Source organism: Brachybacterium kimchii (assembly GCF_023373525.1).
Lineage (GTDB): Bacteria > Actinomycetota > Actinomycetes > Actinomycetales > Dermabacteraceae > Brachybacterium > Brachybacterium kimchii.
The window spans coordinates 1-56,261 of the sequence record NZ_CP097219.1 but is presented as its reverse complement, the minus strand read 5'-3'; the positions used below and the strand labels follow the sequence as shown (position 1 = coordinate 56,261).

Sequence of the window (56,261 nt, the reverse complement as noted above, 5' to 3'; positions counted from 1 at the left end):
TCGAGATCGCTGGGGTCCGTGAGCAGGGCGATGTCGAAGTCGGTGGCGTCCTTCCCGACCTGGCCGACCCAGGCTCCAAGAGAGCCCTGCGTGCTGTCGGCATCGATGGCCAGGACGCGCTTGCCGGTGGCGGCGCAGACGGTGGCGAGCTCGCCCACGCTCTGGGTCTTGCCGACACCGCCCTTCTGGTTGCAGACGGTGATGATGCGAGTAGTCATGGGTGGCTCCTTCGTTGTCGGAGATGACAGTCCATACCGTACCGGATAACCGAGACAACGAAAATACGAATCTCAGGAAAACGTGGGATTGGTCGATGACGGGTCGGGTGGCTCCGCCTCGGCCGCACGGTGCGTATCGCGGCGACCCTCGAGCTCTCCGCGCGCCTGGACTGCGATCGGGGAGTGGGTGCCGCGGTGTAGCTCCTCGCTCAGAATTCGCAGCAGATGATTGCTGCTCATGTCGCAGAGCCGGGCCGGCCGGAGTGCGGTAACCATCAGGCCACGTCCTGGAATCGTTTCTGGATGCGCTCCTCGCGTTCCAGGCGCTGTGCCAGGCGAATGCGTCCGCGGCGTCGGGCGGCCCGAGCTGCGTCGTACAGGCTGTCCCAGCCGGTGCGTGCGAGGGCTTCGGTGGGCCAGACGCCGCCGTCCACGAGGTGCTGGAGCTCGTCGAGGCGGACCCGGAACTCGTAGGCGGGACCAGTTGATCGTGTGTTGCGATGACTCATGACGGGTTCACTCCTTCAGTTTCGAGGTCAGAGAGGTAGGTCAGGAGATCGAGCTGCTCGAGAGGAGGCGGTGAATCATCTGTCTCGGGAGCGCTCGGTGACGTGTGTGCGACGACGGCTGCGGGGCGTGCGTTGGCGTTCATGGGTTCCCCTTCCGAACAGGCCGCAGTGAGCTGAGTGGGTCAAACCCACTCGTGGTGGATGCGGGCGATGCCGGCGGCGTGGTCGATGTCGCGCAACGGCACGTCGTAGGCCGCTCGTCGTGTGGTCTTGTCGGGGAGAACGTGGCGCCGGGCGCGCATGCAGGAGGCGGCGGTGTCAGGGTCCCAATCAGGCCAGTCATGGACGTCGGCTTCGGTGCGCCCGGTGGCGTAGGTGATGGTGGTGATCAGGCGGGTTGTCATCGGTCGTTCTCCTCCTCCTCCGCGTACTCCCATGACTCCTCGCCATCCGAGATGAAGAGGTTTACGGGCCCTGATCGGAGGGGTTGCTCTTCGGGGCCGGTGAACGTCGCGGGGATCATGGAGCCGTCCTCGAAGAACGGGGTGATGAGGCATCCGCCCTGGTCTTTCATGGTGTGGCTCTGGTGCCCCCGGTCGAAGGGGTGCTCGCATCCCTCGTCGCACCAGACGCGGCACGCCGTGCCCTGTGGGGCGTTGCAGTCGATCGACCAGTGCACGTCACCCAGCGGGCTGATCGTGACGGTCAGGTGGTGGTAGTTGGTCGTGGTGCTCATCGCTTGTCTTCCTGTTCTGTGAGGTCGTCGAGAGCGTCGTAGATCGTGAGTTGGTTCTTGGGAACGTCCTCCTCGAGGTGCGAGGTGTGGATCATGGGGCCCCCTCGAGTGATTCGGCGGCGGCGGCGACGAGGTCGCGCGCGGCCGGGGGTGTGACGGCGTTCCCGGCCATGCGGACCTGGTCGCGCTTCGTGCCGAGGATCCGGTAGTTGTCGGGGAAGGCCATTGCCTGCTTGATCTCGGACGGGGTGAGCATCCGGAAGGTGCAGTCCTCGATCGCCGGGCTGCCGCCCGTGAGGAGCGATTGGTGCCCCGCTGTAGTGATGGTGCGGACGGGCTCTGTTGCAGGAGTGGTCAGGTGTGCTTCCCCGCCGATCGGTTGCCCGTAGTTGCGCATGATCAGCGCGTGGTGGTTCCCGGACGCCGTCACCGTCGCGAGCGGCTGCGTGATGGAGCGGGCGTCGGAGCCGCCGCCGCGGAGCTCGGCGATGAACGGGGTCAGCAACCCCGTCTCGTTGCGTGCGGTCTGCGTCCGGTACGGCTCCGCGACCGGGCGGGCGACCTTCCCCTCTCGGCCCTCGACGGGCACTAGTAGGGACGCGTGGAGCCCGCCGGCGACCATCGTCGGCGCGACCTCGCGAACCGACGACGAGCGGGTGCCGTCCGCGCCGGACACGTGGTTCACGACGAGCGGGTCCCGGTCGGCCCCGGACCAGTACCGGTCGATCCCGGCCTGGATCCGGCGCATCGTCTTCTCCGCGAGCGGTCGGGCCCGGTCGCCGATGCGCTGGCCGAGGTCCGTCCAGTCGATGATGCTCGAGGCGGGCAGCCACTCCGGGGTGACCTCCCGGCCCCGGCACTCGGTGTGCGGGCACGCGAACCGGTACTGCGACTTGAACCGTCCGGCGCGGGCGGCGTTCTTCCACACCTTCATCGCGCGCACGTCGCCGTGCTCGGGGCACCAGGCCGGCGGACGCTGGACTGCTCCGAGGTCGGGGCGGCGGTTCCCCTTTCGCCAGAAGATCGCGTAGAAGCGATCGCGGGACTGTGGTGCCGCGGCCCCGTGCGCCCAGGCGTGCATGGAGTTCATGTAGACGACCTCGTGGTCGTACCCGAGGGAGTCCATGGCCATGAGCCAGGCCCGGTAGGGGTGCCAGCGGGCGACGTCGACGACGTTCTCCACGATGACCGCCTGGTAGCGGTGGACCTCGGTGAAGCGGGGGACGTCCCACATGGTCGCCCGGCTTCGCTCGGCTGCCTCGTCGGGGACGGGGTTGAACAGGTCCGGCTGTGGGGCGTGGCGCGCGCCCTTCGCGATGGAGTGGTTGGTGCACTCGGGCGAGGCCCAGAGGATGTCCGTCTTCGGGTAGTAGCGGGGGTCGATCTGGGAGAGGTCGGCGCAGATGTGGCCGGTGTCGCCGTGGTTCTCGGCGTGGGTGTCGACCGCGAGCTGCCAGTGGTTGGAGGCGACGCGGACGGTGACGCCGGGGACGTCGACGGCTCCGGTGGAGGATCCTCCTGCTCCGCAGAACAGATCGGTCAGGGTGAGTGCCATTGGTAGTGCCTCCTTGATGCGCCTGGCGGGAGGGGTGCGGTCAGAGGGCTTCTCGAGCCATGTCTGCCAGCAGGTCGTGGTCGTTCGTGATTGCCTGAGCGATGCGCTGCGCGAGGCGACTCGCGCGCTTCCGAACAGCAGCGTCCGAGAGATCTCCCAGATCGAAATCCCGATCGAGGGAGATGCCGGAGTCCGGCGAGTAGATGGCGATCAGAAAGCGAGCCTCGTCGAGAGAGATCACGTTCTTGTCGCGTGCCCAAGCGAGGCCTTCGAGAAGATCGATCTGGCTCTCGTGCTCGCTCTTCCCCTCGGGGTTGAATCGCGCAGCCTCGGTCAGCGCGAACTCGCTGTTCCAGATGTTGATGTCGCGTGAGCATTCGAATGCCATGCGGGAGTTGATCTCGTCCCGCAGCTCCCACTTGATGCGGGCGGCCACGCGGGTTGTCTTGGAGCGGATGGTCGTCTTCTCGATGACGTCGTAGAACGCCTCGATGACGATGACGAACGCATCATCCGCCCGCTGGATCTTCTGCCGGTTCTTGTGGAACAACTCCAGCGCGAACTTGGCGATGGTGGGCCGCATTGCGTGCAGCAGCAGATCCCGAGCCTGGCGATCCGTCCCGAGTCGAGCCAACAGGGTGTGCAGGGCGTGGTCGGTCGTGGCGTAGTCCCGCTGGGCGAGCAGGTCGAAGAACTCGCGGACAGTGCGGGCGGATCCGACGGGGGCGGTGAGCTCGTCATCGAGCATCGCCTTGAACGTGGTGGCGAGCGCGGTGTTGAGGTCTTCCATGGTGGCTCCTCGGCGTGGGATCGGGTGATGTGCTTCCACGCTGGCGAGGGCCTCTTGCCCTGAACCTTGCCCACGGGGACAAGGAGCGGATCGGGTTTCTTGCCCCGGAGAAAAGAGCAGGTCAGGGCGTCGACTAAGGGTGACGTTGAGGGGTTGCAGAAAGTTCTTGGCCGGGGTCGGTCACAACGGTGTGCCTGTGCAGCGGTATTAGGGGTGACCCACCGATGCAGAGGAGATCCCGATGACCGTCACGCTCGACCTCGATGCCTCCAGGGCGACTGTGAGCGCTGCCGGCGCGGTATGCCGGCGCGAGCGCCAGCTTCGTCTGGCCCTGGCCGCCTTGATTGCGCACCCGCGGGACGCGGATGCGTGGGCGGCCGCGCGGGCCAGTGTCCGGCCCTCCGAAGAGCTCGCGCTCCGCACGGATCTCGAACTGCTCGAGTCGGTGGCCCAGAGCGGGGATGCGGGGAAGGGCATGGGTGGCTCCCCCCGCATCCCCTTCACCGAGGAGGACCCGTGCTGACGCTGACCCGGAAGAAGAAGGAAGACACGGCGCCTGATCTCGAGGACGATGAGGAGCTGGAGACCGCGGCCGACAAGAACGAGAAGCGTAAGAAGTTCTCGCTGCGCCCGCGCAATACCGATGTCACGAACTCGTGGACGAATGGCGAGCGACTGAAGTCGATAGCGTCGACCGGGCTCGCCTGGGTTTTCATCGGATGCGGTCCAGTTGCCCTCTTCGGGCAAGCCTTGAGCGGGGATTCCTCCGGGCAGACCTCCACCGTCCAGGTCCAGGACGCAGGAGATTCTCAGCGGGTGTCGGAATTCGCTTCGACGTTCGTGACGCGTTATCTGAGCACCCAGCGCGGGAACGAGGATCAGGTGACCTCGATGCTGGCCAAGGGCACCGATAACAGCCTGAGCCTGGCATCAGACCCCGCCGCCCCGACGGCCGTCACGCCGGGACAGGCCGTTGAGATCTCGGACGGGCACTGGATGGTCACGGTGTCCTCCGAGCAGCCCGGGAAGAAGGACGAGCCGTCGACCCTGCACTACTGGCAGGTCCCCGTGATCACGAACGATGCCGGGTCGATGGCAGCCGGTGCCCTCCCCTCGATGGTGGCCGCACCGACAGGTGGAGATCTCAGCGTGGACAGGGGCAGCAGCGTGAGCGACACGGACGTCTCCGACACCGTCACGGCCTTCATGCAGGCATACCTCGCGGGACAGGGCGAGGTCTCTCCGCTGACCTCCCCCGGATCGCAGCTGAGCGCCGTCTCCCCGGCTCCGTACACCGAGGTCACCGTGCCATCGGTGGAGTCCGCACAGGAGGCCCCCGAGGCCCCCGTCGAAGGGGACCAGATCCGCACACAGATCACCGTCACCGCCATCGCGGCCGACGGAACGAAGACGCAGCTCGAGTACAGCCTCGATCTGCGCTACCGCGACCGCTGGGAAGTCTCCGCGGTCAACCCCACAACCCCCGCAGCATCTGCTGATCACGAAGGAGCGCAGTCATGAACGACATCCTCATCCAGGCCGGGCCGATGCTTCAGGCAGACGGCATCTTCGACGTCGTCAACAACACGGCCGGCCTTGCGGCTGAGACCGGAAAGGTACTGCTCACGGCGGCCCTCTGGGTCGGCGCGGTCGTGCAGGCCTTCAAGGCGAAGTTCTCGTTCACGAGCATTCTCGTGGGCATCCTCATGGTGTGCGCCGGGCTCGGCTTCCTGTCGCAGCTCAACGTGGTCAAGGGGGTCTGGAGCGACACGTTCAAGGACTCTGCGATGACAACGGAGCAGCCGAGCACGGTCGTCGCAGAGGGCCTCGACCAGCCGATGGTGATCACGGTCGCCCAGCCCCTGGCCACTGGCCAGGAGTTCGTGCAGGCGGCGTGATCGCATGAACGAGGGTCTCGTTGTCCGCTTCTACACCCAGGCGCGGAAGATCCCCGCACTGCTGGGGAAGATCGGCAACTGGAACATCCCAGGCGGCCCGTACACCGCCACCCAGGGCGTGGTCTTCCTCCTGGTCAGTGCGGTCGGCAAGTTCACGATGCCCATCTGGGCCGGAGGAATGCTTCCGCTGATCGCCTGGGCCCTCCTTCTCGTCGTCGCGGGGGGTATTGGCTACCTCGCGGGCCTCATCCCGATGAACGGCCGCAATCCGTTCATGCTCCTGCTGGGCGTGCTCGGCTATGCCGACGCCCCTCCGATGGGAAGCCAACGAGGCAGGCCGGTCCGCCTCGGGCGCACGCACACGGTGCGACGACGGACGTCGTTGCCCACCACTACTGGGAGCGCTGCCGAGCCCACTCCAGTGCGTGAGGCGGAGGACCTCGAGCAGGAGGAAGCGCAGCTCGAGGTCCCGCTGGCAGATTCCACGGATTCCGAAGAGGCAGAACGTGTGCCCGTCGAGTCCCTGGAACGGGAGGCGGTCGCGGACGGCCCATCCCCTCACCAGCTCAACGAGGTGCAGCAGCTCCTCGCTGCATCTGCACAACGGAGGTAATCCCCATGCGTCACCCTGCCGCTATTCGCTTCGGGCACCTGATGTGGACAAGGACTGGTGTCTGCTGGGCTCTGTGGGAGCTCTCAGGCATGAGCTACGGCCGACGTCCCGACAAGGAGAAGGAAGCCGCTCGAGGGGTCCACCAGGCGATGTTCCGGGCGCTGATCGGTGAGTCGATGATCGTGAGCCCCGTGGTCGGCCAGGACCCGGTCACCGTCGTGCAGCAGATGATCGAGGGCGTCGATCTGGATGAGCACGAAGCCTGGGCCGAAGAGGCAGAAGCCCGTCTCGACTCCCTGGAGGGGACCCAGGCTGGCGACCGTCTCTACTTCCTGTGCGTCCCCCTGCGGAACTCGGGAATCCACGCCTTGACCGCGCCTCTGACGGTCGCTGCCGGGAACGTGAAGGCCTCCCTCGCCCTCCCGCACCACGGTGTCTCTCAGGGAGAGGTCGACTATCGGATGGCTCAGGCCGCCCGGATCGAGTCCCTGATCCCGCGCACGTTCTCCCCGCGCCGGGTGACCGTGGCTCAGCAGGTATGGCTGGAGTATCACCTCCAGTTCCGTGGTCTGGACTCCACGGGCTTCTCCCGCGAGGACCTCGAAAGCGTCGCGCCCGTGCGCCATATCGGCGACCCCGTGATCGACGAGGGAGGCAAGAGCGACGAAGGGCCGCGCCTGAGCAAGCTCAACCCGTTCGCCCACCGCTATGCGAAGGTCGGTGATGAGGACTCCTTCGCCGAAGGACTCGCCTCCTACCAGTCGATGTTCGCTCTCACGGGCCTGCCTCAGGGCGGCCTCCAGTTCCCGGGATCCGAGATCCTCGGGAACATCGACTCCTACATCCCCGGAGCCGACTTCGTCCTGCGCCTTCGCGGGCGGTCCTCGGATGCTGCCAAGAGAGCCAACAAGCTGGGCATGCACCGCATCAATGAGCAGCTCGACCAGCGAGCAACCGAGGTAGGCACCGGTCATCACGATCTCGACGCGTCCCTGGACGCGTTGACCGAATATGACCAGGTCCTCTCCAACGACAGAAACGAGGTCGAGGAGCAGCCCGTCATCCTCTTCGCGGTCTGCTCGGATTCGGCCGAAGACGTTGTCGAGCGTGCCACCCTCGCCGTCAAGACGCTCCGCGACGAGGACATGACCGTGGTCCATCCCGCGGGATACCAGGAGGACCTGTGGTGGGCCTTCACCCCGGGAGCTCCGCTGACTGCGAAGGTCAACGAATTCGCCCAGATCACCACCAGCCGCGACCTCTCCGGGCTCGTTCCCATCACGGTCGCCAAGCTGGGCGATACGACCGGGGCGCTGATCGCCGAGAACCAGACTTCGGCACTGCTCTCCCACGTTCTTCTGGACCTGCCGAACACGTCAGGCAAGCGCGACATGAGCGGCTGCATCGGCGTCACCGGGGAGCTGGGGTCCGGGAAGTCCACCACGATGAAGATCCTCATGAAGGCCCTGGTGGATCGCGACGGCTGCAAGATCATCGCCACGGACCGCTCCGAGACGAGCGAATGGGTCAAGTTCATCTCGACACTGACGCGCCCGACGATCGTGGACATGACCGAACCGGCGTATTCCCTCGACCCACTGCGGATTCTCGACGCCGGCAAGGGCAGCGAGCTGCTGTCGAACTTCCTGGTCCTCCTGCTCGACCTGGACCCCACGTCCGAGGAAGGCGTGCTGCTCGGCGAGGTGATCGCCCACGAGTACGTCACCGAGCACCACATCACCGGCCTTGGCGCCTTGCTGGAACACCTCACCGCGCTCGCGAAGGAGGGCAACGCAGAGGCGAAGACGCTGGCGGGGAAGATGCGGGTCTACGCCACCAAGGACCTGGGGCGGGTGCTATTTGATGATTCGCTGCCGCCGCTGCCGTGGCGCGAGTCCCAGTCCATCGTGATCCGCACGAACCGTCTCGAGATGCCCGAGAACACCGAGCTCGAGCACAACCACCTCTACAAGATCATGCGGATCCAAAAGCGGTTCGGTCGTGCCGCATACACACTGATCACGACGCTCGCGCGCGTGATGTGCTTCGACAATCCCGACGAGTTCGCAGCGTACTTCGAGGACGAGTCGCACATGGCGACGAGCAACGAACTCCAGATCGTCGACCTCAAGACCTTCATCCGCGACGGTCGCAAGCACGGCGCCGCACTGATCCTCGGCAGTCATGACCCCGAGCACGACTTCGGGGACGAGACCATGCGCTCCCTGATCCCGATCAGGATCGTGCACAAGCAGACCGACAAGGAGCTCGCCAAGCGTTCCCTACGGTGGATCGGCTTGGACGCAGAAGATGAGGATCTCGTCGACGAGCTGCGCACGGACATCTCGCCACAGGTCGGCGACGAAGTGCCCCCCGAGCGTCGCGGTGAGGCCTTCATGCGCGATGCCAGCGGCACGATCGGGCGGGTCCGATTCCTCACGCCCGCCAGCACCGCCTCCCGCGAGGCCATCACCACCACCCCGGGACAGCACCCGGAGGTGAGCGCACATGACTGACGCACTCGTGCGAGTGTTCTTCCCGCCCTACATCCCGAACCTGGTGCGGGCGATCCTGGCTCGCCCCCGCCTCGCGATGTGGATCCAGGTGACCCTGCTGGCCTACATCGTCATGGTGGTCGCGGCCCCGCCGGCCTTCGCTGGCGTCCCTGACCCCTTGAAAGCCCTGGATCGCAAGGACTCCTCGGGCTACATGGTCAGCAACTACAACATCGAATACCTGCTGGACTGGGTGAACATCAAGCTTCCGTTCGAGAGTCTGAATGCGTGGCTGATTCAGCTGCTGTGGGAGGTCTACCGACGCGGAATCGGTGTTGTGGCGCTGCTGTTGGACTACACGCTGACCTTCAAGTGGCTGGACTATCTCACGTACCCCGTTGAGCAGTGCGCGAAGGTCCTCGACAACGTCCTGGACCAGGTGCCCATGCTCCGTGAGCTCCTGTTCCTCCTGGCCGTCGGGATCGGACTCCTCAAGCTCCTACACGGGAACCCCGTCAAGGGAGTGACCGAGATGCTCGGCAGCATGGCGGCGTGGGGCATCAGTGCGGCCATCGTGGTGAACCCCGTGAGCTGGGTGACTGGCCCGGACGGGATCCTCACCCGGACGAAGGAGGCCGTCCAGCAGCTCAGCGCACAACTGGTCTCCCCGGACATAGAGGCAGGACAAGCGGACCCCGCGGACGCCGCCGGATCCATGGCCCAGCAGCTGGTCACCATCTTCGTGCGCAAGCCACACCAGTTCCTGGCATACGGGGGCCTGGCTGACGGTGGAGGCTGCGAGAAGACCTACGACGACAACCTCAAGAAGTCCGGCGAGGACCTCGCCAACGCGATGCTCAAGTGCAGCCCCGACTTCGGGGAGAACATCAAGCACCCCAGCGTGGTGCTCCTGGTCACCGCGTTCATCCTTCTCTTCGGCGCCGTCGTGGTGATGGCGGTCGTCGTCCTGTGCGCCGTGATGATGCTCTACGAGTCGGCGAACTTCCTGCTCGTCGCCGTGCATGGCGTGTGGGAGCTCTTCCGCTCGGTCGGCCCGGGCGAGTCCTTCCGCGGTCTGGTCGGACTCTTCCAGAACGGGCTCGAGTCCGTCGCAGCCCTGTTCTTCGTGGTCCTGGTCAATGCCGCGTACTTGGCGACGATCATGTACATCTTCACCGAGTGGGACGAGCAGATGATCGTCCTCTTCCTCGTCGTCGATCTCCTCCTGCTCGTGGTGATCGCCATGCTCATCGTCCAGCGCGGGAAGATCCGCAAGGCCTTCCAGAGGATGCGTGAGCGCACCAAGGCCAAGGGAGCGAACAACCTCGCGGTGCCCCGCCGTCTGAACCCGGGGCACTTGGCCATGGCGGGGGCTTCCGCGGTGGGAAGCCGCATGGGCAGCCGCCGCACGCGGGCAGACGGCACCGAGAAGCCGACCATGCGCAGCCGCATCGGAGGCGCGGGGAAGAAGGCGGGGAGCCTGGCAACTGCTCCTGCTCGGGCAGCCTCTCGACACGTCACCCGCCCCGGCTTCATGTCGGGTCGCCTCGCGACGGGGACGGCTCGTCGTGCTGGTGCCCTCAGCAAGGTCTCGAACAAGCGTTTGCGCGGGATGTCCTACGCCCTGGGCGAGAAGAAGTGGGAGAAGAAGGAAGCGAAGAAGCAGGCCGCGCGCACACAGAAGCGTGAACGCCGAGATGCCCGACGGTTGGCCTCGAAGCACTGGACGTGGGGTGGCGCGAAGCGCGAGGCCATGGAGCGAGACAAATCCAAGACGACCCTTCCCCAGCAGGAGAACGCTGACTCGAAAACCTCCCAGAACAGGCCCAAGCCCGCACAGCAGGATCGCGCGCGCAAGAGCCGGGATGCCGCACAGAAGCCGATCAAGCAGACGCCGGCCAAGCAGACGCCGGCCAAGCAGAGTGAGGCGCAGTGGCAGGAGGCGCCGGAGGCGCAGCGAGGGAAGAAGCCGCAGCGTCGAGCGTCGTCGGAGACCGGGAAGTCCACAGAGCGTCAGGCCGGCGCAGGAAAGCCATCGACGAAGGCCAGTGGTTCCGGCAAGAAGCAGGGGAGCAAGCCTGTGCCCGCGAAGAGCTCGGGTGGCCAGCGTCCCTCCGCCAAGGAGTCGCTGCACGCCAAGCTCAAGGAGAAGAAGGCCAGTGGCTCTTCCTCGCCCAAGCGCACTGTGAAGGCGGCGCCGGGCAAGCACGCAGGCAAGGCGGCGTGAGATGAGGAAGTGGCTCGTCTTCGGGCTGGTCGGGGTGCTCGTGCTCGGCGTCGCGACCTTCGGCGGCCTCATCCTCATCATGTTTCAGACCGTGTCGGTCACCGGGGGGATGGGTGCCTCTTCGGCAGGTTCCGCTACGTGCACGCAAGAAGGCGGCACCGACACCGCCCTGAGCGTCGGCGCCGGCGCCCCTTCCGCGGTGGCCGGACTCGACAAGGAGCAGACCGCGAGCCTCGCCCTGATTATGAAAGTGGGGGAGGACGAGGGCATGTCGGAGCGAGCTCAGCTCGTCGCCGGGATGACCGCGTACCAGGAGTCCAAGCTCAAGAACATCACGGGCGGCGATCGCGACTCCGTCGGCGAGTTTCAGCAGCGGCCGTCCCAGGGATGGGGAACGGCCGAGCAGCTGACTGATCCGAGCTACGCCGCCCGGGCGTTCTACAAGGGCGTCGACACCGCGAACGGCCACATCCCCGGTCTCGCCGACATCAAGGGCTGGGAGTCGATGAGCCTGACTGAAGCGGCCCAGGCCGTGCAGAAGTCCGGATACCCCGACGCGTACGCGCAGCATGAGGTGCTCATCCGCGGTGCGATGGGGAAGCTCGCGGGGGTGTCCCTCAGCGAGGCAGCAGCCAGTCTCACCCAGGGGGATCTCGGCTGTGACTCCGATGCGCTCACGTCGGCACCGAAGGGACTGCCCACGCAGGCGCAGCTGACGAAGGACTCCTCGAGCGTCAAGTGCCCTGAGGGCACCACGGATCTCGGAGTGGCCACGGGCGGCTTCCAGGGCAAGCGCGTGCCGATCAGGCTGTGCTCGATCAACGGCACGGTGTGCACAGGCAGCGACTGCCGCAGCGGTGAACTCAACGGCAAGGCCCGCGGCGAGGTCATCTTGAACTCGCTCGTGGCACCTCACTTCATGAAGTGGCTCAAGGCGGTCCGAGCCGACGGATTCAACCCGCAGTTCTCCTCGAGCTTCCGCAGCTGGGAAACACAGGTCTCCCTCTCCGGCAGCAGCAATGCTGCTTCGCCCGGACACTCAAATCACCAGATGGGCGCCGCCGTGGACATCGCCGGGCTGCCGGGTACATATACCCGCGGAAACTGCTCGGGCGCAGCCAAGGATGGATCCTGCCAGGCAGATAATGATGCTTGGAAGTCGTATCACAAACGCGGTCTAGAAAACGGCGGGTTGTTCCACGACGAAGAATTTTGGCATCTTGAATGGGTGATCACCCGCGCCTCGGAGCGCGACGTCCCCTTCATCAAGGCCGCGTGAAGCGACCCCCGGAAAGAGGCCCTATCATGCGTATCCCGATTAAAGCGGTTCTGGCTCTCGTTGCCGTGATCGTTGTGATCGCCTACCTACTCCTGCGGCCGACGCACGATGAACCGGCGCCCGCGACAGCTCCCACATCCGGCGCACCGACGGCGCAGGAGGAGACTGCGCCGGCAGCATCCACGGCGGCTTCGGAGCCCAGTGAGGTGGAGGTCCCGGGGGTCATCCGCAAGTTCGTCAAGAGCTACGCGGAGCGTTCGACTGATCAAGATGCATGGGGAGATCAGCTGAGCCCGTACACCACGCCGGGCCTCTACGCGTCGCTGCTCTCCAGTGATCGCGACCTCGCTCGAACAGCCGGGGACCAGATCCTCGAGGCCGAAGATCAGCGCGTCTCCGTGGGCTCTGGAGGCACCGCGAGCTACACCCTCACCTATCAAGAAATCGAGGGGGAGGACGAGGGCGACTCGACCCACTACGTGGTGACCGCCATCGACTACGTCGATCCTCCGGAGCGTGCTGCTCTACCCCTGGGGTCCAATGCCACAGAGCAGCTGCGGCCGATCGTCCAGGACGCACTGACGGCCACCATCGCCCAGCCCGGCGGCATGAGCGACGAAGACCGAGAGGGCGCGATCCGGGATGTCTTCAGCGACCCGCACGATGCTCTTCACATCAAGCGAGTCGCGAGCTCGAAGACCTCGATCCGGGTCGGGAACGCCCATGAGCTCGTGGCCGCCGAGGAGCGCGGACAGCTCGTCGTCCACGCCACCGCCCCCTATGCCCCCGATGGTCAGACCGCAGCGAAGTGGGTGACCGTGACCGTCTCCCTCGAGCGAGACTCGTCGGGCCAGTGGCAGCTAAAGGACGCCACGGTCTGACGCTCCGAGTGGGGCATCGACTGAGATGTCACGCGGTGGCAAGGTCGAGCATTTACGCTGGTCAGCAGCGAGGGCAAGGCCGCCGACAGCCGCTGTAGAACGTGGCTGAGGTGAGGCAGGAGTAGTACGCCGAGGCCGGCTCTACCGCATCAGAGGCACCCGGAACGGGTGCCCGAGATCTTCGCGACTCCCATGTGACCTGCACGGATCCCCTCGAGCAGGTGGCCGAGACCAGGACTTCATGACTCAGGACGGAGTGGTCTAGGCGCTGCTCTGAGTCTGCTGAGTGGGGGAGGCGGGATGTTCTGGAGTGCGGGAGCGCTGTAGGACAGCGACTCCGGAACCTCTTCGAGAACCCGTCGTCGCTGATCCTAGCATGCGCGACCAAACGGAAGTACGAATCCACGAAACTGCGGCAGCGCGACAGTGCGGATACGCGAGACCACGAGACCCCGGCATCCCGAAGATGCGAGGGAGCGAGAACACGGGACGCGGGTGCGCGCGGATCCAGACCAGATGGCCTCGATCGGTCACAACGCGACCGCGGGGGAGCGGTATAGGAGTGACCCAGCATCGCGAACGGAGACCTTCGATGGCACAGGCAACCGCGGCCCCTCCCCGCAAGCCGAGCACCTCGACATCCCACACCGGCGGCAGAGCCGGCACCGCTGTCATCGGGGCCGGCGCGGTGCTCGCCGGTGGAGGCGCTCTGATGATGGTGGGTGATGTTCCGGCGCAGACGGTCGCCGTCTGCGCCGCCCCACCTCTCGCGGTCGTCGGCTTCGCCCGATGGCGAGCCTCCCGACGGAGCCGGGTCACCAACGATCTGACCCAGGCGCTGGCGCCGCTCGCCGGCGCGGCGGCTGTCGTGAAGTGCTCGAAGTGGGCCCGGCGCGAGTACGTCGACCCGAAGCCGCAACGGATCGAGATCCGGTACCAGCCCGAGGCTCGGGACGGTGACCCCAAGTGGGTCGAGCAGGTTCTGTCTGTCGTGGGGGCGCGTGTGGGCCACGACTACGAGGTCGATGCCCACCCCAGCCACCGCAAGCGCATCCTGCTCACCCAGGCCGGCCCCAGCGAGAAGGCCGCCGAGGACGACACTCCCCGCGGTCGCCTCCAGGAGCGGGCTGAGGTCACGATGCTCGAGATGCTCGGCAAGGAATCTCGAGCGAAGTACCAGTGGGGTAAGGACGAGAACCTCGAGGGGATCGAGGTGCGGTACCCGGATACGGTGGCCGTGAAGCTCACCTCCCGCATGAAACGGCAGCAGATCGAGCGAGTTGTCACCGCGATGCTCCCCGGACGGTGGAGAGCGCAATGGGATCTCGAAGCTTCGCGCGCTCACTTTGAGCTGCGTCCTGCTCTGCCTGAAGGTGTGTCGCACCCGAAACCCGTCATCACCGATGCGAACCGGTATCGGATTCCTACGGGTGTCACCGAAGACGGTGACACCACGTTCTGGGATCTTAAATCCACGTTGCCCCACGGGCTGACGAACGGTAAAACCGGAACCGGTAAGACCGTGGACATCATGGGTATCGTCATGGAGTTCGCATTCCGGAAGTGGCCGTGCTGGATCTCCGATCCCAAGCAGATCGAGTTCCTCGGTGTGAAAAAGTGGCCCAACGTCCAGATCGTTGCGATCACCATCGAGCAGCAGATGGCGATGATCGTCCGTGCGTGGGAGCTGATGGAGAAGCGGTACACGCAGATCGCCACCGGCGCGGACGAGCGCGACTTCGAGCCGCTGCTCGTCGTTCTCGACGAGTTCGCCGACCTCCGCAGCGCCATCACCCACTGGTGGGCCGAGAACAAGCACAAGGGTGCGCCCGCCAAGTGCCCGATCTTCGGCATGATCGGGTCCCTCGCCCGCAAGGCCCGCAGCGCGAAGATCCACCTCTACTTCGGCACCCAGCGCCCTGATGCGGAGATCCTCTCCGGCGAGGTCCGCGACAACCTCGGCTTCCGGCACAGCCTCGGGCGCCTCTCCGTGGACGGCGCTCGCATGATGTGGGGCGCGCCGTACATCGGCACCAGCGTTCCCTCGAAGATCCCCGGCCGAGGCATCGCCATGGATGACGAGGGCGAGCCCGTCGAGTCGCAGTCCTACTGGACTCCCGACCCGCGGCGAGCACTGCGCGACCGCAAGGAGTCCGACCTCGAGATCCTGCGGAACCTGCTCCCGGAGGAGATCACACACAAGCGCCTGGACATCGAGTTCGACGACGAGGACGCCGCCACATGGCTCGATGAGGGTGGGAAGAGCACCTACACGCCGTGGGGAGCGATCATCGAGGCCACCTTCCGCACGGCCGGCGACGCCGACGAGATCATCGACCTCGATGCCGAACCGGAGGAGCAGGACGTCGCCGACGACCCGCCCGAGGAGATGGGTGTCGAGTTCAGCCGGCTCGACCGCCACCTGCACCTCGTGACCGACGACCTCGAGACCGAGGACGACGACTACGGGCCCTCCCAGAACGTCCCGGCCGACAGGATCAAGGACGGAGATCTCGTCTATCTGGATGACCAGTGGGTCGTCGTCGAATGCGCGGAGGCCGATCTCGAGGACGACGGCATGATCTCGCTCTCGTGGCGCTCGGACGAAGACGAGGCCGGCGAGGTCGCCTTGGACGCCGATGAGGTCATGGATATCCGGCGAATCACCGAGGACAAGGACGATGAACAGAACTGACCCAGCACGCGCTTCGCGAAGGCGCACCGGCGCCGGCACACCACAGGAGGACATCGTGAGCACCCACCCAGGCCATGACGAGCGCATCATCCGCACCCCAGTGACGACGTCGCTGCCACTGGTCTTCGTCGACACCGAGACCACGATGCTCGAGCCGACACCGAAGCCCTGGGAGATCGCGCTGATCAAGCAGGAGCCCGGGGAGCTCGACCAAAGGGTGCACATCATGATCCGCGACGTCGACATCTCCGACGCCAGCCCCGACTCGCTCGAGCTCAACGGCTTCTACCGCCGACATGCGAACTGGAGCAACACGCAGCAGCCCGAGGGGGCCTCGGTGCTGACCTCAGCGGAGACCTCACGCATCGTCGAGGAGTTCACGGCCGGCACCCAGCTTGTCGGCGTCAACCCCGACTTCGACGCCCGTGCCCTGGAATGGCTGCTGCGCCAGCACGGTCTCCGGCCGCGCTGGCGCCACCAGAGCATCAACCTCGTCACCTGGACGTATCCGGTGCTCGCCCAGCGCGGACAGGCCGTGAACGTGCCGACGTCCTCCTACGAGCTCGCGGCTCAGGCTGGCGCCGAGCCGCCTTCAAACGCCGAGGCTCACACGGCGCTCGGCGATGCCCTCTGGGCGCAGCGCTGGTGGGACGCCCTGGTCGAGGAGGATCGATGAGCAAGAGGAGTAGGCCGGTGCTTGGCCTGGCAGCGGGCGCACTGCTGCTTGTCTGCGGCGCGTACGTCATGCCGGGCAGCCCCGTGAAGGACTACGCCGACGACGCCGCGTCCTCGCTGGGTATCGACCGTCCGGCGGAGCCGTCGACGGAGAAGATCGATGCGAAGGCGATCAAGGGGGCCGAGGGCTCCCTGGAGAAGCTGCCTGTGGCCGATCTCGGTTCGGGGGACGGGTATGAGCGTGATGCCTTCGGGCAGCGTTGGGCCGATCTGGACCACAACGGCTGCGATCAGCGCAACGATGCCCTCCGCGCGGCGGGTACCGAGGTCAAGGCGAAGCCGGGCACGCACGACTGCGTCGTCGTCAGCGCGCAGATCAAGGACCTGTACACGGGCGAGACGATCTCCTTCGTCAAGGGGGAGAACACCGTGGACATCGACCACATCGTTCCCCTGTCCCGAAGCTGGCAGCAGGGAGCTGCGGACTGGGATGAGGACCGTCGCGAGGAGTTCGCCAACACCCAGGAGAACCTGGTGGCCGTCGACGCATCTGCGAACCGGTCCAAGGGCGATCGCGGTCCCGAGGAGTGGATGCCCGATGCGGGCCAGTGCACCTACTCCGTGCGCTGGGTCGAGGTGAAGGAGGACTTCGACCTCAGCGTCACGGCGGCTGAGAAGAGAGCGCTCGAGAAGGCGCTGGACGACTGCGGCGGAGAGGGCTGAGGAGTCATGGACAAGGAGTGGGAGAAGATCATCCTGGGCATGGTCGGCCTCGTCGCTGGGATGTACTTCCTGCCGAAGTTGGTGTCGAAGTTCCTGCCCTACGCAGTGGACCAGGCTGCTGCTCAGCTGCTCAGCTGGCACATCGTCGTGCCCGCCGGCGCGGCTCTGTTCGAGATCCCCGGGACAGCCGTGGGCCTGGATCTGGCGAGGATCCTCGTGGGATGCGGCGTCATCTTGGTGGCAGGAACCCTGGGGATCAGGGCGCTGCGCGCGCAGCGGGGCAGTCAGGCTCGCTGAGCGGGACGTGGCCGGGTGCTGCGCCAGGCTCGGATCTCGTCGCGGTCCCACAGACGCGTGCGTCCGATCTTCCGTGCCGGCTCGGGGAAGTCCTTGGAGAACTCGGTGTCCCGCAGCGCGTACTTCGTGACGCTGTTCGGCTTCACGCCGAGCTCGAGGGCGACGCCGGTGCGGGTGAGGAGACCGTCCACTTCCGTGGTCTCGGTGTCGGCGTCGATCTGGAGAACGCGCTGGCGCCGGGCGTTCCAGGTACGGATCTCCTCGAGGTTGAAGTAGGGCCGGTTGGAGATGCGCTTGACGGGCTTGGGGAAGGACTCGTGCCAGCCCACGTAGTTGCGCATCGACCCGTAGCTCAGACCTAGGTCCTCGGCAGCCTCCTGGAGCGACACCAGGCGCACCGAGTCATCCTCCGAGGTGGGCAGGGAGGGATTCTCCCGCTGTTCTTCCCAGGCCTGTACGGCCTCGAGGTCGTACAGGCGGGTGCCGCCCCTCTTGCCGACGGGATCAGGGAACCCATCCATCAGGGTGTGCTTGCGGATCGTGCGGGCAGGGGTGCCTAGCTTCACGGCGATCTCGCTCAGCGGCAGCTCATTCATGGTCATCTCCTCGATGGCACGAGAAAGCCCACTCTCCCGGAGGATTCCATCTGTCAGAACGAAACCGAGGGAGAGTGGGCCTCTCAAGGGTACAGGTCACGAAGCCTTCGACAGGCGCGGGACCAGTTCGTCGATCTTGGTGAACTTCAGGCCGCCCCAGTGCTCGTCTCCGACCTCGGCGACGGGGACGGAGAGGTAGCCCAGGGCTTTGATGTGGGCCTTGGCCTTGGGGTCCTCGGCGACATCGATGTACCGGAAGGGCACGCCCTTGCGGAGAGCGTGCTGCATGAGCATCTTGCAGCGGCGGCAGTCGGGCTGCCCGTAGATGGTCAGGATCGGGTCCATGGCAGGTGCCTCTTCGTGCAGTGGATGGGTCACCTCTATACCGGTCCTGGGCGGCACTGGTGTGACGCCACGCAGGGTGCGAGTTCGCCTGGATCTGGATCTGGTGCGCCTGTCGGGGCTCCTTCCTGTCGGTTTCGGTTGACGTATGACAGACTAGGCCGCTCCGGTGAAGGTTGTCAACTTTTTCGGTCTCGGGGTCTGTCGTCAGAGCTGAGCACTGCGCGAGGGCCTGGTCCGGCAGCCGGGGCCATCGGGGGCCGGAATATCCTGGAGGTGCGTTGGGAGGGGCATGATGACCAGGTTCTACGCGTTAACCAGCAGCGAGGTCCCGGGCGGCCGGGCGACGATCGGCGCCGAGCTCGGCGGTCGCGTCTACTTCTATCTCGCCAACACGAAGCTGTGGCATCAGAGCGATGGCCTCGAGCTCCACCTCGTCGACGGAGGAGTGCCCGAGATTCCCGCACTCGAGGTCCCGGGTCGGCTAGCAGAGGTGGGGAAGGTGGATGGTCGCGGCCTCAGTGGGCGCTGCCTGCGTGCCCTCAAGGCGCAGCCGCCGGGGGAGAAACGCACCGGTGCCGAGCTCGGGCTGCGTACTCAGCCAGGTGATCGGCCGGTCGCCGGCGGCGGGCTGCGCGCGCTACTCGAGGACCTTCCCATCGGGGAGCGGCGGATGATCGCCCGCTATGACGCCGATAGGAAGGCTGTCGCCCAGAACCTCGCCTACGAGATCAACAGCCGGCTCAAGAAGTCGCTGGCAGGCCTGGAGGTGTCCGCCGGGGCATCTGTCGAGGAAGTCGATGTGGTCGTCACGATCCAGCGAGAGGCGCCGCCGGCGCAGCCGGCGCGCGGCCGTGCTGGGCAGATGCTGCCCGCATGAGCGCCGAGGCCAAGGAATGCGGGCGCCGGCTCGTCCGTGGGCGCGACAGCGCACACTGAGTCCATGGATCCGTTGCGCTCCCGATACCCCCGGTACTTCGCCTTCGCGGACCTCATGACGTCGGCAGAGCGTGTCGTCTCCGCCTACCGACGCACCGTCGACGGCGGGACGCCCGTGGGGTACTCCCACAGCTACCGCGACGCGAAACTGCCGGAGGAGACAGTCCGGGTGACTGTGAACGGTGAACATCTAGATCTGACCGTCGACGCGTGGATCGGGCAGCTCGAGGCCGTCGAGGCGTACGTGCTCGCGTGGGTGAGCACGCGTGTGCATCTCGAGGGCGCGAAGCTCACGACCTCGCGGGGGCGGCCAGACCCGTACTGGAAGGACGCCCTGCGGGAGGCGAACCCCGGACGATCGTGATCGTGACGGAAGCGCCTTCACCTCGACCGTGAGTTCAAGCGGGGGGGGGGGGGTGGGGGTCAGGGTCCCCCATGTCCTGCTACAGGACACTTTTTCTGTTGTGGGGGCCGACGTCGTTGTCGGTGTCGGTGTGCGGTGGGTTCCTCCTCCCTGGCTATACCTCGATTCTAGAGCACGGCGGCCCCAGCTGTCAACATAAAAAAGAAACTTGTTGACCGGGGCCGGGCCGCTGGGGTGGCGGGTTAGGCGGCGTCCCTGCCGTTGAGTCTCGCGAGGGCCTCCTCGGCGGTGTCGTGGGGGCAGGGTGTGCGGGGTGTGCAGTGCTCGCCGTGAGGGTCGTGGGCGCACGCGGTGAGGTAGTCCCGGGCGCGGGTGATGGCCTGGTTCTGCTCGGCGGCGTGCTGGAACAGGTCCCGGGCGACATCGGCCATGGTGGGGCCCCAGGTGCTGCGCTCGTGGCCCGCGTGTCCGCAGGCGACGTGAGGGCCATCGTGTCCGCGCGGGCGCGTGCAGAGGGCGGTTCCGTCATCGCGCGGGGAGAGGCACTGCTCATCGTGCGGCGTGATGGCGCAGTAGGCGCATGTGGTGGGCATGGGGGGTCTCCTCGGGGTGAGGGTGGGGCCGATGGTGCGGCCCCACCCTGCGGGGGTCAGCCGAACAGCTCGGTCCAGCAATCGGGGTGGATGCCGCTGATGTACTGCTCGCGCGCGGAGCGGGACATCGCGGGGGCGGCCACGTGGATGGGCGCGCCGTCCTGGAGGGCGGCGGCCTCGTCGGCGGTGAGGGTGACGCTCCCGGTGTGTCCGCAGAACCCGCACTCGGGGGTCTCGATGAGCACGCTGGTCGCGGTCCGGGTGATGACGGGGCGGTGGCGGGTGATGGTGTTCATGGGTGTCTCTCCCTGCGAGAAGGGGGGGGGCGGGCCCGGTTGGGCCCGCCCCGGGTGTGATCAGAGGCTGGCGACGGCCCCGAGCCGGGCGACGTGGAAGGTGACCGCGCGGATGAGGCGGTCCTCCTCCTCGCGGATCTGCGTCTCGGTGAGGCCGGAGAACACAGAGGTGTAGGGCTTGTGGGTCACGAGAGCGACGGTCCCCAGCAGCGGGGTGCCCGCGTAGGAACTTGCGTAGAAGTTGAGCGGGGCCCCGTGGTACTCGGCGTCCTCGTCGGCCCACATCTCGATGTTGTCCTCGCGCTCGGAGGGCACCCGCTCGATCGTGCTGACCTTGATGGTGTCCGTGCTGAGCGCCGCGTAGATCTGCGTGAACGCGTCGGCGTTCTCGTCCCACGCGACGGTCTCGACCGTGCGTCCGGCGGTGATCTTGTACAGGTGAGTCATGGCTCCTCCATCTCTCGGTGTTTCGTTCTGACATCTATGAGTAAACCAGCCGCGGCCCCGCCTGTCAACATCACAACGAAATTAGATGGGATCTGGTCTGCTGTGCCCACCTGGAGCGCACGCCGTGCGCCGTGAACGGCGGCCCGGTCCCGCGCACCGCAGGGGTGCGGTGGGGCCGGGCCGCCGTGGTCGCGGGGTCAGGAGAGCGGGAGGTAGTGCTTATCTCCCTCCTCGTCGCTCTCGGCGTGGAACTCGCGCCACTCCTGGGCGGTCTGGTGCGCGCCGACGGCGTCGAACAGGGCGAGCAGCGCGTCGGCCTCCTCGCAAGTGATGGAACCGGCGAGGTCGGCTGCGAGGCCGTTGCCCCAGGTGTCGGACAGTGCGAGAGCGGCCGCGTTGACGGTGAGTGCATCGGCGCCGACCAGCGGGCGCGGGGGAGTCGCCGTGGTGTCTGCGATCTCCCGCCACAGGGCGACCTCGCGGGGTGTGGTGTCGCCGACGGGGAGCCCGAGCCGTCCTGCGCTGGCGGCGATGTCCTCGGCGACCGTGGGGAGGTCGGTCCATTCCTCGGCGGCACCGAGCTCGGCGAAAGTGCGCAGCATGAGGCGTGCGAGGTGCCCGGTGGTGCGGGCGTCACACTGTGCTGCGAGCTCGTCCAGTGAGGTGGCGTCGTGGATGTTGAGGGTCATGGTCGTCCTTTCGGAGAGAGGGAGGGCCGGGCGCATGGCGGCCGGCCCTCGTGGAGGGGTCAGCCGCGCATCGGCATGAGCAGGGCGCTCCAGTGCTCGTCGTTCTGGAGGCGGTACACGGCGGGCTTGAGCGCGCTGGTGATCCGCAGCTGCACGCCCTCGTTCCGCTCGCTGATCGCGGCGGCGGTCTTGTTCACCTTGGCGGCGAAGCCGGGGTTGAAGATCACCGAGGACTCGGTGCTGTTCTCCAGCGTTTCCTTGCTGGGGAACAGCCGGTCGAGCGGCGGGAACTCGCTGTCGATCGTCGAGGCGCGGTGCGAGGTGCCGTCGGGGAAGGTGAACACTGCGGCGTGCTCTTCGATCTCGATCCGCATGTCCTCCAGGGCGTCCCCGCGCTTGAAGCTCTTCGCGGTGCGCAGGACTTCCTTCGCGGTCTTGAGGGGGATGGTCGCCTTGAGCTCGTTCGCGGCGTCATCGGCGGTGAACTCGTCCTCGCTCTCGGCGGCCTCGCCCCGGTGCAGGCGGTAGGTGCCGACGGCGTAGCGGTCGGAGGAGGAGAACTGGAGCCGCTCATTCTGGACCTGGATGTGCACTCCGTTGAGCACCGGCGTGGTGTCGTCGGAGCTGGCGAACGGGATGGTCGCGTCCAGTGCCTTACGCAGCCGGTCAATGGCGGTGGTGATGGTGGGCATGGGATCCTCCTGGTGTTTGGGTTTCGTTCTGACGCTTATGAGCATCCCACAGGACGGCCCCGACTGTCAACAGATAACCGAAAGCGCCCCCGGGGAGAGTGGGTCCCGGGGGCGCTGGGCTGGTCGTGGGCCGCGTGCTAGGGGTGCTTCGGGTGGCCGTCGGCGGTGCGTACGGCGGTCACCTGGTGGTGGGGGACGCGGACCTGTGAGTGCCCGTAGGTGACGGTGAAGGTCTTCGCGTTGACGCGCTTGACTCTCCACCAGTCCGAGCCGTGCACGTTGACGAGGTCGCCGACCTCGACGCTGGAGGTGTCAGCGATCCGGCCCTGTTCGATCTGCTCGGCGCGGACGCCTTCCCAGTAGGTGATCTGCTCGCGCAGATGTGCGGTCTGCTCGGCGTAGCGGCCTTCCTGCGCGTCCGAGAGAGGGGCTGCCTCGCGGGTGGCGCGGCCCCGGTCGATGGCGCGGGAGCGATCGATGCGGCGCAGTTCTGCGCGGAGCTTGTCGAGCCGGTTGGCGGTTGTGGAGGGGTGCTCGGGCCGGGTGTTGGCCCGCGCGCTGTTCGCGCGCCGCTGGGCGTCCCGAGCCGCGTTCTGGGCGTCGATCCCGGCCCGCATGTTGGTGTTGATCTTCTCGGCGCCCCGGCGGGCCCGGGCCTCGGAGTGGTGACCGACCAGGATCGGCTGCCCGAAGGGGATGGACTCGGAGATGCCGTCGGCGGTGGCAAAGCGGGCGTCTGAGGCCGCCTGGAGCCGCTGAGACTTCGCGTCGAGCGCGTCCGCCCGCTGGGCGGCGCGCTCGACCCGGTCGGACTCGACATCGGCAGTGGCGCGCGGGGTGTTGTCAATGTCGACCTCGACGGTGAACCCAGCTTCCCGCAGCTGGGTTGCCGTGGTGTCGATCTGCCAGGTGCGGGCGTCATGGTCACGGGAGCCCCGGATGTACCAACTCCCCAGATTCCGGGACCAGCGCCACCGGTTGGCCTTGAGAGCATCGGCGGAGCCGTCCCCGCGGCTGGTGCCCTCGATCAAGGTTCCCTCGAGGTGGGTGTGGGTGATGGTCAGGGTGGTCATGCTCAAGCCTCCTGCGAGCTCGGGACGTTGCCGCCGAGGCGGTGCAACGCAATGGGGAACAGCGGGTCGGTAGTGGCCAGCTCCAGGTCAACGTCTGCCGCCTGGCCACACAGCCCCAGCACATCGGCGTGGGGCTGGTCCGTGAGTACGGCGGCCCACAGCAAGTACGTGATCCGGACGCGGCCTGGAGCACCCCGCTGGGGAGGGGGAGAGGAGTACGTGCGGTGATAGGCGAGCTGGAGGCACACCCGGTAGGCGTGAGCGGCGCGCCGACCACTGGCCCCTTCCCGAATGAACCGTACGAGCTGGGCGTCAGGATCCGGGGAATCGGGATCGGCATTCGCAGCCCAGTAGTGGAAGGCAGGGATCCCGTGTTCCGGGCAGTCGATGAGCAGCGAGTCCGCAGTGCGGAGATCGGAGTGTGTGGGGGAGCCGGGAGGGTCCAGGAGGCTCCGCAGAACCTTCCCGATCGCCCGAGTCTCCGCCGTGGGTCCGTTGGACATGGGGTCCTCCTTGATGCTGTTTCGTTCTGACAGTTAGAAGGATAGGCACACACGGCCGAGACTGTCAACGGGGGAGCGAAGAACGGGAGCACGGAAACACGAAAATACGAAAACACGAAAAGGACGGATCGACCGATGGCACCTACAGCACAAGCCGGCGCAAGCAACAGTGCAGGTCAACGCCTAATCAGCTTCGCTGTGCTGGTTTGGCCTGCCCCTTTGCTGATCTGCCATGGGCTGTGGTGCAACGATTAGTGAACCTGCTCGCTCGTGTTTTCGTGGATTCGTGTTTTCGTACTTCCGTCCTATGGCTGTTGCTGGCCTCGTTCCGGTGGTACTTTTGTTCGTAACTGTATGAACGAATGAAGGGCGCCATGGAGCTCTACTCGGTGGAGGACATCGCGGAGGTCGTCGGTGTGAAGCCGGAGACCGTCCGGTGGTGGAAGTACAGGGATCCTGCGTTCCCTCCGGTGGTGCGCGTGGGCCGTAGCTGGGGGCTGACGAAGGATCGGCTGGAGGCATGGATCGTGGTCAAGGAGTCGGATACGGGTGCCCGCGCGGGCACCTATCGGCGGGGTGTGCAGTGAGTGGCGCCGGCCCCGTCTGGAGTCCGGCGCGCCTCGAGGTGTTGCTTCGGCTGGTCTGTCAGCAGCGTGGGGTGGCGGCGCGGACGAAGAAGGACATCGCCCGGGGGCTAGGGGTGCACCCATCCACTGTGCGGAGGTGGGTGCGTAGGAAGGGGTCATGGAGAGGAGCTCCGGCGTCGATCCCTTCGCCGCGCCTCACGGCGTTGCTCGAGGAGGTCACTCCCACGTTGAGCGATGTAGCGCGTGAGGAGTTCCAGGAGGCGAACGCACGCTCTGCTCTGGAACGCCTGCGAGCTCGGAGAGTGCCCTTGCAGCCCTGGCGAGAGCAGGACTGGCTGTCACCGCACAGGGTGTGGGTGGAGGGGCTGCTGAATGGTCTCTCGTGCGTCCGTCTGACTCGTGTGGGCACCCGAAGGGATCATCCCGAGGCTGGGGCTCACGATGTGCAGTCCCTCGTGGTTCACAATCGATTCGAGGCGCAGCTACTGAAGCTGGCCGTGTTGAAGGAGATCTCGAGCTGGAGGGTCCGTCTAGGAGGCACTGCCGGCGGGTCGGAACGGTGGATCACCGGAGCTCGCCTTCGCCCTCTGGAGATCCTGTATGACGAGCTCGTGGTGAACCGCAGCAATGCCGACCGGTCCAAGCCGCGCGGCGCCGGCACGGGGAGCAGAGCTCGAGGAGGGAATCGCAGTGGCGACCACGTCTGAGCCAACTCTGTACGAGGTACTGGGAGTTTCTCCGGACGCGCAGCCGGCGGAGATCAAGGCGGCCTATCGCTCGCTCTCCCGCAAGTTGCACCCGGACATCGCGGGTGAGGAGATGAAGTCCTTCTTCCTCCTCGTGCAACATGCTCACGCAGTCCTCTCGGACGCTTCCCGGCGCGCCGAGTACGACCAGGGCCTCGGTGGCGGGGGCGGTGGGGCCACGACCGAATCTGGAGAGCAGCAGGCATCTGCGCAGAGTGATCAGGGCCCCGTTGGCGAGCAGGTCCCCCCGGAGATGTACAGCGGTCCCCTGCCCCGAGAACGGCACGATCTGGGGACGATGCCGTGGCTCGACTTCTTCGAGGGTCAGGAATCCTCGGAGGTCGTAGTCACGCGTGCGGGTATGCCCTGGTGGGTTCCGGTTCTTCTCGGGGTTCTCGGCCTCGGCGGGGCGGTGTTCCTTGCTCAGTTCGCGCCGCCGGGGTGGGTCCTGATCGTCCTCGGGCTCGTGGTGGGGCTGCGGATCTGGCTTTGGGCGGGGATCCCGGTGCGCTCGACGATCGCTCTCCTCGGGGCAGCCTGTGTCCTCGAGGTGGTGTGGCTTCTCTATGCGGCGTTGCGAGACGTGCCGTGGAAACCGACGGCGCTCGTGATCCTGGGCGTTCTCGTGTGCATGGGCATCGTGTTGTGGGCGGTCTACTCCCTGTTGGTCGTGGGGAGGCTGCGGGTCTCGAGGAAGAGCATCCGGCGGGCGTTCTCCTGGGGTGATCCTGGGCAGAGCGTTCCTGGGGCGACAGCCCGTCCCGGCCGGGATCGTGCGATGGACGCTCTCGAAGGGGGGAGGCTCTCGGCAGCAGAGTTCAGCTTCTTCCTCGGCACGATTCCTGGAGTGCGCTTGGTCAATAGCCTCGAGGGCCTGGAGGGGGGCGGGGATGCTGGCATCGACCATGCCCTGGTCTGCGGTCGGAAGGTGGCCCTCGTCGACTCCGCGGTCTGGAGGCCGGGGTCCTACGCGAAGGTGCAGGGACAAGACCAGATCCGTGCCGAGGCTGAGGACTCCTGGGAGTATCGCCCTGTGCGCACGACCGCCGCCGTCGAGGACTATCAGGGGTGGCTGGCGCTGAGCGGCCTGGCAGACGTCGAGGTCCGCGGGTACATCGTGGTGCACCCACAGACCTTGGCTGAGCCGCTGACGGTGGCGAATGACTCTGAGGACGATCTCGTCCAGCTGGTGACCGCCCGCCAGCTCGTGCAGACACTTGGAAACTGGTTCCAGGAGGATGCGGCAGAGGCCAGGACGGTTGACAGGAAGCTACTGTCGTTCCTAGTCCAGCGGATACGGCTTATTTAGAAGTCCTCATAATCTGCACGATCGTAATCGTCGTACCATTCTTCAGCGTCGTAGTCCTCCTCCGTCGGGGACTCCGGCTCCAGGTCGATCGTACCGGGTATATCATCCGCGAACGCCAACTCTTCGTCTTCAAGGAACAGGTCGCACACGGGGCACTCGAAAATTGTGGGCCGGGCTGTCACTCCAACAAACGTGTCCACGTCGTGATGGTTTATGATCTCGCGCTGAATGGGCCCTCGGTCTTTAGTGCAAGTCAGATGTCCAGTATGTTCGCAAGCTGGACATGTCCACTGGATTAACTGCTCCCCTGGGTCGAGTTCAGTAGACAGAGTGGATTCAAGGATCGCAACAAGTGCTATTTTTGCTTCCGGCGCGAGGCTTTCGATGCGAGATTCATACAGTTGCTGGGCGGCGAACAGCTTTGCGTGGAATGTCTTCTCGACGGCACTCGAGTGCTCTTCAATTATTGTCGAAACCAAGGGCCACAGATTTGACCCCCAGAAGGATCCGGGAGACACGTTGAGGACTGCTAGCACCTCGTTGACAAGGAGAGCCATGTCCTTTACTGCGGATTCGGTCATCTTTCGGTCCGACATCCCCATGTGGAGCGCGGCGTTCCTGACTGCGAACGGCGGGTAGGGGCGGCTGGTCGAGCCGCCGAAGACTTTTCCTGCATAGAGCTTGCGTGCCGCGGTAAGTGAATCCCACGCCTCAATTGAACGAAAGTAGGTAACTGGATTTGAGGGCTCAACCGAGGCGTGGTTTGCGAGCAGGAGGGTTGAGGTATGGTCGCCCTTGGACACGAGTAGATGCGGGGAGGCGGCTCCTAGTGCAACTTTCGAGATCATTTCTGCTGCTGTTCCGGTGGCTGCCGCGGCGCGCAGCGCGTTCTGTGGATCATTTCTCTGGTATAGAGTGAGCGCGTCCCTTGCGTTCATTTGAGCCGCTGCGGCAAGAAAAAACATTGCGCGGCTCGAGAAGTCAGTTCGCTTACTCGTGGTGTTGTCATTCGGTTGACTGTTTGGGTGGTATTGCTTCCACCACTCAGAAAACTCCATCGTGTTGTTCGGCGGCATTTTTACTCGATCCCAATCGTGTCGATGCCCTCGAAGGTCCATCCGGGGACGTAGTTGGCGGAGTGATGTTGCTCGAGCCATTGGGTGACGGCGGCGTCCCCGCCCTTCTCGTAGGCATCGAACATGGCGTCGATGTCGTTGGCCCCGAGTTCGACGGTGACGGTGCGCTGGCGGGAGTAGCCCGTGCCGCCGCCCTCAGGGCCCTGCATGCCGTGGGTGGTCAGGCGTGCGCTCTTGCGGTTGGCGAAGCGGGAGCGGGCCTTGTCGAGGGAGGCTTTGCGGCCCTTCTTCGTGGTGGCTGCCTGCCGTGCGCTGGTGCGCAGGGTGGAGAGGTGATCGGCGCGAGGCTTGCTGCGCTGCTTACGGTCCTCGCCGGCAATCCAGCGCTGCACGCTGCGCTGGGAGACGCCGAGCTCCTGGGCGGCGGCGCGGGTGTTGGGGCCGCCCCGGCTGGTGGTGCCGAAGGCGGCGACGATCATGCTGCGCACGCTGCCACCGGTGGGGCTGCCCTGACGGCCGGTCAGGCCCTGGAAGATGTTCAGGTTGGGCATCAGGGGTCACTCCTTCGTCGGGTGCCAGTCTGCGGGATCGATGAGGTGCTTCTTGCCGTGCCAGTCCTTGCCGGTGAGGTACTTGAGGTGGTCGCTGAGGAGTGCGGATCCCTCGTGCTTGTACTGGCCGAAGCCCCGGCCGAGCTTGGCCGGGTCTCCGGGCCATGCCTCGATCGGGTCGGGGTTGTCGGAGAGGTAGCAGATGGTGTCGGTGCCGATCGCGATCGGCCACTGGCGCTGGTGCTTGGTCCCGTTGGCCACCGCGACGCGCTGGATGTTCGCGCGGGACTTGCCGATGATCAGGTGACGCCAGTCGGGCGCGTATCCCTGCTTGCCCTGCATGAATGAAGCGGAGCCCATCATGCCGATCATGCGGGTGTAGACGGCCTTGAGAGCCTCGAGGGACTTCTCGGCCGAGATGAGATCCAGGACGTCGTCCTCATCGTTGGGGTGGGCGAGGCGCTGGATCTTCTCGACGAGGGAGGTGCGTCCCTGCTTGATCTGGTCGTAGAAGGGCTGGAGGACGCGGCCGTGCTCGGGCCAGGTGTAGGCCTCGAAGACCTCCGGGTCGTATCCCTGCTCGAGAGCGAACTCGAGGGTGGGGGTGGTGGCCCAGATCGGATCGTCGGGGGTCGCAGTGCCTCCGGGAGCGAGCGGATTGGGCATGCGCCAGTCGCCGGACTCGGGGACGGTGATCAGCCAGTAGCCGGGCAGCTTCCGGTCAAAGGTGCGGCCCGTGGGGTGGTGGTCGGGCTCGCCGATGCCGAGCTCGAGGGAGGCTGCGCCGGCCATGTAGGAGCCACCGCGATCGTAGGCGTGCAGGTAGAGCTTCGACTGCTCCTCGTCGGTGGGCACCCGCGACCAGTCCAGGTCGCGCTCGGTGTTCGGCAGAGCGGCCGGCGGCACCGGATCGTGGGCGGCGAACAGCTCCCGTGCCTTGCGATGGGCGCTCCCCCCATCCCGCGTGGTCACGGTCATGCCCTTGCGGCGCAGCGCCTTGGCGAGATCGATGCCGGTCTGACCAGGGTGCATGTACAGCGGCAGGCCGACGGTGTTCGCGGTCTCCCGCAGCCACTGCACGAGCTCGCTGGGATCCGGGGTGGAGATCTGCGGGTCCTCGTCGGGATCGGCACTGACGAGCGGGTAGTCCACGGGCAGCGCGCTCATCACGACGAGCATCGCGATGGGCTCGTCGTCCTCCCCTGCCCGGAACACGCGCGTCCAGTTACTCAGGGAGGTGCCCTTGCCGCCCACGCGGTAGCCCTCGCGCTGGGCGCGGGTGAGCAGCTCGTGGCCGGTGGTGAGCTTGGAGAGGGTGGAGCGGACCTTCGCGGGATCCTCGCCGAGCTGGTCGACGGGCAGGCCGAGCTTGAGGGCCGCAGCGTGGGAGATCCACACCTGCCCGACCTCACTCAGGCCCTTCTGGTCAAAGCCGAGGCCGAGGGAGGGGACGAGCTCGGCGAGCTGACCGACGTGGGTGAGTTCCGGCCAGGCGTGACGTTTCCCGTCCGGGGTGTAGATCGCGTCCACATCGATCACGGCCGCGGGCCCGATGAATGCGGACGCGGGGGCCTGGGAGACGACGTGCAACGGACGCGGCGCGGGCTCGGGTGCCAGCGCCGCGGCAGGGGCCGGCTGTGTGGCGAGAGCGGTCGCGCTCTGGGTGAATGAACCGGCTGCCGGGGCCGCGGGCTCGGGTGCCGGCGCCGGGCTGGCCGGGGTCGGCCGGGGGCGACGGGTGAGGGGGGTGGGCCCCTTGGGGGCTCCCTTGCCGAGCAGGCGTGCGTCGCCGCCGTCGTCCTCCTCCGGGAACAGCTTGGAGAAGGGGATGACGAGGACGCGCTGGCGGGCGTTGATGCAGGGCAGCAGCCTGCTCTTGGTCATCTTCGGGGCCTTGCCGGGGGCGGGCTCGTCGCAGCTGAGGATGCCTTCGTCGTAGAGAGCTCGCTTGGCGGTGGCCTCGTCGAGTTCGATCGAGCTGCCCAGTGCGGTCTTGGCCTGACCAAGAACGTGCGTGAGGGCGGAGGGCACGATGTACAGCTCGTCGTCGCCGGCGGTGTTGGTGTTGATCCAGCCCAGCGGGATACCTCGAGCTTCGGTGCGCTCGGCACCGTCAGATCCCATTCCAGACAGCAGCTTCCAGCCCAGGCGGGCGGCGAGCGGGCCGGTGGGGGCGTGGTTGTCGTTGACGTCCGCGATGTAGCCGACGCCGGAGTGCAGGGCGTACTGGAGCAGCTCGCGCACGCGTCCACCGGTCGAGGTGGGGATGTCGGGGTCGACGGTGGCCGTCCAAGCCTCGAAGAGGGCCTCGTCGAGGCTCTGCATCCAGGTGTCGGCGGCTGCCTGGTCCAGAACGCCCACGTCGAGGAGGAACTCGAACAGGACCTTGCAGCCCACCCACATGTGGGAGAGAGCTTGGCCGGGGCGCTCGTCCAGGCGGGGGTCGAGGTAGGAGCTGGGCTCGTAGAGCTTGTGGAGGTAGACGTCAGCGTCCTCGTCGGCCTGCTCGCGCAGGGCGGCGGGATCGTTCTGGGCGACCCACTGGATGAAGCTGCTCATCAGCAGGGTGCGGTGGTAGCGAGGGAGGGAGCGGGACTGCTCGCGCATGAGGTCGACGGGGATGTCGCCCTTGCGCAGTGGGATCGGGAAGGTGCGCTGCTGGCCGGAGCCGGCTTCGGGGGCGAGCTCTGAGGTGATCAGGCCCGAGGCGATCGGCTGGGGTCCTGCGACTGTGCCGATGCCGTCGCGCTCGGCGCGGTCACGGCCGATGCGCTCGGAGACCATGCGGGTGATCTGCTTGATGATCTTCTGGGCGTTGGCGACTCCGGCATCGGGTGCGGCGTCATCGAACCAGAACACGGTGTCCTTGGCGTGGGCCATGAGAATTCGGGCGGCGTTGAGGGTTGCGCCGGTGCCGGCGAGGCTCATGCCCGGCCGGTTTCGCTTCCACTGCGGGCCGTACATGCCCATGAACCAGCTGGCGATTGAGGACTTGAGGGTGCCGGGGACGCCCACGATGATCGGCACCATCGGGTTGTGGCCGAGGACGGCTCGGATCATGTGCCCGAGCAGCGGCAGGATGACGCGGCGCGGGATCTCCTCGGTCATCTTCTCGATGTGCGCGAACGCGGCACGAAGCTCGGCGACATCGTCGGTGGGCGCGGGCAGGGTAATTCGAGTCAGGGGGCCGGAGAGGTCCACGGGAGCGGGCTGGTGGCCGTCCTTGGTGATCACGCCGCTGGCGTGGACGTACTTCCAGCCTTCGTCGGTCTTGCGCCACCCGGTGGACTGGTAGACGGTTCGGGCGGCCTGCTGCTCGGAGACCTGGTTGATCGCTCGCCACACCTCGGCGCGGCCGTTGGTCGTGGCCAGGTAGTCCACGGAGAAGTCGAGCTTCTCCAGCCACTTGCTGGATACGGCGTCGTCCGCGTTGACCGCGGTGATGACCTGTTCGCCGGAGAGCGGGTGGGTGTAGGCGATCATGAAGCGTCGCACTCCCCCGAGCTTCGTGGGAGTCGCCTCGATCGTGTCCGGAACAGTGTTGGTCTGCTCGTGCAGCGGGGGCTCGTCGACGTAGTCCTCCTCCCCCAGCAGTTCGTTGGAGTCACGCGAGACGATCCTGGCGTCCAAGCTCAGGACCATCTTGAGATTGCGGACGTAGGCACCCTCAGCGCCTGCATCGCCCTTGGCCGGCTTCCACTCCTCCTTGCAGATCTGCCCGTAGGCGAGCACGTAACGAGGAGCGGAGATGTCAGCGGGCAGCTCGCCCTTGCTGCGCAGCTGAGGTGCCTTCACGCCGGGGGCCGGCTCGAGGTCCTCGTCTGTTCCGTGCTCAGGCGCCGCCTCCTCAGCGGGGGGCGCGGGGGCGACGGTCGTGGAGGGCGGCTGAGTGCGCTCGACGCCAGCCTGGAGAACCGGGGGGATGTCGCGACCAGTGAGCTCGTGCAGGATGCGAGCGGTCTGCACTGCCTGCTGGCGCGTGCTGTCAGCCCAGCGGGCGGCTTCGCGCGCCCACTCGGTGTCAGCGACAGACGCGTACCGCTCGACGGAAGTCGCGGTCTCCAGCAGCGTGTCCACGCGGATCTCGGACTCGATTGTCCATCGGTTCGCGCGCTTGCTGTGGGTCTCGGCAGCCTTGGGTGCCGACTGCCGGCGCTCCTCGAACTGATCGAGGTGAGCGCGCGCCTCGCGGTCAGCCTCCTCGACACGCTTGAGTTGCCCCTCGAGCTTGGAGGCCTCCGCCCACGCGTTGAGCTCAGGAAGGGTCACCTCGATGAGTTCCTCGAGCCCTCCCCCGGCCTCGACGTGATCAGTGAGATCGCTGTGGGCCTCGGTGGTCTTCGGCAGCAGCGCTGTGACATCCGCGTGGTCCTTGAGGGCCTCGAGCAGTTGCACGCCGCGCTGGAAGCCGGCGCCGTCGAGGTCCAGGACAACGCGGATCGTGCCGCCCTCAAGGAGGTCGAGCATGCCATCGGTCAGCGACCCGGCGCCGCCGGCGTTTGTCGCGGCGACGACGCCGAGCGACTCCGCGGTGTGGACGTCCTTCTCCCCCTCGAGGATCCACACGGTCTCCTCATCAGCCAGGGCGTCCACGAGCTCCGGGCAGCGGTACCAGGTGGGCTCGAAGCCCTTGGGCTTCTTGGATACCTTCCCGCCAGCGGTGAAGTACGTCTGCGTGAAGGTCTTCTTCTTCGCGCCGTCGGCGGTAGTGGCCTCCTTCCGAATGACCTGTTGGATCACCTCGCCATCCGGACGGGCGTAGTCGTAGGTGTCGACGACCCGCCAGTCCAGACGCTCAGTCGAGGCGGCCTCGCGCTCCGGCGCGGCGATCGGAGCAGGCAGCGGACCGATGCGTCCCCAGCGCTTGCCGGTACGGCGACGACTCGTGGAGCGGCCCACGCGCTCCTCACGCGGCGGGAGAGGACGATCGAACAGGTCTGCCACGGAGAGGTCGAGCGCGGCGGCGATGTCGCGGAAGTCGCCGTGGCAGCCAAAGCAGGTCAGCAGTACACGGCCGTCATCCCCCGGCACGTAGCTGACGTGCAGGGATGCCTCGTTGTCGTCATGGATCGGGCACCGCGCCTTGAAGTCGTGCGCGTGACCCTTCATCGGGTCGCCCCGCTGCGCGAGCGCATCGCGCACACGGTTCAGAGATGCCTGCGGCTGCGGCGTGTCGTCAGCCGCAGGTCCTTGCATGGCCAGGGTCATCGAGTATCCTCAGAGTGATCCTCAAGCGGAATTAGATTCGGCTTGTACTTGGAAGTTCAGGTAGTCCTCTTGCGCCGGCAAGCATCGGAGGACTCAAGCTCCGGAAGCCCCTCACCTGCAAGTGAGGGGCTTCCTGCATGTCAGGCAGACATTCGTCCCCCCTCATCGCGGTGAGCGGGACGGTGCGTGCGGTAATCGGGGAGCTCGAAGTTGTGCAGTCGGGCCAGCTCCTCCGTGAGGTAGGTCGAGACAGACACGCCCTGGTCCGCAGCGCGCTGCGTGACGAGCTCTGCGAGGGCGCGTGGGGGCCGCGTAACGAGCCGCTCGCGTTCGACAGCAGGGTGGGCCATGGCTCCTCCTCGGGGGTTATCTGTGCCAAAACTACACGGATGTGATTCGGATCTTGGCACAGATCCCGGTGTGGCGTGTCGGCGGCCGGGACGCGATGGAGAGCCTTCATGCCACCTATACCGCTTAGCGGGACCCCTGCTGTGACACATCCACAAGCATTCGTACTTTCGGGTTCTCTCCCCCTCGCGCGCGCACGCGCGTAGCGCGCACGCAGACGACCTCCCTAGCGACAAAAATGGTGCGAGCGGTGCGAGCAGAATCAAACACCCAGGTCAAGACGTAAAAAGTGCTCGCACTTGAGGGTGCGAGCGGGGGGGCGAGCGGGGGTGCGAGCACGAGGAGACGCACGCAAAAGACGCACCTCTCCCCTCTTCGGTCCTCGGGGTCATGAACCCGTGACTCCCCCGATCTCTCCTGTTGCACGGCAGCCCAGGCATGCCGGCGAGAGCCCAACGGGGATCGGCGATGCCTACGGGCGAGGCGTCTGTGGGGCGATGAGCCCGCTTGGGTTCAGAACGCCAGCGGTGCGGTACCTGCGGAGGCGGGATACAGCTCCTGGGGCCCCGTCCGGTGGATGAATGGCACATAGGGGCCGGGAAGCACGAAAAACGAAAATACGAAACAACGAAAGAGCGAGACACCGGAACACCGAGACAACGAGACCACGGAACCCCGAGACACCGGAACACCGAGACACCGAGACACCGAGACCACGGAACCCCGAGACAGCGAGACAGCGAGACGACGGAACCCCGAGACACCGAGACACTGGATCTCCGGGGTGGGGTGGGACTGGATCCCGAAAACCTGAGAGAGCGAAAATACGAATCTACGAGAACACGACCAATGGTGTGGTTTCGTAGTTTCGGTGTTTCGTGCTCGGCCACGACGGTGCGCGGCGGCATGATGGTGCTATGACCAGGTCAAACCCCCCGAAGGTGCCGACGCGGGTCTTCGAGGTATGGAGAGACGCCTTCGAGAGCCATCGTGATCGCCATGCGCCCACGGGGCGCCACTTCCGTGTGACCCGGGCGTATCAGCAGCAGCTGTACTACGCGCACGGTGGCCTTGATGCTGCCGTGACGGTTGGCGATCTGGAGTGGGTTTCACGCGTGGAAGCGAGGATCGCCGAGTCACAACGCATCGTGTGGGACGCGCACGCACGGGAGGTTCTCGCAGCGATCGAAGAAGGTGGCTGGGAGGGTACGGCCGAGGCGCTGCGGGAATCCGAAGAGTGGCTCCACCGCCTACGCAGGGATGGCCAGGTGGTGGATGAGGGGAGTGACGCAGCGCGCTGGATCGATGGTGTGCTGTCGACGTGCCCGCCTAACCCTCTGATCCGGGCCGAGGAAGTATGGGGCTTGTGGGAGGCCGTGGCTGGCGCCCGCGCCATCAGCATCCACCTACGAGACCAACTGATCCTAGAGCTCGACGCCGCGGGGGAAGCGCGCACACGGATAGCGCGCGCTCTGGGCTGGTCCTATGGCAGGTTCCAAAGGCACCTGCGGGCGCTCGAAGAGCGGCGGCTCGGCCTCGACCTGCGCGCTCGAGCCGGCCTCATCCCTGGCGTCATGCCTCTGGAGAGTCAGAGGTCGAGCTGAGCGAGAGCGTCCAGCTCATCGGGTGAGGCCGTCATCCTGGTCACAGGTCGCCCTCGCACGTCTTCTTCCCCGATCTCGATCATCTGGATCGTTCGCAGCCGCATGTAGTCCTCCCGCTTTCGCCCCATGTCGTGCTCGGCGTCCGCGATGGAGACCACCTCCCAGAACGTGCCTGCTGGCAAGACCAGCTCGAGCTCGGCGGTCAGGTGCGGGGCCTCGGCAAGTCCGCAGAGGCCCTCGCCGACGTACAGACCTCGGCGGGGGAGGAGCTCGAGTCGTACTCGGGTCTCCGTCTCCTCGGAGTTCAGCCCCTCGGGGAGCTTCATCAGCTTGCCATGGTTGCCCAGCCACGCGCCGTGGAGCGTCGTCGCGCGCGCGTGGTCGTAGCGGACGACCTCACCGGGGTTGAGCGCCATGTGGCGAGCGAACGACCACTGATCCTTCTCCGAGGGCACCGCCATACTCGCGCCCAGAGGATCACCGATCTGGTGGAACACGACGAGCGGGGAGGAGATTGTCGTCTCCACGAGGGGGTCCTTGAACAGCGCATCGAGGGCGGAGTGCTGGGAGTCCACCTTCGCGGAACGCAGCCTCTCACCGTGCTGGTCGCGACGGGTTGCGTTCCTGCGGTCCTGCTCGGCCAGGAGCTGCACGGCATCATCGTCCGTGCGACGGCGTTCAGTAATGGGTCGGAACGGAGGCCGCGTGGGATGCCGGTGTTCCTGGTTGAGGCGAGCCACCCGATCAACGCAAGGGGAGAACCGATGAGCGTCCTCGCAACCCTCGATCCGTGGTGCGAGCTGGTCGGGCTTCACGCGGATCGCCGGGTAGTCCGCCAGGATGCGCGCGAGGATCCATCCGTCCGGTGGCAGCCTCCACCGGGGGCTCTCGGTTTCCTCCTGCCAGGCGCTGACGACGCGGTCGAGCAGCTGGAACACCATGCGTTCGTTGATCCATGTGAGCTCGGCGTTAGCCCGCTGAGCGACTACGAGATCATGAGCAGAGGTCCGTAGCTCCTCGAGCTTGTCTCGTCGAGGCGTGGCGAGCTCCCACCAGTCGACGACATCGTCCGTGCAGGCCGCTACAGGGTCCTCATGCTGAGGCGCGGCTATCAGAGAGTGCCAGCGGCACGTCGATCGATCAGAAGGAATGAGCCTCGAGCAGCGCTCGGCAAGGCAGACGCGACTGCTGAACTCCCTGGTGAGACGCTCCATGCCTGTCTCCTCTCCAAGGCAGTTCGCCCGTGGCTGGGGTCAGATGGTTCACGGTGAGACGTTGAGCAAGCGCCCGGAGCTGGACGACCCCGAGGGCCAGCACGAAGACTACCTAGCACCGCATGACCGATTGAGGGTCAGGCCGCCGGCGCGCTCTCGAGAGGATTCAGGGAGCGCCATGAGATGCGCTCCTGGAGGCGGATCTCGCGGATCAGGAGTCCGAGGGCGCCGCGGATCTCGGCGTCGGCGCAGGCCTCGAAGGGCCTGACCCACGCGATGAGCTGCTTCGGGGCGAGGCGCGGAGCAGTCTTGGCGAGCGGGATGACCGTGCGAGGGAGGTTCAGCCGGTCGGTGCCAGCAGCGCGGGTCCGGTGCTCGAGGTACAGGTCGCCGGTCGACTCGACCCAGCTCATCCGCCACTGTCCGGGGATGCTTGGGATCTCCCAGTGGTAGCCGAGATCGAGCCCTCCGAGGGTGACCTCGTCTGCGCTCAGTCTCTCCCGCTCACTCCGCGTCAGGTCCTCCCATGCCGCCCCCTTGAGATTCCCACCGAGGTACACGAAGCTCACGCGGCGGGGATCCTCGGCGGCCCACTCGAAGGATCCGATGCGCTTATCGGCGAGCTGGGATGCCTCCTCATCGATCTGATCCCGCCATCGCGTTGAGGCGGCGGACTCCTTGGTCGCCTCGCGCTCCGCGCCTGCCCAGTGTGCCCACGCGAGGAATTCGTCCATCCAGGCGTTGGCTACCTCGAGGTCGGAGAGGCAGATGTCGCGAGCGGCCTCTGCCTCGACGGCGGCTTGGAGGGCGGTCTCGAGGCTTCGCTCGTTGGCCCGCCGGTACCGCTCGGTGCTGGAGAGGGGGGCGAGCAGCCTTGCGAGCGTCCCGGATTCTGCGGGCGGGAGCTTGGCAATCATTCCCTTCTTGGAGAGCGCGGCGGAGCGGGCGAGGTCGGCGCGCCCCTCGTGGTGGGCGATCACGGCGGGGAGGTTCTGAATCGCGTAGAGGGCTCGCTCCTGATCCGTGCCTGTGGCGGACAGCTCGAACTCCGTCTGGAGCTCGAGGGGCCGAGGGTGCCGGGCTCGCCGGGAGCGTCGACCGATCGGCATCTCGTCCTGGGAGAGGGCCTGCTCGATCTCTCCTCGGTCCCAGAGGGGCTGCCGCTCGACGTGGAGTCGGGGCTGGGGGAACTGGCCCTTCGAGACGTAGGCGCGCAGCGTCGTCTCCGTGAGGGGGAGCTTCTGGGTGTGGCACTGGGCTACCACGGCGTGGATCGACAGCGGGTAGGTGGCGTCGGTGGTGGGCATGAGCGCCTCCGAGAGTCTCGCGTGCATTTCGGTCCTCAACTTACATGCCGCCGAGGTGCAAAGCAGGCAGTAAAAGACAAGCGGGGGTGGAGTTCCGATCCAGGAGGGGCGCGTTGGTCGAGGAGCCCAGCGCTGCGGCAAGGGTCATGTGGAGGATCAGGCCGCGCATGAAGCCGATGACCGCGGTGGCATAGGCCAAGCCCCTCAGGGGGATGGTCGCGGTGGTCCTGGCGCGGGCAGCTGATTGGGTGGAGGGTCAGATCCCCACGGGTAGAGGAATCAGCATGATCAGGGCGGTGCCAAGGACCAGACCGGGGCCGAAGGGGACGAGCCCGGTCTTTCCGAAGTGCTTTCGGAGCCGGCTCCAGACCAGGGTGCCCAGACAGCCGGCCATGATTCCGCAGAACATGGCGAACACGGAGACCAAACCGCCGAACAGGGCGAGCCCGGCGATGAGGATGACGTCTCCGAATCCGAGGCCACCACGAGCGATGACGAACAGGACGAGGAACAGCGCCGTGAGCGTTGCAGAGCTGACCGCTGCTGAGACCAGATGGCCGGGCTCGAGCCATCGCGAAGAGATCGGAAGCAGCACGAGCCCGGAGACCAGCAGCCCGACGTTGAGGGGGAGAGGAAGTCGCTGATGCCGCGCGTCGGTGATGACCATGGGGGCACTCAGCGCCAGGAACGCGAGCAGCGCCGGCCAGAGCGCCGGAGTCATGAGATACATGAGCACCGTCCGGATCCAAGCCCAAGAGCGCGGGAAGCAACTCCGGCACGAGACGCGGTAGCCCTGGGCATCGTCACCCCTCCTGCTCGGCCGCGCGCTGGGACATCTTCTCGGGACACGTTCTCACGCCTCCTCCGAGGAGGCCGGCGTGGGAACGAAGTGTCGATGGTCGGCCGGACGAGAAAGGGCAGCGTCCAGTTCCTTCTGAGCAGCGATCTGAAGCCATACCCCCGCCGGGAACCGATCCAGCGCCGCAGCCTCCAGGATCTGCACGACCAGATGACGGTAGTGCTCATCGGTGATCTTCTCGGGGAGCCAGACCTCGTCCGTGAGGATCTCGAGGTCGTCGATGAGATCACGGACACGTCGTGAGCACTCAGCGAACGACACAACGGTGACCAGAGGTGCGGACCGAGGAAGCCCCGTCATCCTGCGATGCCGACGACGGAGGGCCGGGGCGAGAAGACAGTCAGAGACCAGAAGGCCAAGCAGGGAGCCGCCGAGGTACGCGATCGCGGCGGGGTGGTCCCAGCTGGTCAGATCCTCGAGAAGCCAGCTGATGGGTCCTCCTGCCATCAGCCCGAACAGCAGACCGATGAGGGAATGGCCTCGGATGACGAGGCCGGCGCCGAGGAGAGGCCGCCATGTGAGGAACCCAGGCGCAGCTGGGTCGGCGATGACCGCGCCTTCGCTCCAGAGAGCCGCCCCCCAGGGGCGCTCCGGCCTCTGGCGTGCTCGAAGATGGCGGTTTCGGGCGACGTGGAGATCGATCGTGGGGTGCATGGGAGTGCCTCCGATTCGTAGTCACTTCTATACCGCCGTTTGGTAGGGCTCGTGTGACGGCCAGACTCAAGAGGAAGCACCGACGCACTCGCGGCGCCTGGGCTTTGCACCCGTCGGGACTGCTGTAGAGGGCTGCGATGCCATACAGAGGTCTCGTCGAGGTAACGATCATCTATTCGCCATCTGGAGGACCCTCTCGGCCTCACTCGAGGGCTCCGACGACGCGTGCACGAGAACAACGCCCTGTGCCCGCTTCCTGGCGCCGTTGAGTGCTGAGGCGGCGGATGGTGAGCTTGCGGCGAGGACCTGCACCTCGGCGACGATCTTCATGCCGGCCGCGACGTCCTCGCCCGACACGTCACTTCCGATGGCCGAGAGAGCGTCTCGGAGGGCGGAGATGGTCGGCTCGACGAGTTCACTGAAGTGGACATCGACAACCAGCACGGGGGTTCGGTCTTCCTGCAGAGCGGTGGTGAAGTGCTTCTCGACTGCGTTGCGGTTCATGGTGACCTCTCATCGCGGGGGACTGCTTCATGGGTAGGGGTCAGGGGATGCTGAGCGTGAGTGCGGCGGTGCCCCAGAGAATGGCCACGGCGCCGAGCGTGAGGCGTGCCCAGTGATGCGCGCGTCGGCGCGACTTCAGGGTGGGAGAGGCGTCGACCAAGCGAAGGGCGGCGTCGCCCGCATCGTCGGCGAGCTCGCGGATGGACGCACGGGAGGAGGACCGGTGACCGATGATGATCTCTCCCGGGAGTGAGGCCGATGCATTGAGGCTCGACGCCGGAAGTCGCGATCCCCGGACCCAGGTATAGGCGATGAGTGTGACGACGATGGTGGCCAGTGTGATGACGATGAAGCCGTGCCCATCGCGCGCGAAGCTGTCGGGGATAAGAGTCCACCCTTGGCCGAGCGCGACGGTGCCGGGTATGGCCCAACGCAAGGCGCATAGGGCGAACCGGGTTTTCGGTGCGCTCACCTGGTCTCGGGCATTGCGGTAGATCCTGCGGATGGCGGGGATGATTGCGGTACCGATGCAGGCGAGGAACAGTGCGACGAGGACTGTACCGACCTCGTCCATGGTGAGGGCGGATTCTCTTGCGATGAAGATCGCGGTGAGCATGGAGGTGCACTCGACCGCGGCGACGATCATCTCCGCGGGGTGGGGTGCGGTGTCGTCGTTGCCGAGCGCCCCAGGGGTTCGGAGGCGGATGGTGGCTCGGATCCATCGGTTACCGAGGAGCCAGGCGATCTCCGCTGCCACGAGGAGGGGGATGGCTCGTGCGAGCGCTTCGGCGTCGGCGTCGGCGTGATGCTCTGCGAACCAGGGGAATGCCCACGCGATGACCACGAGAGGGGCGGCGATGTGTGTGAGCGTGCGGGCCGTCCAGAGCAGGGCGGTCACTGAGCTGATGGTCAGTGGGTGAGGCAGATGCGTGGGAGTTGTGGTCACCATCGGGCGTCCTCCCAGGTGTCGGCCTTCACGGCCTTGAAGATCGCGGCGCTGGTGACACCGAGTGAGGCCGCTACCTCGCGTCCACTCCTGGTCCGCAGGCGCTCTCGGATTGCGGCGACGCGGATTGCTGCGATCGCCTCGGACTGGGCGGCAAGCTTCTGCTGGAGCTCCCCGCACAGGGCAATGACGCCGAGTGTGCCACCATACTTTTCGGACCAGCCGTCGGTAGCGTTTGCGGCTTCGTTGAGGAACGACTCCGGGGTGGAATCTCCAGAGTGAGACGCGGAGACATGGCGGGCGTCCGGTGCGCGGTCATGGTCATGGTCACGATCACGATCACGAAGACGCTGAGCGGCGGAGGCGAGATGGCTGGGCATGATGGGCTCCGATCTGTGAGGGTCGCCCTCTATACCGTCGTCCTCGAGGCCTCTTGTGACCGATCGTGCGTCGTTGCGTGTCGAGAGGGTCTGGTTCCCACCGTCTGAAGCTCATCCCGACGAGCCACTTTCCGTACAGGTTGGGACCTTGCGGTGCGCATAGTGCACAGGTGCCCGAGAGCTGCGGGCAAGAGGTGTGGTGCGTGGTGTCCGGTGAACGCAACGCATGTCACCGGCGTGGGCTAGCGTCAGATGCCATCCCGGGCGATTCCCGAATGGGCACGCCTAGAGGCTACGAATTTACCCATTGGCTATATGGGCAGTGTGGCACCCGAGTCGAAGAGGTGTCCTTTATGTACGATGATCCAGCCAAGTGGTGATTCAAGAGAGAGGCAGATCATGGCGAAGAAGACTCAGGTTCTCCTTGTCGATGACATTGATGGGAGCGAGGCAACGACAACCGTCGGATTCGGACTGGATGGCATCGAGTACGAGATCGACCTCAGCGACGAGCATGCCGGCGAGTTTCGTGACGCGCTGAACGAGTGGACCGGAAAGGCGCGCCGGGTTGGTGGTCGTGCACGCCGCGGGACGTCCCCCTCGGCGGGTGGAGACACCAAGAAGATCCGCCAGTGGGCGCTCGAGAACGGGATCCAGGTGTCTGATCGAGGACGGGTCTCGGTCGAGGTGCGCGAGGCGTACGCCGCTGCCCACTGAGTTTCGAGTCCTGCGTGATCGCAGCGCCCCCTCAACGCCCAACGGCGTCGAGGGGGCGCTGCGCGTCAGGGCGACCGTTCGTGTCCCGTGTCGACCATCCTCTTGCGCCAGAAGTCAACGCGTACATCGTGCAGTACGAAGTACGTTCACCTGCAAGGATGGTGATCTGGGTGGCAAACATAATGCTGGAGGTTCCGGGCCGGAGTGCGTAGCGTCAAGGCGATACCCACGATGCGGAGGACCTGTGACGTACTACCTGACTGACGCCGATGCCGTACTGCTGCGCGAAGCTTTGCAGGGCATCCCGGACTGGACCGCCGGCGCGGAGGGAGACTTGCGAGCCGCGAGGCTCATCGCCCCCGACCTTCTCGCGCTCGACCCGCAATGGCGCCCCGGCGCCCGGGCGCGCGAGAGAGCGGCCGCGGCGGCTCGCGCTGCGAGCGCTGCGACCCGACCGGGCGCAGCCGCCTACGAGCTCGTCGAGTTCAGCGAGGCGGGGACTATCTCGAGGATCCTCGAAGAGGCTGCCCACTCGGAGCAGGCCTGGGCATGGGAGGCGGCCGGCACCGGAGATCCGGACGACACCCCTGGTCGCCTCGACAAGGCGACGCATCTGCGGAGACTGGCCTGGCTTATCCGCAGGTTCTACGACGAAGACCCGACCGAGGGGCAGGTCCTCGTCTACCTCGGCCGCGAGTATGACATCGCGCGCGAAGAGAGCCCCGGCGGGAGCCCGCGGCGATTAAGGCTTGCCGCGACTATGAGAGCACTGCTCGAGGAGGCCGAGCCAACATCCGGCACCCCGCTGCCGTACAAGACGATGGACGGAGCTCTCCACTACCCGTAGGCTGCTAAGAGGCGCTACAGGAGCAAAACTAACGCGGGCGTTAGTATAGGCTCTGGAGGTACGACCCTTGATCCGCGGGGGTCAAGCACGAGCGAGGAGTGAGGTCGTGGCAGATCGCATCAACATCGGGACTCGAGTCAACAGTCGGGATTCGGACGGGGAACCTGTCTGGCTGGACTTCGAACGAGGCGACGTGCTCGTCTCTGGCGGGGAGGGACTGGGGAAGTCGGCTCTGCTGCGCACTCTCCGTCGCAGTGCGACATACGCCGGACTGATCACCGTGGCTCTCGACAAGAGCTCGACTCTCCTCAGTATGAGAGCTCGGCTGGATCACCTGTCCGAGCAGTGCAGCCTGGAAGGCGCACCTCGTGGGGTGGTTTTCATCGATGACGGCGACGGAGATCAGTTCATCCTGGAGCTGGTCACCGAGCTGCTGGGAAGCGCCAAGGACCGCCCCTACACCGTGGTGGTATCCGGTGCTCCCGGCGGCTTCGATCCGGCGCTGTTCGCCTCGTGGATCGCTCTGTCGGGCGTAATGCGCGGGGACCTGGTGACTGGTGCGCAGAGCACTGCGGTTGCCTTCGGGCCGGACCAGGAACGTGCGAGCCGATTCCCGGTGATCAGCGCTCAACAGGCAGCGGAATACCTGGATGTGACGCCCGGGCGGATCCGCCAGCTGGTAGCAAGCGGCGACCTGCGCCGCGCGCCGATCCCCGTGAGGGATCTCGTGCTGCGCCGCGATGATGTTGAGCGCTACGCCAAGCGCAAGCTTTCCGCGATGACGCTTCGTGTCCACGACGTCCCTACCCCGCCGGATCCCCGTGCCCTCAGGTATGAATCTCTAGTCGTTGTCGCGGGTCGACAGCTGCACGTGCGCCTGTGGCGCGGCGGCGACGGGATCGCGTTTCTCCTCGTGGGGCATCTACGAGGCCAGATGGTTCCTCCTCGAGAGGAGCTTCTCGAGATCGCTGCGGGTCTCTTCCGCCTGATCCCGGACCTTGACCCCGCCACCACGGCGTACGTCGAGCTGCACACGGGCGATCGCGAGGACCGAGACAAGTACACCCTGCGAGAGGTCGAACTCCAGATCCCGGACGTCTCGAACCCGGGGGCCATCAAGTTCGAACGTGCGCTGCCCGTGGAGTGGGACGAGCTTCTGCGCGCTCTCGGTGCGCGCCCGGAGCTCTACCACGTCCACGGCTACACAGCGCCCGTCGTCGAGGAACACCTGCGCACGCGACGCCCCGTGCCTGTTGAGGATGATCGGTACAAGGTCAGGACCAAGATCAAGTGGCTCGAGGCCCTCGACCAACTGGGCGATCACCCCGTGGTCGAACCGTTGACGCGCCTCATCGTCGACGAGCTCTGGCTGTGGATGCGCACACCTTCTGGCGTGCGCATGGCTCTGGATGACTCCGGCGAGTTCTGGGTGGATGAATCACAGCAGGACGAGGCCGCACTCGAAGAGGCTCAGAAGGCCCTCAAGGAAGCTCTCGCAAGCCTCGCGCGTGATCTCCGAGGCCGGGATCGCTACCAGATTGCTGGGTACCCCTGGGCGCCGACCGCGACGCAGTACGTCGGTGTCGCACTCCCGCCGCGTCTCCAGGAGCTCCTGTCTGCGCACCCCGATGATTCCTTCTCGTACACGCGAGAGGAGGGGCGCCGGCTGCGAGGGATGCTGCTGCGGCTTGAGCACGAGAACCAGGGACACCGGCCGGGAGCCAACAGCGATCTTCATGACGCGGCCGCCTTCGGGCTGGATGTGATGCCACCTCGCCAGCGTCTCAGTCTCGAGGAGCGCGCACGGCAGGATCTTGAGCTGCCGCGCCCTTCGCATGTGGAGCGGTACTGGCAGCTCGAGAGGAGGGACCCGGTCTCGGCTGCCTACTTGAAGGCAATCGCCTGGCAGGACGATCGTGCCAGTGACTTCACCACAGCGGAGAAGGCCGATCTCGAGAAGGTCGGCTGGCTGTTCGAGATCAAGAAGTGGGGGCGCGCGCCCGACGGAGACCTGGTGGGAACCGGCCGTGACTCTTCCGGTCACAAGTGGGTCGGTGTCGTCCAGGACATCGCCGCTTCGCGTCCCGTCGAGCCCGATGATGCCCTCGTCTCCGCCCGGATCGCGAGCGGAGACGTCCCGTTATTCATCGAGCGCGATGACCGCATCGTGGGGATGGTGCCCTCCCACAACGTGCACATGAGCATGAACTTCGGCTACGGCGGAGGAGGCCCCGGGGAGGCCGCAGCGGCCGTCGTCGATCTCCTGGGGCGTTCCGGGTACTCGATCGATGACGAAGGCTTCCGCAAGATCATGCAGCGCTTCGAAGATCCCGTGTGGGCGGAAGGAACGAACGTCGGGCTGCCGATCCGCGACCTGCTCGCCTAGGCCTCAGCGCATCTCACGAGTGCGCCGACTGGTGCTGCGGACGGCGCGCTGAGGTGGACGGAGATCGTGGCAGCTGAGCAGCCAGTGAACCCATGTGGGGCCGCGACCGAGCGCCCGGGAGAGAGCGGACATCGGGATGCCGCCAGCCACGAGCTCTCCGGCACGAGCAGCGAGCTCTCTCCCTCGCTCACCACGCACATCGCGTGCTCCAGGCCTGCCACGCGCAGGTGGGCAGGCCTCGTAGAGGGCGCGCATCGACGCGAGCTCGTCCCCGGTGGGATCCCGTCGCCCCGAGAGCTTCGGGTAGCGCGTGCGAGGCCGTCCGCCACTGCGTTCCAAAGCAGTGCGGACGGCCTGCCGCGAGCACCCGAGTGCGCGAGCGATCTCGTCGAGAGTGCGCCCCTGCCCGCGGAGTCGACGGACCTGGAGAGGGTCTGCGGAGGGGCGCTGACCCCATCGGCGGTACTCGATGGGGTAGCGGGCGGTCACGAGGCGGCGCGCGTGCTCACCGGTGATGCCATGCCGGGCGCCGATGTCCGGCCAGCTCTCGCCGGCGCGGTAGCGCGCTGCACCGTCAGCGGCGATCTGATCGCGCCGCTCGGGCGTAAGCCGGGCTGCCATCAGGCACCCCTCTCTCGTGTCGTGCCGACGTGTCCTCAGACAGCGGAGGACGCCGCCCGTGCCGGGAGGTCAGGAGTCGCCACGGGGCCGCCCAGGACGGGTGTTCCGCGAGGCGAGCCAAGAGCTCACGGCCGCCTTGGACATCAGGGGCCCCTGTGCGGTCTCGATGACCGGTGCAGGGAACCCGGGGCGGTCCCGGAACATCCGGGCGCGCTGCCGGGAGACGCCGGCCATCTCGGCGATCTCAGCGAAACCGACGACCTCGGGGAAGAGCGGCTGCTCGAGCTCGTGATCGAGGGCGGCGGAGTCGAGCAGCTCGATCCCGCGGATGGCTGCACCGGGCAGCCGCTGCACGAGACTGTCGCGGACCGTGGTGATCGCGGCCGAGAGGGCGTCGTCGAACGTGGCGGCCTCCAGCGCGATCATGACCGTGCCGCCCTGCCCCTCCGCAGACAGAGAGCCGCTGGGCGCGTGGTCTGCCAGGTCATCCATGAGCTCGCCGAGCTGTTCGGTTGTGGTGGCGGCGGTACTCACCCAGGTAAGGCGGGCATGCCAGGTGGTGGACATGGTGGGGTCCTCCTCTTGTTGTGAGGGACGGCGGGGTGACGTGTTCGCGATCGGCATGGGTGCACCAGGGGGGTGCCGGGCGTTGTGCCCGGCACCCCTTGGCGCCTAGACGTCGAAGCCGCTCTTGCGAAGCATCGACCGGGCGTTTTTCATGGCCCGCCAGTCGGAGTTGGTCAGGTGAATCATCACGCGGTCTCGCCGATTATCTGGCGGGTAGATCATCCAGCCCGATTTCTTCTCGTCGATCCGAGCACCCTGTGCGAGCAGTGCCTTGCGGAGCTTCTTGAGATCTTTGTCGATCGGGATCGCCTCCTTGTCCCTCTATTTCGTTGTCAGTGACACCAGTCTAGGGTGTGGCATTGTCGATGACAACCCGTTTCTGAGATTTCCTGTTGTTGCTGGTCATAGGTGAAAATCTAGGGTCAGTAGGTGTGTCCGCGTCCTCGCGAAGGGCCGTGCACCCCTCTTCGGGGCGCTCAGGAAGCGCCAGCGGTTGCTACTGCTGGTCGTCACCCGACGGGAGCGGGCGTAGCAGGTGCGCTGTGAGTGATGTGCGCGCCGCGTCCAGGTCTCCTCGGCGCTGCCGTACTCGAATCTCCGCGCTCCGCCGGCTCCCCGCGCGTTGGTGCAGCCGCTCGTCCCACATCCGGCGAGATTCACCGCGTCCGCGCGGCGAAGCGGTCGCCAATCGTGCGGCCTCGGCTTCGGTGCTCGCGACGGCACGGGCAGCTGACTCCAGATCCGCCACCAGCCGGGCGGTCACGTCCTCGAGGGGAGGTCTGGTGGCACTGGGGGGAGCCTCCACCTTCACCTCTACCTCGGCCTCGGGGCGGTCCCTACGGGCGGACCTCCGCCACTGGTCACGGGCATTGCTCTGCATGACTCCACTCCTGCCACTCGTGACGGGACGGCCCGCTCCTGGACCGATCTACGCCGCCAGTGGATGTAGTGGGCGGGGGCGCGCGCCCGCGGCGAGGAAGCCGAATTGAGGGCCATGAGCAACTCGGGCTGGCGGCCCTCCAGGCTCACGCTCTCGTGTGCCGAGCCCGCTTCCTCGCCGGAATTACTCTTCGCTGCTCGACAGCCCCTCGAGCGCATCGTGTGCTGCATGCTCGCGCAGGTGCTCTGCGGTGTAGGGGATGGTGAAGCGAACGAATCCATGCCCGGCGGGCTCGATGATGCCGTCGCGGATGAGTCGTCGGCGGTACTGGCCCGCATATGTGGTGTTCACGCCCATGCGTTCGGCGATCTTCGCGGTGCGAGAAGGTCCCTCGTCCTGGGCCATGGCGAGCAGGTAGGTGCGGTCGACGCTCGACAGTGGGCGCAGGGCTGGGGCGTGGATGTGGCGGCCGAGGCGCCGGCGCGCAGCGGCGATCCCTTCGGTGACGTCCTTCGAGGTGATGGGGCCACTGGCCCTGTGCGCCTTGAGGGAGTGGTAGCCGACGAGCTGGATCATGAACGGGTACCCGTCAACGGCATCGGCCGCGAGGTCGAGAGCCTGGACGTCGATCTCGCGGTCACTGTCCGCGATCGTCCCTGCGAGAGCTGCTCTGACCTCTGCGCGGCTCACCCGGCCGACGGGATGATGCTCGGCACGGCGAAGGAAGGTGGTCCCGGGATGGTCGAGGAGCTCTTCGATGGGGGTGGAGAGTCCCGCGGCCGCGAAAGCGAGGAGGCGGTCCTCCCGGCGTCCGTACTGAATGATCTCGCCGAGCTTGCGGAGATCTTCGATGTCGGCGGCCTGGACCTCGTCGACGGTGATGACGAGGCCTCGCCCCGAAGGGCGGAGCGCGTCGGTGAGCTCGGTGATCTGTGAGCGGAGCGTGGACTCGGCGGGGTAACGCTCAGTCCAGGAGGCACCACCGCCGAGAGGGCCGATCGTGCCGCTCGCGGATGCGAGACGCGCTGGAGACTCGTCGGAGTGTGCTTGGAGCAGGCGCGGGAGGTGGTCCCGCGTGAGGCGCTCGAGGAGCCCGGAACTGGAACTCTCCGTGATGACCAGCCACCCAGCGCCCTCGGCGGCCCGCCGGTAGGAGTCAAGCAGCACGGTCTTCCCCATCCCGCGCTGCCCAGACAGGAGGACCGTCAGACCAGCAGGGTCGAGGATGCCGTCGAAGGTGTCAGCGAACTCGTCGACGAGTTCGTCGCGGCCGACCAGCACATGCGGGTAGGTACCGAACGAGGGGCGGAAAAGGTTGGCGGGCACGCACCAAGTTTAAACGAGGGGGCCCGTATGTAAAAGAGTTGAAACGGGTGGTCAGGCGTCTTGGAGGGCAGCCGCGCGGGGAGGGCGGGCACCGATCAGATCGGCCACCGGGCCCACGACAGGACCCGCGCGCCCTCCGGTACGGGGCATGCAGCCTGCGCGTCCTCCCACGTCTCGCCGTCCCCGGTGAGTGTGGCGATCTCGAAGTCGCTGAGGTCTCGCTGGTGGGCGGGGGCGTCGGAGGTGTCGTAGTCGAGGACGACGCGAGCGTAGGCGGTGGTCATGATGCACCCAGTATCGCGTGCGCGCTCGCGCGGCCGGGCCGTGAGGTCAATCATCGATGGGGCCGTGTCGGCGGGTGAAGACCTCCTCGTAGACGGCCTCCTCGATCAGGCCCTGGTCGTGCGCGCGAGGACATCGACGAGGGGACTGAGCCTCACCGCCGGATGTGAACGTACCTCGACATCCGGCGGATGTGGACGTACGATCACTTCATGTCTAGTCGCAGGGTGCTCACTCCTCGTGATCTCGGGTCGACCGTGCGGGATGCACGAGTGGCTGCGGGGTTGACCCAGGCCGAACTGGCCGAGCGGGCTGATGTCTCGCGCGAGTGGGTGGTCGGTTTAGAAAGAGGCGCGCGACCTCGGGCGGAGTTGACGAAGGTGCTCGGTGTTCTGGCGGCGCTTGATCAGACGGTCACTGTGACCGACCAGGAGCGTCGCCCCGAGAAGCCAGCCCCTTCTCCGCGCAGGGGGATGACGACGGCGGAGATTACCCGCAGGGCGATCGAGCAGAGCCGTCCGACGACGGACGCTGCGCGCGCGCTGGCGGACACGATGCAGCGGTCGTCCTTGCTCCCGAAGCTGGCGGTTCTGCCGAAGATCGATGTTTCCGCGCTCATGCCCAAGATCGACCTTTCACCGCTCGTCCCTCGGCCGAGCTCGGCGCTGTTGGCCCTCATGGAATCGGCTGGCCGTAGCAACGCGGAGGGAGGCGCCGAGCCCGACGGCGGCCTTTCGGCCGAGAAGCCTGACAGTGGTGAGGCGGGGGCGCGTCCCGAAGGTGGCCCGTCGTGAAGATCCTGCACATGATGCTGGACGGACAGACAGTAGGGGAGCTCGTCCAGGACGACCATGGGGCGACGCGTGTGCTGTCGCCGCGTATTGAGGGTGCGCCGTGGGTGTCACTCGCCTTCCCTCCGGGCCCGCACGCGGTGAAGCCCAGTACCACCCGGGCCTATCTCGCTGGGCTCCTTCCAGACACCGCGGAAGCCCGTGACGCGGTGGCTCGGCGGTTTGATGTGTCGGGAGAGAGTCAGTTCGCGCTGTTGAGCAAGATCGGAGCGGATTGCCCCGGAGCGATCCAGTTTCTCGATGACTCTCAGCTCGACGCATCCGACGAGGGCCTGTTGGTGCCGGTCGGGGAGGCTGAGATCGCGGCGCGTCTGAGAGCACTACGAGGAGGATCTCGGGACTGGGGTGTGCCGGGGGAGCACTGGTCGCTGGGCGGTGCCCAGTCGAAGATCGCGCTGCGGCTCGAAGGAGGGGTGTGGCATCAGGCGGAGGGAGCACAGCCGACATCGCACATCCTCAAGCCGGGAATCGACGACTTCCCGTCGCAGGCACTGATCGAGCACCTCAGCCTCCGCACGCTGGGGCTCCTCGGCCTACGGGTTGCGGATACCAGGTTCGTGCGTTTCGGGGAGGAGCCGGCCATCGTTGTGGAGCGGTTTGATCGCGTCCGTGACGATGCGGGGAATCTCCGCCGAGTCCCCCAAGAGGATCTGTGCCAAGCGACCTCCACACTGCCCGCGGACAAATACGACCCGAAGGTCCTGGACGTCGTCACGGTCCTGAGGGGTGGCGGCGCCTCCGAGGACACGATCGCGGAGTTCGCTAGCGCGGTGCTGGCGAACTGGGTGCTCGCTGCCCCGGACGCGCATGCGAAGAACTTCTCGATCGTCCTCGGCGCCAACGGGGTCGAGGCCCTCACGCCGCTCTATGACGTCTCGACCGGGCTCGGGTACCCCGCATCCAGTGTGCTGGGGATGCCGATCGGTGGAGAGCGGCAGATCACGAAGGTCACAGGCCGGAACGTGGTCGAGTTCGCGCGGGAGATCAGGGTGGATGAGCAGGAGGCGCTGGAAGCGTGCCGAATCTTCGCCATGTGGATGCCAACGGCCTTCGCTGCTGCCGCTGCTGAAACCGAAGCCGAGACACCGCTCTCGAGAGAGGATCTGGAGTGGGTGGCCAGCACCGCTGAGCGCCTGGAGAATCATTGTGGGCACGTACTCACAATGCTTGAGCGGGTCTGATAGCGGGCCGACGTAGGCCCTGGCCCCGCTCCCGGAGGGGGTAGACGGTGAGCGGGGCCAGGGGGCTGATGGTCAGGAGACGTCGGTGACGACGGTCTCGTACTGGCCGATGCGCAGCTGCTTGCTGGTGTCGAGGTCGATGGGGATGGTCCCGGTGTCTCCCTCGTTGGACTCCCACTCCACAGTCCAGTGGGCGGTGATGTCCACCGTGTAGAGCCCGTCGGGCTGGTCGTCGCTCATCTGCTCGTAGACGTGGCCGCAGTCCGGGGACTCCTGGATCCCGGTGCCGGGGTACTCCGTGCCCGGGCCGGAGCACTCGACCGTCTTTCCGTCCCCGGTGCGCACGGTCAGCCCTGAGAACTTCGCGGTCGCGGTGACCTCAACGTCACCGGCCTCTGCGGTGGCTTCTGCCGGCCCGGTGGTCGTGGTGCCCGGGTTGGACACCCAGAACCAGACGGGGAGGCCGACGGCGCCGAGGGTGTCGGGGTTGTTCGGGGTCGAGGCGATCTCGGGTGCTTTCAGGTGCATCTTGGTCACGGCCTGCTGAGCGAGCTCGGCGGGGTCGACCTCGGGCTGCGCATCAGCCGGGGGATCATCCGCGGCAGGCGGCTGCGCCTGTGGCGCGGTCTGCCCCTGTGGGGCCGCGTCCTGACCGGTCTCGAGCATATTGCCGAGGAAATTGGCCGCTCCGACGCCCGTCGCCTTGTCGTTACCAGTGGCCAGCGCGGCAGCGGTACCGGCCTTGTTGATGGCCTGAATGAAGGGGTTGCCGGCGCGGATGTTGTAGCCGCTGTCGCCAATCGAGTGCCACGCGTTCGGGTTGACGATCCCCTCGGGGGTTGAGCTCTTCGCCGAGCCCGGCGAGCCGCTCGAGTAGTTCCCCACGCTCGTCCGAGCGCCGGCGCCCACGGAGGTGGTTCCTCCGCTCTTGGTGCTCGTCGTCGGGGGCTTCCTACTGCTCTTACTGTCCGAAGACCCGCCGGAGGACTTCCTGCCGCCCGAGGAATGCCCGCTCGAAGAACCCCCACCGCCTCCACCGGAGCTCGCCTTAACTGTCACGGTGGACTGGCTCGAATCTCCACCCCGGTCGACGTCAATCCCGCCCTCAGCGAATGCCGGACTGCATAGGGCAAGGGCGATGGCCGCCGCTGACGTACCGACGCTCAGTCCGCGAAGTGCTTTGCGCATGAGGTCCCCTCCTCGTAGTAGCCCTTCTGCTGGATCATCCAAGGATCCGAGCTCGAGTCGCGGGTCAGCTTGTACTGGCCAACGTACTCTCCGAGTTGGTTGTTGATCTTGTAGGGCTTCCCGTCCTTGGTCGCCTTGGTCCCAGAGCTGTCCTCACAGAATTCGATCGTGGCGGCAGTGTCGGACTCATCGGTGACGGTCCAGTCGGTGACCTTGCGATCGCCGGTGATGATCGCTCCTGTGTCTGCGCGCTTGGCGTCGTCGGCCTTCTGCTGCTTGGCGAGGTCGGGGACGAGGTACTCGTCGGCGTAGCCGGAGTCCTTCCAGCCCTTCGCGGCCGCGGCGTCGGAGGCGTCCATGTAGGCCTGGACGCGTTCCTGGGGGGTGGCGTCTGCGGGGTCCGCGGTGGCGGGTGCGTCCTGCGTCGTGGTGGAGGCAGTGGGTTCATCCCCGCCGGAGTTGTCGCAGGCGGCGAGGGGGAGCGCGGCGAGGGTCGCGACCGCGATGGCGGTGAGTGCTCGCTGTCGGATCATCGGGTGTTCTCCTCGGGTCGGGGGTGGTCGCGGTGGCTCCATGGTGGATCGACCGGTTCGGTGGTCGCATAGTTTGCGTGGAACTGGGGAGCGGTGAGGTCGACGAAGGCGGGCTCGTCGAGACGCAACGGCTTACCGGTCAGCAGGAAGTTCAGATCGTAGAAGCGGCCCTTGAGCGTGCGTTCGTTCTCTCCCGGCTGGTCGTCGAGGACGGACGGAGCCGGCGTATTGGTATCCCGGGCGACGCGCGCAGTGGTCATGGTTGCCTCAGATCGCGATTCGGTGGGGGGTGGGGGTGGTGTACATGAGGTCTTCGGTCTTCTGCTCGAGGTCGTATCCCTCGTCGAGACCTTCGATCTGGGCCTCGAGCTCTCCGGTGATGCGGCGGTGGAGCTCGGGGTCGTGTGCGGCCGCGCGGAGGCGATCCTGCCAGAGCTGCTCGTAGAGCGACTCGGCGCGCAGGCCGCGCTCGGTGGCCCACAGGGCGGTGTCGGTGTCCCCGGCGTCCAGAGCGCGCTGCGCGAGCTCGTGGGCGAGGTCGAGGATGGCCTCGGTCATGCGGAACTGAAGGAGGGTCGCCCACCGGTAACGAGTGTGGCCGGCGTCCTCGAAGGGGCGGCCACGCACGAGCTTGAGGGCCTCGGCGAGTTCCTCGTTGCTGGCGTCGGTGCGGCGCTGCGCGATCTCCTGGAAGCGTGCCCAGTCGGAGGTGATGTCTTCGGTGAGGGTGTAGCCGCCGTCGGCGCCGGCGGCGCGCGGGAGGTACTTCGTGCCGTCGGTGGTCTCGCCGAGCCAGCGACGCAGCCGAGAGACGCGCTCGGGGCGTGAATTCTTCCCCGGGCGCTTGTTGGGCCACAGGTCGGCCTGGAAGTCGGTGACGGCCTTGCCAGGGCAGAGGTGGATGTAGGCGGCGGTCTCGGTGAGCTCGGCGAGGCGCTTCTCCTCAAGGGGGCCCTTCGCACCGAGGATCTCGACCGGGCCGAGGATCTGGATGTGGGGGTGGGTGGAGGACTGCTCGACCTCGCTGTCGCGCTGCTGGGTGGTGAGGATCCCACTGCCCGTGGGCTGGATGATGGGCAGGGGGCGCAGCGGCGGCTGGGTGTCCGCCTCGTCGTCACGGTCTTCGTCGGTGTCTTTGGCCCCGGCGGCCTCGGTGGTCTGAGCGTTCGTGAGGGCTCGCAGCACGCGCTCGTAGTCCTCGTCGTCGAGGTGCTGGGGTGAGAGCTCGAGGCCGATGGGCTCAAGGCGCGCGGCCTCGAGGGACTCGATGTGCATCCTCCACTCGGAGAGGTCGGTGTGCTGGTCGCTGGAGATCACTGCGACGGCGATCTGGGGACGGGCGCCGACGATCTTCTGGAGCCGGGACTTCTCGGTGATGGAGAGGTCGGCGCCGATGATGATGATCTCCGGTGCCCACACGTCGCTGGCATCGGGTGCCTGCCGGGCGTGCTGGGCAGAGTCCTGGCCGAGCTCGGTGAGCACTTCCTGGTCTCGGGCGAGCTTGGCCTCGAGATCGTCGAGGAGCTCGGCGACGGTCTCGCGGTAGCTGATGCGGCCGGAGCCGAGCGCGCCCTCGAGCTCGGGGCAGACGCCGACGGTGGTGATGGCGAGGTCGTCGGCCCACTGGGAGGTGGCCAGGGAGACCGTCAGGGCGCGCATGACGGGCATGGATGTCTTCGCGCCGGCGTGGATGCCGAGTGCAGCGAGGTACTCGAGATCCACGAGGATCTGGTTGTCCTCGTGGTCGTTGCCGATGGTGACCAGCGCCGGGTAGGGCGCGACGATGTCGGCGATCGTCTCGTTGTCCGCGAGATTGGCGGTGCGCGGCAGCAGCCACACGGCGGGGTCGTCGGTGGCCTCGAAGGGCTCGGGGAGGCGGTGTGCGGCGGCCGCGTAGAGCTCGAGGTGCTTGTCGGTCAGGCGTGCCAGGCGCACGTCGGGAAGGGTCTCGTTGGCGTGTAGCTGGAGGGCAGCCAGAGTGCGCAGGGCGCGGTCGACGAAGGCCAGTACGTTGGGCTCCTCGATACGTGCCAGGCGGACCTCGTCGAGGTCGACCGTGGCGGCTTCGGGGATCCGGCGGCCGGCGCGGCGCTTGCGACTGGTGCGCAGGCGGTGCGCGGCGACCGCACTGAGGATGCTGGCAGCCAGAATCGCCCCGACGCCGGCCCAGGGCACGGAAATGGAGTTCTCCTCGTCCGTGGCTGTGGTCGTGTCCTGTGCGGGGGCTGCGGAGTCAGCGGGCACCGGCGGCGTCTCCTGGGCCGGGGCGTCCTTAGCGGCGGCAGCCTGCTCGGCATCGTCGGCCGCGACGGGTGCGGTGTCTGCTGAGGTCTCGCGCTCCTCGTCCTTGCGGTCGGCCTGCTGACGCGTCTGCGACGCGGACTTCTCGGCCTTCTCCTCGTGGTGGGCCGTGGCGGCGTGCTCCTGGGCGGGAACGCGAAGCTTCCAGCCGACACTGATCTGGTTGGGGTCGCTGAGGCGATAGCCGCCGGGCTGCTCGATGCTGGTTGAGGCCTCGTAGATCTCCTTCCAGCGGCCGGAGTCGCCGAGGTGGTCCTGGGCGAGGGAGGACAGGGAGTCACCGGCGCGCACGGTGATGGTCTCGGCGGTGTCCGCGTGCTGCTGGCTGGCGGGCACACCGGGGATGGTGAGTTTCCATCCGGGTTCGAGCATGTCGGCCTTGCCGGCCTCGAGGGTGTGCCCATCTGCCTGGGGGCGTCCGGCGTTGGCGTCGACGATCTCCTTCCACCGCTGCCCGCTGCCGAGGTGCTGCTGGGCGAGATCCCACACGGTGTCTCCAGGTCGGACGGTGATCTCGAGGTCGTTGGAGCCGTGGGAGTCGTGGCTGGTGCTCTGATGGTCCGTGGAGGGCTGCTCGGTGGGCATCGCGGGGGCCTCCGTCTCCACGCTCTGCACCACGGGCGCAGGCTCCGCGGGGGTGGTGTCCGCCAGGGCCGCGGGTGCGCCAATGCCGCCGGCGATGGCGGTGATGAGCAGGGCGGCGGCGCCCTGCTGTGCTCGCATGAACCCCGGCAGCTGCGGGGCGCTGAGGTGGCGGGCACGAGCGATGATCTCGACGATGACCGAGAGGACGAACGTGAGCCAGGCGATCCACCCTGCCCACACCAGCAGGAAGATGAAGAAGCCGATGGTGTCGGAGCTGGTCAGCAGGGTTGTGACATCGCTACCGGTGGGCAGCGAGTCCGGGATGGGGTTGCCGTAGAAGACCAGGAGTCCGGCGGGGATGCCGACGATCAGGGCGATCAATACGAGCAGGGCGGCCAGTGCTTTGACGGGCTTGATCATGGGATCAGCTCCATATCGCCAGAGTCGATCATGGGCATTGGTGTGTTCAGATCTGCGCCTGAGCAGACGAGCAGGACGAGGCCGACCACGATGAGGGCCATGGAGATGACCAGGCCGTGGACGGACGGGCCGCCGAGGGAGCGGAGGAGGTTTCTCAT

General features: G+C 66.6%; 54 protein-coding genes (1 of these 54 running past the window's edge). 22 read left to right on the top strand and 32 right to left on the bottom strand.

Features of this window, described 5'->3' with window-relative positions; translation table 11 throughout:
- The 6 genes from M4486_RS19710 to M4486_RS19685 form a co-directional block, all read right to left on the bottom strand.
- Positions 1-218: the beginning of a ParA family protein gene (locus M4486_RS19710; protein ID WP_249481243.1), read on the bottom strand. Its footprint begins 442 nt before the window's first position; 218 of the gene's 660 nt are visible here — the first part of the coding sequence; it begins with the start codon at positions 216-218; the stop codon falls past the left edge of the window.
- Positions 219-493: 275 nt separating this feature from the next.
- On the bottom strand, positions 494-727 hold the full coding sequence (locus M4486_RS19705; RefSeq protein WP_249481242.1) for a hypothetical protein: 234 nt from the start codon (positions 725-727) through the stop codon (positions 494-496).
- Between the two features lie 182 nt (positions 728-909).
- On the bottom strand, positions 910-1,131 hold the full coding sequence (locus M4486_RS19700) for a hypothetical protein (protein ID WP_249481241.1): 222 nt from the start codon (positions 1,129-1,131) through the stop codon (positions 910-912).
- A complete protein-coding gene (locus M4486_RS19695; RefSeq protein WP_249481240.1) occupies positions 1,128-1,463 on the bottom strand; it encodes a hypothetical protein in 336 nt (111 codons plus the stop codon). Before M4486_RS19695 ends, M4486_RS19700 begins: the two co-directional genes overlap by 4 nt.
- Before the next feature lie 91 nt (positions 1,464-1,554).
- Complete coding sequence (locus tag M4486_RS19690) at positions 1,555-3,018, bottom strand: DNA cytosine methyltransferase (protein WP_249481239.1); 1,464 nt, start codon at positions 3,016-3,018, stop codon at positions 1,555-1,557.
- A 40-nt stretch (positions 3,019-3,058) separates the two neighbouring features.
- A complete protein-coding gene (locus M4486_RS19685; RefSeq protein ID WP_249481238.1) occupies positions 3,059-3,808 on the bottom strand; it encodes a hypothetical protein in 750 nt (249 codons plus the stop codon).
- A gap of 241 nt (positions 3,809-4,049) precedes the next feature.
- On the opposite strand from M4486_RS19685, the gene M4486_RS19680 reads away from it, so the two are divergent.
- From M4486_RS19680 to M4486_RS19625, 12 genes are all read left to right on the top strand, one after another.
- Positions 4,050-4,331 (top strand): hypothetical protein, encoded by a 282-nt coding sequence (locus tag M4486_RS19680; protein WP_249481237.1) that lies wholly within the window; start codon positions 4,050-4,052, stop codon positions 4,329-4,331.
- Positions 4,325-5,329 carry a conjugal transfer protein gene (locus tag M4486_RS19675; protein WP_249481236.1) on the top strand — a complete coding sequence of 335 codons (1,005 nt, stop codon included), beginning with the start codon at positions 4,325-4,327 and terminating at the stop codon, positions 5,327-5,329. The genes M4486_RS19680 and M4486_RS19675 overlap by 7 nt, the downstream gene beginning before the upstream one ends.
- Positions 5,326-5,706, top strand: coding sequence for a hypothetical protein (locus M4486_RS19670; protein WP_249481235.1), 381 nt, complete (start codon positions 5,326-5,328; stop codon positions 5,704-5,706). The genes M4486_RS19675 and M4486_RS19670 overlap by 4 nt, the downstream gene beginning before the upstream one ends.
- A 4-nt stretch (positions 5,707-5,710) precedes the next feature.
- Entirely contained in the window at positions 5,711-6,319 is a 609-nt protein-coding gene (locus M4486_RS19665; protein WP_249481234.1) for a hypothetical protein, read from the top strand.
- An 89-nt stretch (positions 6,320-6,408) separates the two neighbouring features.
- Complete coding sequence (locus tag M4486_RS19660) at positions 6,409-8,835, top strand: ATP-binding protein (RefSeq protein ID WP_249481233.1); 2,427 nt, start codon at positions 6,409-6,411, stop codon at positions 8,833-8,835.
- Positions 8,828-11,041 (top strand): hypothetical protein, encoded by a 2,214-nt coding sequence (locus M4486_RS19655; protein ID WP_249481232.1) that lies wholly within the window; start codon positions 8,828-8,830, stop codon positions 11,039-11,041. Before M4486_RS19660 ends, M4486_RS19655 begins: the two co-directional genes overlap by 8 nt.
- Position 11,042: 1 nt before the next feature.
- Positions 11,043-12,320 (top strand): D-alanyl-D-alanine carboxypeptidase family protein, encoded by a 1,278-nt coding sequence (locus tag M4486_RS19650; RefSeq protein WP_249481231.1) that lies wholly within the window; start codon positions 11,043-11,045, stop codon positions 12,318-12,320.
- A gap of 26 nt (positions 12,321-12,346) precedes the next feature.
- The gene (locus M4486_RS19645; RefSeq protein ID WP_249481230.1) at positions 12,347-13,201 is read left to right on the top strand and encodes a hypothetical protein; all 855 of its coding nucleotides are present in this window, start codon (positions 12,347-12,349) and stop codon (positions 13,199-13,201) included.
- Positions 13,202-13,793: 592 nt separating this feature from the next.
- The gene (locus M4486_RS19640) at positions 13,794-15,896 is read left to right on the top strand and encodes an FtsK/SpoIIIE domain-containing protein (protein ID WP_249481229.1); all 2,103 of its coding nucleotides are present in this window, start codon (positions 13,794-13,796) and stop codon (positions 15,894-15,896) included.
- Positions 15,897-15,951: 55 nt separating this feature from the next.
- Positions 15,952-16,572, top strand: a complete 621-nt coding sequence (locus M4486_RS19635) for a 3'-5' exonuclease (protein WP_249481228.1) — start codon at positions 15,952-15,954, stop codon at positions 16,570-16,572.
- Positions 16,569-17,294 (top strand): HNH endonuclease family protein, encoded by a 726-nt coding sequence (locus tag M4486_RS19630; protein WP_249481227.1) that lies wholly within the window; start codon positions 16,569-16,571, stop codon positions 17,292-17,294. Before M4486_RS19635 ends, M4486_RS19630 begins: the two co-directional genes overlap by 4 nt.
- A 6-nt stretch (positions 17,295-17,300) precedes the next feature.
- Complete coding sequence (locus M4486_RS19625; protein ID WP_249481226.1) at positions 17,301-17,591, top strand: hypothetical protein; 291 nt, start codon at positions 17,301-17,303, stop codon at positions 17,589-17,591.
- Here M4486_RS19625 and M4486_RS19620 read toward each other — a convergent pair.
- Complete coding sequence (locus tag M4486_RS19620; RefSeq protein WP_249481225.1) at positions 17,579-18,187, bottom strand: hypothetical protein; 609 nt, start codon at positions 18,185-18,187, stop codon at positions 17,579-17,581. The two genes, M4486_RS19625 and M4486_RS19620, sit on opposite strands and share 13 nt — an antisense overlap.
- A 96-nt stretch (positions 18,188-18,283) precedes the next feature.
- Entirely contained in the window at positions 18,284-18,532 is a 249-nt protein-coding gene (locus tag M4486_RS19615; RefSeq protein ID WP_249481224.1) for a glutaredoxin family protein, read from the bottom strand.
- A 289-nt stretch (positions 18,533-18,821) separates the two neighbouring features.
- Between M4486_RS19615 and M4486_RS19610 the strand changes: the two genes are divergently transcribed.
- Positions 18,822-19,409, top strand: a complete 588-nt coding sequence (locus M4486_RS19610) for a hypothetical protein (RefSeq protein WP_249481223.1) — start codon at positions 18,822-18,824, stop codon at positions 19,407-19,409.
- A 63-nt stretch (positions 19,410-19,472) separates the two neighbouring features.
- Positions 19,473-19,832: a hypothetical protein gene (locus M4486_RS19605; protein WP_249481222.1), complete on the top strand. Its 360-nt coding sequence runs from the start codon at positions 19,473-19,475 to the stop codon at positions 19,830-19,832.
- 242 nt (positions 19,833-20,074) lie between these two features.
- On the opposite strand, the gene M4486_RS19600 is transcribed toward M4486_RS19605, so the two are convergent.
- From M4486_RS19600 to M4486_RS19570, 7 genes are all read right to left on the bottom strand, one after another.
- Complete coding sequence (locus tag M4486_RS19600) at positions 20,075-20,425, bottom strand: hypothetical protein (protein ID WP_249481221.1); 351 nt, start codon at positions 20,423-20,425, stop codon at positions 20,075-20,077.
- Between the two features lie 56 nt (positions 20,426-20,481).
- Positions 20,482-20,721 carry a hypothetical protein gene (locus M4486_RS19595; RefSeq protein ID WP_249481220.1) on the bottom strand — a complete coding sequence of 80 codons (240 nt, stop codon included), beginning with the start codon at positions 20,719-20,721 and terminating at the stop codon, positions 20,482-20,484.
- 60 nt (positions 20,722-20,781) lie between these two features.
- Positions 20,782-21,168 (bottom strand): hypothetical protein, encoded by a 387-nt coding sequence (locus tag M4486_RS19590; RefSeq protein ID WP_249481219.1) that lies wholly within the window; start codon positions 21,166-21,168, stop codon positions 20,782-20,784.
- A 197-nt stretch (positions 21,169-21,365) separates the two neighbouring features.
- A complete protein-coding gene (locus tag M4486_RS19585) occupies positions 21,366-21,857 on the bottom strand; it encodes a hypothetical protein (RefSeq protein WP_249481218.1) in 492 nt (163 codons plus the stop codon).
- 59 nt (positions 21,858-21,916) lie between these two features.
- On the bottom strand, positions 21,917-22,549 hold the full coding sequence (locus tag M4486_RS19580; protein WP_249481217.1) for a DNA polymerase III subunit beta family protein: 633 nt from the start codon (positions 22,547-22,549) through the stop codon (positions 21,917-21,919).
- Between the two features lie 137 nt (positions 22,550-22,686).
- Positions 22,687-23,622 (bottom strand): DUF3560 domain-containing protein, encoded by a 936-nt coding sequence (locus tag M4486_RS19575; protein ID WP_249481216.1) that lies wholly within the window; start codon positions 23,620-23,622, stop codon positions 22,687-22,689.
- 2 nt (positions 23,623-23,624) lie between these two features.
- Entirely contained in the window at positions 23,625-24,125 is a 501-nt protein-coding gene (locus M4486_RS19570) for a hypothetical protein (protein WP_249481215.1), read from the bottom strand.
- 374 nt (positions 24,126-24,499) lie between these two features.
- On the opposite strand from M4486_RS19570, the gene M4486_RS19565 reads away from it, so the two are divergent.
- On the top strand, positions 24,500-24,712 hold the full coding sequence (locus tag M4486_RS19565) for a helix-turn-helix domain-containing protein (RefSeq protein WP_249481214.1): 213 nt from the start codon (positions 24,500-24,502) through the stop codon (positions 24,710-24,712).
- A gap of 690 nt (positions 24,713-25,402) precedes the next feature.
- Positions 25,403-26,767 carry a J domain-containing protein gene (locus M4486_RS19560; RefSeq protein WP_249481213.1) on the top strand — a complete coding sequence of 455 codons (1,365 nt, stop codon included), beginning with the start codon at positions 25,403-25,405 and terminating at the stop codon, positions 26,765-26,767.
- Here the strand turns inward: M4486_RS19560 and M4486_RS19555 are convergent.
- Genes M4486_RS19555 through M4486_RS19545 form a run of 3 tightly spaced genes read right to left on the bottom strand, consistent with a single transcriptional unit; the run spans position 26,764 to position 33,602 of the window.
- Positions 26,764-27,843 carry a hypothetical protein gene (locus tag M4486_RS19555; protein WP_249481212.1) on the bottom strand — a complete coding sequence of 360 codons (1,080 nt, stop codon included), beginning with the start codon at positions 27,841-27,843 and terminating at the stop codon, positions 26,764-26,766. The two genes, M4486_RS19560 and M4486_RS19555, sit on opposite strands and share 4 nt — an antisense overlap.
- A 2-nt stretch (positions 27,844-27,845) precedes the next feature.
- The gene (locus M4486_RS19550; RefSeq protein WP_249481211.1) at positions 27,846-28,394 is read right to left on the bottom strand and encodes a hypothetical protein; all 549 of its coding nucleotides are present in this window, start codon (positions 28,392-28,394) and stop codon (positions 27,846-27,848) included.
- Positions 28,395-28,400: 6 nt separating this feature from the next.
- Positions 28,401-33,602, bottom strand: coding sequence for a toprim domain-containing protein (locus M4486_RS19545; RefSeq protein WP_249481210.1), 5,202 nt, complete (start codon positions 33,600-33,602; stop codon positions 28,401-28,403).
- Positions 33,603-34,867: 1,265 nt separating this feature from the next.
- Here M4486_RS19545 and M4486_RS19540 point away from each other — a divergent pair.
- Positions 34,868-35,554 carry a hypothetical protein gene (locus tag M4486_RS19540; protein WP_249481209.1) on the top strand — a complete coding sequence of 229 codons (687 nt, stop codon included), beginning with the start codon at positions 34,868-34,870 and terminating at the stop codon, positions 35,552-35,554.
- On the opposite strand, the gene M4486_RS19535 is transcribed toward M4486_RS19540, so the two are convergent.
- The 7 genes from M4486_RS19535 to M4486_RS19505 all read right to left on the bottom strand — a co-directional run bounded on the left by M4486_RS19535 (position 35,539) and on the right by M4486_RS19505 (position 41,418).
- Positions 35,539-36,768, bottom strand: a complete 1,230-nt coding sequence (locus M4486_RS19535) for a hypothetical protein (protein WP_249481208.1) — start codon at positions 36,766-36,768, stop codon at positions 35,539-35,541. The two genes, M4486_RS19540 and M4486_RS19535, sit on opposite strands and share 16 nt — an antisense overlap.
- 137 nt (positions 36,769-36,905) lie before the next feature.
- Positions 36,906-38,102 (bottom strand): helix-turn-helix transcriptional regulator, encoded by a 1,197-nt coding sequence (locus M4486_RS19530; protein ID WP_249481207.1) that lies wholly within the window; start codon positions 38,100-38,102, stop codon positions 36,906-36,908.
- A gap of 229 nt (positions 38,103-38,331) precedes the next feature.
- Positions 38,332-38,805, bottom strand: coding sequence for a prepilin peptidase (locus M4486_RS19525; RefSeq protein ID WP_249481206.1), 474 nt, complete (start codon positions 38,803-38,805; stop codon positions 38,332-38,334).
- Positions 38,806-38,928: 123 nt separating this feature from the next.
- Positions 38,929-39,588 (bottom strand): hypothetical protein, encoded by a 660-nt coding sequence (locus M4486_RS19520; RefSeq protein WP_249481205.1) that lies wholly within the window; start codon positions 39,586-39,588, stop codon positions 38,929-38,931.
- Between the two features lie 168 nt (positions 39,589-39,756).
- Positions 39,757-40,092, bottom strand: coding sequence for a hypothetical protein (locus tag M4486_RS19515; protein ID WP_249481204.1), 336 nt, complete (start codon positions 40,090-40,092; stop codon positions 39,757-39,759).
- Positions 40,093-40,132: 40 nt separating this feature from the next.
- Positions 40,133-40,990 (bottom strand): hypothetical protein, encoded by an 858-nt coding sequence (locus M4486_RS19510; RefSeq protein WP_249481203.1) that lies wholly within the window; start codon positions 40,988-40,990, stop codon positions 40,133-40,135.
- Between the two features lie 44 nt (positions 40,991-41,034).
- Positions 41,035-41,418 (bottom strand): hypothetical protein, encoded by a 384-nt coding sequence (locus M4486_RS19505; protein WP_249481202.1) that lies wholly within the window; start codon positions 41,416-41,418, stop codon positions 41,035-41,037.
- A 399-nt stretch (positions 41,419-41,817) separates the two neighbouring features.
- Between M4486_RS19505 and M4486_RS19500 the strand changes: the two genes are divergently transcribed.
- The 3 genes from M4486_RS19500 (at position 41,818) to M4486_RS19490 (ending at position 45,368) form a co-directional block, all read left to right on the top strand.
- Positions 41,818-42,135 carry a histone-like nucleoid-structuring protein Lsr2 gene (locus M4486_RS19500; RefSeq protein ID WP_249481201.1) on the top strand — a complete coding sequence of 106 codons (318 nt, stop codon included), beginning with the start codon at positions 41,818-41,820 and terminating at the stop codon, positions 42,133-42,135.
- A 244-nt stretch (positions 42,136-42,379) separates the two neighbouring features.
- Entirely contained in the window at positions 42,380-42,982 is a 603-nt protein-coding gene (locus M4486_RS19495) for a hypothetical protein (protein ID WP_249481200.1), read from the top strand.
- Positions 42,983-43,088: 106 nt separating this feature from the next.
- Positions 43,089-45,368 carry a helix-turn-helix domain-containing protein gene (locus tag M4486_RS19490; protein ID WP_249481199.1) on the top strand — a complete coding sequence of 760 codons (2,280 nt, stop codon included), beginning with the start codon at positions 43,089-43,091 and terminating at the stop codon, positions 45,366-45,368.
- Between the two features lie 690 nt (positions 45,369-46,058).
- Here the strand turns inward: M4486_RS19490 and M4486_RS19485 are convergent.
- The 3 genes from M4486_RS19485 to M4486_RS19475 form a co-directional block, all read right to left on the bottom strand.
- Positions 46,059-46,556: a hypothetical protein gene (locus M4486_RS19485; protein WP_249481198.1), complete on the bottom strand. Its 498-nt coding sequence runs from the start codon at positions 46,554-46,556 to the stop codon at positions 46,059-46,061.
- A 1,063-nt stretch (positions 46,557-47,619) separates the two neighbouring features.
- Positions 47,620-48,762 carry an ATP-binding protein gene (locus tag M4486_RS19480; RefSeq protein WP_249481197.1) on the bottom strand — a complete coding sequence of 381 codons (1,143 nt, stop codon included), beginning with the start codon at positions 48,760-48,762 and terminating at the stop codon, positions 47,620-47,622.
- A gap of 95 nt (positions 48,763-48,857) precedes the next feature.
- Positions 48,858-49,046 carry a hypothetical protein gene (locus tag M4486_RS19475; protein ID WP_249481196.1) on the bottom strand — a complete coding sequence of 63 codons (189 nt, stop codon included), beginning with the start codon at positions 49,044-49,046 and terminating at the stop codon, positions 48,858-48,860.
- A gap of 210 nt (positions 49,047-49,256) precedes the next feature.
- Between M4486_RS19475 and M4486_RS19470 the strand changes: the two genes are divergently transcribed.
- Both M4486_RS19470 and M4486_RS19465 read left to right on the top strand, forming a co-directional pair.
- A complete protein-coding gene (locus M4486_RS19470; RefSeq protein WP_249481195.1) occupies positions 49,257-49,838 on the top strand; it encodes a helix-turn-helix transcriptional regulator in 582 nt (193 codons plus the stop codon).
- Positions 49,835-51,076, top strand: coding sequence for a HipA domain-containing protein (locus M4486_RS19465; RefSeq protein WP_249481194.1), 1,242 nt, complete (start codon positions 49,835-49,837; stop codon positions 51,074-51,076). The genes M4486_RS19470 and M4486_RS19465 overlap by 4 nt, the downstream gene beginning before the upstream one ends.
- Before the next feature lie 72 nt (positions 51,077-51,148).
- Here the strand turns inward: M4486_RS19465 and M4486_RS19460 are convergent, their stop codons facing one another.
- The 4 genes from M4486_RS19460 to M4486_RS19445 all read right to left on the bottom strand — a co-directional run bounded on the left by M4486_RS19460 (position 51,149) and on the right by M4486_RS19445 (position 56,103).
- Positions 51,149-51,985: a hypothetical protein gene (locus tag M4486_RS19460; RefSeq protein ID WP_249481193.1), complete on the bottom strand. Its 837-nt coding sequence runs from the start codon at positions 51,983-51,985 to the stop codon at positions 51,149-51,151.
- Between the two features lie 254 nt (positions 51,986-52,239).
- Entirely contained in the window at positions 52,240-52,797 is a 558-nt protein-coding gene (locus tag M4486_RS19455; RefSeq protein ID WP_249481192.1) for a hypothetical protein, read from the bottom strand.
- Positions 52,794-53,057, bottom strand: a complete 264-nt coding sequence (locus M4486_RS19450; protein ID WP_249481191.1) for a hypothetical protein — start codon at positions 53,055-53,057, stop codon at positions 52,794-52,796. The genes M4486_RS19455 and M4486_RS19450 overlap by 4 nt, the downstream gene beginning before the upstream one ends.
- A 7-nt stretch (positions 53,058-53,064) precedes the next feature.
- A complete protein-coding gene (locus tag M4486_RS19445) occupies positions 53,065-56,103 on the bottom strand; it encodes a LysM peptidoglycan-binding domain-containing protein (RefSeq protein ID WP_249481190.1) in 3,039 nt (1,012 codons plus the stop codon).
- Positions 56,104-56,261: the final 158 nt, after the last annotated feature.

Coding starts and splice junctions, on each gene's coding strand:
- M4486_RS19705 (WP_249481242.1), bottom strand. CDS start 727: ATGAGTCATCGCAACACACGATCAACTGGTCCCGCCTACGAGTTCCGG.
- M4486_RS19700 (WP_249481241.1), bottom strand. CDS start 1,131: ATGACAACCCGCCTGATCACCACCATCACCTACGCCACCGGGCGCACC.
- M4486_RS19695 (WP_249481240.1), bottom strand. CDS start 1,463: ATGAGCACCACGACCAACTACCACCACCTGACCGTCACGATCAGCCCG.
- M4486_RS19690 (WP_249481239.1), bottom strand. CDS start 3,018: ATGGCACTCACCCTGACCGATCTGTTCTGCGGAGCAGGAGGATCCTCC.
- M4486_RS19685 (WP_249481238.1), bottom strand. CDS start 3,808: ATGGAAGACCTCAACACCGCGCTCGCCACCACGTTCAAGGCGATGCTC.
- M4486_RS19680 (WP_249481237.1), top strand. CDS start 4,050: ATGACCGTCACGCTCGACCTCGATGCCTCCAGGGCGACTGTGAGCGCT.
- M4486_RS19670 (WP_249481235.1), top strand. CDS start 5,326: ATGAACGACATCCTCATCCAGGCCGGGCCGATGCTTCAGGCAGACGGC.
- M4486_RS19665 (WP_249481234.1), top strand. CDS start 5,711: ATGAACGAGGGTCTCGTTGTCCGCTTCTACACCCAGGCGCGGAAGATC.
- M4486_RS19660 (WP_249481233.1), top strand. CDS start 6,409: ATGAGCTACGGCCGACGTCCCGACAAGGAGAAGGAAGCCGCTCGAGGG.
- M4486_RS19655 (WP_249481232.1), top strand. CDS start 8,828: ATGACTGACGCACTCGTGCGAGTGTTCTTCCCGCCCTACATCCCGAAC.
- M4486_RS19650 (WP_249481231.1), top strand. CDS start 11,043: ATGAGGAAGTGGCTCGTCTTCGGGCTGGTCGGGGTGCTCGTGCTCGGC.
- M4486_RS19645 (WP_249481230.1), top strand. CDS start 12,347: ATGCGTATCCCGATTAAAGCGGTTCTGGCTCTCGTTGCCGTGATCGTT.
- M4486_RS19640 (WP_249481229.1), top strand. CDS start 13,794: ATGGCACAGGCAACCGCGGCCCCTCCCCGCAAGCCGAGCACCTCGACA.
- M4486_RS19630 (WP_249481227.1), top strand. CDS start 16,569: ATGAGCAAGAGGAGTAGGCCGGTGCTTGGCCTGGCAGCGGGCGCACTG.
- M4486_RS19625 (WP_249481226.1), top strand. CDS start 17,301: ATGGACAAGGAGTGGGAGAAGATCATCCTGGGCATGGTCGGCCTCGTC.
- M4486_RS19620 (WP_249481225.1), bottom strand. CDS start 18,187: ATGAATGAGCTGCCGCTGAGCGAGATCGCCGTGAAGCTAGGCACCCCT.
- M4486_RS19615 (WP_249481224.1), bottom strand. CDS start 18,532: ATGGACCCGATCCTGACCATCTACGGGCAGCCCGACTGCCGCCGCTGC.
- M4486_RS19610 (WP_249481223.1), top strand. CDS start 18,822: ATGATGACCAGGTTCTACGCGTTAACCAGCAGCGAGGTCCCGGGCGGC.
- M4486_RS19605 (WP_249481222.1), top strand. CDS start 19,473: ATGGATCCGTTGCGCTCCCGATACCCCCGGTACTTCGCCTTCGCGGAC.
- M4486_RS19600 (WP_249481221.1), bottom strand. CDS start 20,425: ATGCCCACCACATGCGCCTACTGCGCCATCACGCCGCACGATGAGCAG.
- M4486_RS19595 (WP_249481220.1), bottom strand. CDS start 20,721: ATGAACACCATCACCCGCCACCGCCCCGTCATCACCCGGACCGCGACC.
- M4486_RS19590 (WP_249481219.1), bottom strand. CDS start 21,168: ATGACTCACCTGTACAAGATCACCGCCGGACGCACGGTCGAGACCGTC.
- M4486_RS19585 (WP_249481218.1), bottom strand. CDS start 21,857: ATGACCCTCAACATCCACGACGCCACCTCACTGGACGAGCTCGCAGCA.
- M4486_RS19580 (WP_249481217.1), bottom strand. CDS start 22,549: ATGCCCACCATCACCACCGCCATTGACCGGCTGCGTAAGGCACTGGAC.
- M4486_RS19575 (WP_249481216.1), bottom strand. CDS start 23,622: ATGACCACCCTGACCATCACCCACACCCACCTCGAGGGAACCTTGATC.
- M4486_RS19570 (WP_249481215.1), bottom strand. CDS start 24,125: ATGTCCAACGGACCCACGGCGGAGACTCGGGCGATCGGGAAGGTTCTG.
- M4486_RS19565 (WP_249481214.1), top strand. CDS start 24,500: ATGGAGCTCTACTCGGTGGAGGACATCGCGGAGGTCGTCGGTGTGAAG.
- M4486_RS19555 (WP_249481212.1), bottom strand. CDS start 27,843: ATGCCGCCGAACAACACGATGGAGTTTTCTGAGTGGTGGAAGCAATAC.
- M4486_RS19550 (WP_249481211.1), bottom strand. CDS start 28,394: ATGCCCAACCTGAACATCTTCCAGGGCCTGACCGGCCGTCAGGGCAGC.
- M4486_RS19545 (WP_249481210.1), bottom strand. CDS start 33,602: ATGACCCTGGCCATGCAAGGACCTGCGGCTGACGACACGCCGCAGCCG.
- M4486_RS19540 (WP_249481209.1), top strand. CDS start 34,868: ATGACCAGGTCAAACCCCCCGAAGGTGCCGACGCGGGTCTTCGAGGTA.
- M4486_RS19535 (WP_249481208.1), bottom strand. CDS start 36,768: ATGGAGCGTCTCACCAGGGAGTTCAGCAGTCGCGTCTGCCTTGCCGAG.
- M4486_RS19530 (WP_249481207.1), bottom strand. CDS start 38,102: ATGCACGCGAGACTCTCGGAGGCGCTCATGCCCACCACCGACGCCACC.
- M4486_RS19525 (WP_249481206.1), bottom strand. CDS start 38,805: ATGTATCTCATGACTCCGGCGCTCTGGCCGGCGCTGCTCGCGTTCCTG.
- M4486_RS19520 (WP_249481205.1), bottom strand. CDS start 39,588: ATGCACCCCACGATCGATCTCCACGTCGCCCGAAACCGCCATCTTCGA.
- M4486_RS19515 (WP_249481204.1), bottom strand. CDS start 40,092: ATGAACCGCAACGCAGTCGAGAAGCACTTCACCACCGCTCTGCAGGAA.
- M4486_RS19505 (WP_249481202.1), bottom strand. CDS start 41,418: ATGCCCAGCCATCTCGCCTCCGCCGCTCAGCGTCTTCGTGATCGTGAT.
- M4486_RS19500 (WP_249481201.1), top strand. CDS start 41,818: ATGGCGAAGAAGACTCAGGTTCTCCTTGTCGATGACATTGATGGGAGC.
- M4486_RS19485 (WP_249481198.1), bottom strand. CDS start 46,556: ATGTCCACCACCTGGCATGCCCGCCTTACCTGGGTGAGTACCGCCGCC.
- M4486_RS19475 (WP_249481196.1), bottom strand. CDS start 49,046: ATGACCACCGCCTACGCTCGCGTCGTCCTCGACTACGACACCTCCGAC.
- M4486_RS19470 (WP_249481195.1), top strand. CDS start 49,257: ATGTCTAGTCGCAGGGTGCTCACTCCTCGTGATCTCGGGTCGACCGTG.
- M4486_RS19455 (WP_249481192.1), bottom strand. CDS start 52,797: ATGATCCGACAGCGAGCACTCACCGCCATCGCGGTCGCGACCCTCGCC.
- M4486_RS19450 (WP_249481191.1), bottom strand. CDS start 53,057: ATGACCACTGCGCGCGTCGCCCGGGATACCAATACGCCGGCTCCGTCC.
- M4486_RS19445 (WP_249481190.1), bottom strand. CDS start 56,103: ATGATCAAGCCCGTCAAAGCACTGGCCGCCCTGCTCGTATTGATCGCC.